Genomic DNA, 56,307 nt, shown 5'->3' with positions numbered 1-56,307 from the left:
ACCAGCGCCAGCCGAGCCCGTCGGCGTCCACGATGAACCCGCCGAGCAGCGGGCCCGCCACGGTGGCCACGCCGAACACGGCGCCCATGTAGCCGGCGTAGCGGCCGCGTTCGCGCGGCGAGACGACGTCGCCGAGGATGACCTGCGCCAGTGCCGACAGGCCGCCCGCGCCCAGGCCCTGCACGGCACGGGCCGCGATGAGCTGGCCGATGTCCTGCGAGAGTCCGGCGCCGACGGAGGCCAGCACGAACAGCAGCAGGGCGCTCTGGAACATCAGCTTGCGGCCGAAGATGTCCGACAGCTTGCCCCACAGCGGGGTGGAGGCCGTCATGGTCAGCAGCGTGGCGCTGGCCACCCAGGACAGCTGGTCCTGGCCGCCGAGGTCTCCCACGATGGTGGGCAGCGCGGTGCCCACGATCGACGTGGAGATCATCGCGGTGAGCATGCCCAGCATCAGCCCTGTGAGGATCTCCAGGATCTGCCGGTGCGTGTAGTGCACCGGAGCCTGTTCGCGCGGCGCGGCGTGTCGCCCGCCTATATCCGGCGTCACGCTGGCTTGAGTCACGCTGGCCCCCATAGCAAGTCAATTACCTGTGCTCTGCACATATCCTAAGTAGTCATCTGTTTACATGCAAACCAGGCGATACTGGGGCGCGTGGCGACGGGAGAGAAAATGCTGGTCGAGCGGGACAAGCCGGACGTCGAGGGGCCGCCGGGCCCCGACGCGCGTCCCGCCGGGCGGCGCGACCGGCCGCGCGACCGGGAGGCCACCCGGCGCCGGCTGCTGGAGGCCGCCCGGGACCTGTTCGGCGAGCACGGCTACGACGGCGTGACCGTCCGCATGATCGCGGCCGCGGCGGACGCCAACGTGGCCCTCGTGCACCGCTACTTCGGCTCCAAGGCCGGGCTGTTCGCCGAGGTGCTGGAGGGCGAGTCGGCGCTGGCCGGGCTGATCGCCGCCGGGGACGCGGCGGCCCTGCCCCGGCGGCTGGCCGAGCACGTGGTGCGCGCCGTGCACCGCACCGTCCCCGGTCCCCTGCCGCGCATGATCGACCGTTCCGTCGGCAACCCCGAGGTGCAGCTCATCCTCAGCGAGCACACCGAACGCGTCCTGGTCGAGCCGCTGGTCGCCCGGCTCGACGGCCCCGACGCGCGCGCCCGCGCCGCCCTCGCCGCGCAGCTCATCATGGGCGTCGGCCCCATCCGCCGCATGCTCGGCATGGCCGACCTGCGCGCCGCCGACCCCGCCGAGCTGGCCGACCGCCTCACTGTGATGTTCACCGCGGCTCTGTCTCCACGTGGCCCCCAGTGAGACGGATGGTTTTCCCGAGGCGTGATACTTCGCTGGGCGTAACCGGGCCGGCCCCGGATACGGCGACGGGAGCAGACGGGATCGTCTGAGGGACGGACCGGCCGTCCCGCAAGCGGCACATAGGGTTCTGGGCATGAGGCTGGGGGGAGCGCGCGGGCTCCGGGAGCGGTGGGGCGGGGCCGGGCGCGTCACGCGCTGGACGGCCGCCGCCGGAGCGGTCGCGGTCGCGGCCGGAGGCGGCGGGCTGGCATGGGGCGTGACGTCCGGCGAACCGCCCGTCAGGGCGCTGCACCAGCGCATCCAGGTCGTCGACGGGCCGAAGGACGACCAGCGCGTCTCGCTCGACACCACGTTCTTCCGGCCGGTGGGACGCGCCAAGGGCCCCGCCGTCCTGCTGGCGCACGGGTTCGGCGGCTCCAAGAACGACATGCGCGCCGAGGCCGAGGACCTCGCCCGCGCCGGGTACGCGGTGCTGACCTGGTCGGCGCGCGGGTTCGGCGCGTCCACCGGGCAGATCGCGCTCAACTCCCCCGACTACGAGGTCAAGGACGTCCGGCAGCTCATCGACTGGCTGGCGCGCCGTCCCGAGGTGACGCTCGACCGGCCCGGCGACCCGCGCGTCGGCATCGCCGGCGCCTCCTACGGCGGTGCGATCGCGCTGATGACGGCCGCCCACGACCGCCGCGTGGACGCCATCGCCCCGCAGATCACCTGGTACAGCCTCCCCGACGCGCTGTTCCCCGACGCGACCGGCGAGGGCGCCGACGCCGGCGTCTTCAAGAAGCTGTGGGCCGGGATCTTCTTCACCGGCACCCCCGGAAACGACGCGTGCGGACGGTTCCTGCCGTCGCTGTGCGCGATGTACCAGCAGGTCGCCGAGTCGGGACGGCCCACGCCGGAGGCGGTCGAGACGCTGCGCCGCTCCAGCCCCGAGTCCGTGGCCGACCGCATCAGGGTGCCGACCCTGCTGGTGCAGGGCCAGTCGGACTCGCTGTTCCCGCTCGACCACGCCGACGCCAACGCCCGCGCCATCGCCCGCAACGGCGCGCCGGTGTCGGTGGTCTGGTTCCAGGGCGGCCACGACGGCGGCGACCCGGAGACCGCACGCGTCCAGGGGCTCGTCCGCGACTGGTTCGACCGGCGGCTGCGCGGCGAGGACGACGCACGGCCGGTGGACGGCTTCACGGTGACGCGGACGGGCGGCATCGACTCGGCCAGCCAGCAGGTCGTCGTGCAGGCCGCGTCCACCGGCCGGTACCCGGGCCTGGGCGGCACCGAGCGGCGCACCGTCCCGCTCACCGGACGCGAGCAGACGATCCACAACCCGGCGGGCGGCTCACCGCCGTCCATCTCCGCCCTGCCCGGCCTGGGCGCCCTCGGCAGCATCGGCGACCTGGGCGGGGCGGGGGCGCTCGCCGGGCAGCTGCCCGCGGACATGCCCGGCCAGTCCGCCGTGTTCGACTCGCCGCGCCTGACCGAGCCGCTGCAGCTCACCGGCGCGCCGACGGTGCGCGTGCGGGTCCAGGGCGAGGGCGACGTGGTGCTGTTCGCCAAGCTGTACGACGTCGCGCCCGACGGGCAGGCGTCACCCGCGCGCCGCCTGCCCGCGCCGCTGCGGGTGCGGGACGCGGGCGACGGACGCGAGGTCACCGTCACCCTCCCGGGCATGGACTACCGCTTCGACCGCGGCCACCGGATGCGTCTCGTCCTGTCCACCACCGACATGGGCTTCGCCACGCCCGTCCAGCCCGCCACGTACAAGGTGCGGACCGTGTCCGGGCTGACGGTGCCGGGCGTCCCGTCGCTGACCACCCCGGCCGCGCCCCTACCCGCCTGGGTGTGGATCCTGCCCGCCGCGGGCCTGGCCGTCGCCGCCGGAATCCTCGCGACCGGACGCCGCCGCGGGGGCGGCGCGGAGCACGATTCTTCGCTCGCCGACGTCCCGCTGCAGATCACCGGGCTGACCAAGGCGTACAAGAACGGGCACCTGGCCGTCGACGACCTGTCGTTCCGCGTGGAGAAGGGGCAGGTGCTCGGCCTGCTCGGCCCGAACGGCGCGGGCAAGACGACCACACTGCGCATGCTGATGGGCCTCATCCATCCGGACGCCGGGGAGATCCGCATCTTCGGGCACCGCGTCACGCCCGGCGCGCCCGTGCTGTCGCGGCTCGGGTCGTTCGTCGAGGGCCCCGGGTTCCTGCCGCACCTGTCCGGCCGCGACAACCTCGACCTGTACTGGCGCGCCACCGGCCGGCCGGCCGAGGAGGCGCACGTGGAGGAGGCCCTGCGCATCGCCGACCTCGGCGCCGCGCTGGACCGCCCCGTCCGCACCTACTCGCAGGGCATGCGGCAGCGGCTGGCCATCGCCCAGGCCATGCTCGGCCTGCCCGACCTGCTGGTGCTCGACGAGCCCACCAACGGCCTGGACCCGCCGCAGATCCGCGAGATGCGCGAGGTGCTGGTGCGGTACGCGGCGGCCGGACGCACCGTCATCGTGTCCAGCCACCTGCTGGCCGAGGTGGAGCAGACCTGCACGCACGCGGTGGTCATGTCGCGCGGACGGCGCGTCGCGGCCGGCCCGGTCGCCGAGATCGTCGGGTCCGGGCGGCGGCTGGAGGACGCGTTCCTGGAGATCATCGGAACCGGAGGGACGGCGTGAGCAGCGTCGAAGAGGTCGCGGCACGCCCCGCGGCCGCGCCGGCGGACGGCGCGGCCGGCTACCGCGTGGGACGCACGCTGCCGCTGCGCGTGGAGGCCGTCCGGCAGTTCCGGCGCCGCCGCACGCTGGTGGCGTTCGGCATCCTGCTGGTGCTGCCGTGGGTGCTGGTCGCCGCGTTCAAGCTCGGCGGCGACCCGGAACCGGGCGAGGCCCCCGGCCTGGTCACCGTGGCGACCGCGAGCGCCATGAACTTCGCCCTGTTCGCGATGTTCGTCTCGGTCGGCTTCCTGCTCGTGGTCGCCGTGGCGCTGTTCTGCGGGGACACCGTGGCCAGCGAGGCGGGCTGGTCGTCGCTGCGCTACCTGCTGGCGGCCCCGGTGCCGCGCGCCCGGCTGCTGCGCCAGAAGCTGATCGTGTCGCTGGCGTACGCGGCGGCGGCCGTGCTCACCCTGCCGCTGATGTCCCTGGTGGCGGGCACGGTCGCCTTCGGCTGGGACGAGGTACGGCTCCCCACCGGCGGCAGCGTCCCGGTGGGCACCGCTCTGGGCCGCATGCTGATCATCGTCGCGTTCGCGCTGGTCAGCCAGCTCGTCGTGGCGGCCCTGGCGTTCCTGCTGTCGGTCACCACGGACTCCCCGCTGGGCGCGGTCGGCGGCGCGGTCGGGCTGGTGATCGTCAGCAACATCCTGGACGCGGTGACCGCGCTGGGCACCTGGCGGGACTTCCTGCCGACCCACTGGATGTACGCGTGGACCGACGCCCTGCAGCCGCAGATCCAGTGGACCGGCATGGCCAAGGGCACCGCGCTGTCGGTGACGTACGCCGTGGTGCTGTTCGCGCTCGCCTTCCGCCGCTTCCGCGGCCGGGACGTGGTGTCCTAGTTGTTCCCGGCCCGCAGCGCGGCGAGCACCTCGTCCGTCGTGCACACGGTGCCCAGTCGCGGGAACGTCGTCCGCACGGCGACCCGGTACGCCTCGTCCGACAGGCTCGCCGTGGCGTCCTTCGGCAGCACCACCACGTAACCACGCTCGGCGGCGTCCCGCGCCGTGGCCTCGACCCCCACTTCGGCGAGCAGCCCGCTCACCACCACCGTGCCGACGCCCTGCTCCCGCAACGTGCCGTCCAGGCCCGTCTCGTGAAAGGCGCTCGTGTCCCGCTTGGTGACGAGCAGGTCGCCCGGGCGGGGACGCATCTCCCCGACCAGCTCGCTGCCCGGCGGCTGCGTCGCCACACCGGGCCGCTCCACCTGGACGATCACCACCCGTCCGCCCGCGTCCCGGAACCCGTCGGCCAGCCGCATCGCCTGCCGCACGACGTCCGCACCGGTGAAGGGCCGCGTCTCCTGCCCCACGACGCGCACCTGAAGGTCCATGACGAGGAGGGCGGTACCGGCCGGGGCGAGGTCCAAGGCGGTCATGTGGCGGCATTCTAGATCGCGCCCCCGCCCCGGACACGGCATTGTGCCCGCCCCGCCGCCGTCTCGCACCGAGCGGCCGGAACCGGCCGCGGCCGGTTGCCGACCGCCGCCCGGGAAAAACCGGTCGAACAACACGAGACAGGTGCATAAACTCGGCGGACCTCGGATCCGTCCGCACCATCGCACGGATCAGGGGTTACGTCATCGCCACCACGGGGGAGATGATCACCATGGCCAGGCAGCAGCTTGTCAAGCGCCCCAGACCCCCACGCCAACCGAGCCCACTGGACCTGCGAACCCCATCCGGCCGCCCGCTACCGTACTGACGCCCCCGCCGAACTCAGCGCGAGAGGGCGTCCAGGAAACGCTCACGATCGACGACGACCCGCTCGACGAGACCATCGCCGAGCACCGTGCCGCGCCCATCGGTGGCGGACACGGCGAACGAGAGCCGCCTGCCGTCCACAGCGGTCAGCTCCGCCGCCACCGTGACCCGCGTCCCGACCGGACTTGCGGCACGGTGGGCGAGTTCCACCCGCGTGCCCACCGAGGTCCGGCCCTCACCCAGCCGCCCGGCGACCGCCCGCACCGTTGCGGCCTCGGCCAGCGCCACCAACCGCGGCGTGGCCAGCACCGGCACGTCGCCACTCCCCACCCGCTCAGCCGTGTCGTCCACCCCCACCGTGACGACCACCTCGCCCCGCAACCCCACCGTCAACTCCATGCCCGCCAACCTAACCTCCTGGAGCGGCGCATCCCGATTCGCTGCCGCCGCGCCCCAACAGCCGGCCTTTCCGTCGTAGGTCCCGTCTAGATTCACGCGCGTGAGCTACGACATCCACTTCCTCAAGCGCGATCCCGGCCAGTCATGGGACGACGCCATGGAGGCACTGGAGGAGCAGGCCAACGCTGCTGAGACCCTCGGCCGTCCGCCGAACTGGGACGGGGTGGTGTCGGAAGTTCGCGCGCTCCTCGGTGACGTGTCAGTCGTGGAGGCCCCTCCGACGTGGGAGATCGACCATCGGGCCACCGCGATTCAGGTGAGCTGCTACTCGGGGGAATGGTCGATCTCGGTGCCGTTCTGGAGCGACGGAGACGCCGCCAAGAAGGTCGCCGCGCACCTCCGCGCGATCTCCGAGATCGTCCAGAGGGCCACAGGACTCGCCCCCTACGACCCCCAGCTGGAAAGCGCCGTCACCTCCGACGAGTGGACGGCGGACCAGGCCGCCGCGGTCTTCGACCGGGTGGCCGAAAGCTTCGACCTGCGCGGAATCGTCCGAGGCTGACCCGCGGGGGGACGGCCGTGGATGAGCTTGACGGATATGACCTCGACGGGGAGACGGCTCACCTGGGCTACATCAGTGCGTGCCACGACGCACTCCCCAGAGAGGTGTGGCGGGGCATCGCTGAAACCGATGGTGCCTGGCCCCGTGAAGCCCGGATCGAATCCTTCACTGACGAAGGCGGGCTCGTCTTCATGTGGGAGGAGACGGTGGGCTGGTCGTTTCAGCGCTCCGACGCCTGGGGCCTGGTCCTCGCCGGAGGGTACTTCGGCGGCGAGGTCATGCCGTCCCCGACGCGGTTCGCCGGCCTCGCTCTGCGGATCATCGACGGGGAGGACGTCAACCAACCCCCGCCGGGCAGCGGCTACCGGTCCCCGGACGACCAGGACAGCGCGTTCGAGGAGCACCTTGCCGCCTACACCCCCTGAGGGCTGCTGCCGCGGGCGCCTGCCCTGCCCCCAGGCGTGCAATGCACAGCGGAGGGAGACCTCTCCGGGCGAAATCAGGCGCCGTGGGTCAGGCGGTCACGTATGTAGGTAAGGACATGTTCACCGCACGCCCCCAAGTTGGCGCCCGTTCTGTCGGTCACGGTGAACTCCGGCTTGTTCGAGCAGGAGGAGCCGCCCCAGGTGCACCGGCCTTCGGCGCTCTTGGTTCCGGGGTTGAAGTCACCGACGTCCCAGAATTTGATCTCCAGCAACGCCACAATCGCACCTCCGCCCGCCCACCCTGCCGGGGCACCGCCGCCAGTCGCCGCGACCAGTCCATCATCCGACGAAGGCCAAGACCAGCCGCCACGGCATGAGAGCCACGACGACCTCTCCTTGCAGCAGGGCAGTACGACGTAGGGTGCGTACGTCATCTTCCGTAGACATATTCACGGCCTAGACGGGTGCCATAGGTTCATGGTCGATAGGGACGGAGCAGCGCAGCCGTGGTCGTCGAGTCGGTCGAATATCGGTCACCGTGCAAGGCCTGTGGTGCTCTGACGCAGTGCAACGCGACACAAGTGCTGCTTGGAGACGGGTTGCATTGGGACGTCCAGAGCGACTGCTCGGCATGCGGCACCGTCACCGCGTGCGGGCGCGGGGACATTCCGGCGGATCTACGGGGTCGGCTGCTGGAGGCGCACGGTCCGGCACTGCTTGAAATCGTTGACCGGTCGCCCAGCCCGGTGACGGTGATGAAAGTACTGCGGACAGAACTGGGCCTGGACCTGCCGCAGACCAAGGAGATCCTGGGACGGGTTATGGCCGGCAGCTTCACCGGAACACTCCCCGAGATGGAACTCCTGGCCGTCCGGCTGCGCGAGGTAGGAATTCACACGGCGGCGAGACGTCCAAGTGCCACACCCGGTCGAACGAACTGAGTGTCCGCCCATCCCTGGACGGGAACGACGGTGCAGGGGGCCATGAGAACCGTCGACCGCCCTGCTCCTCGTCGGGAACGCATTCCAGGGAGAACGTTCGTCCTGTTGTGATCAGGGAGTGGACCAGCCGTTCGCGTTGTCCCATTGCTTCCCGTAGTACTCGGGATAGGGCTCATTGGTGGAGGACGTTCTGAACCGTCCGGAACGGAACGCCTGCTCCAGCGCTTCGACCGCGCCCTTCCGGCCGATCCGCCGGCGTTCCTCGTCGGTCAGCGTCTCACCTCGCCGTTCGGCCTGCCCCACGGCGCGGTTGTAGCCCCGGGAGTACACGTCTTCCATATCGGTCACGTCCACCCTGGCCCCGTGGGCTCTGAGCTCGTACGTCATCTCCACCTGGCGGGCGACGCCCTCGGCCTCCTCCTTGAGGAGGCCGTCCACGAATTTGTCCCGTGGCAGGGATATGGCGGCGCTCTTGCCGGTGTGGTCGTACTCGACATGGGCGGCCTCGTGGACCAGGTCGACCGCCTGCTCCTCGGGAGTGAGCGCGTTCTCCGGCAGGAGCTCTTCCTCCGGCGTGCTTCCGCCTCTGGACGTGCTCATCATGACCCGATTGGAGTCGTGATAGTACTCCGTGCCGCCTCTGGACCTGTACACGACCTCGACGTTGTACCGGTTGAGGATGTCGTTGGCCCTGCGTCCCATCGGGGTCTGCAGCAGAATCTTGCGGATCCTGGCGTCCTTGGCGGCCCTCCTGGCTTCCCGGGCGGCGGCCCGGGCCCTGGACATCTCGCCGAAGGAGACCCGAGCCGGGTCGTTCACGCGGAGCTCAGACAGCTCGCGCAGATGTCGTTCGGCGTCCGCCAGCGCCTGGTCGGCGGCGTCCACGTCGCCGCGGCGCGCCGCCTCGCCTGCCCGCCTCGCGATCACGTCCGGCGGGTCCGGGGGACGCGGTGGATCGGGTTTCTTGCTCTTGAGGTGTTTGAGTTTGGTCAGGCCCTTGCCGCCGAAGACGGTGCCGAGGACGGTCGGGACGGCGCGGAAGACTGCACGGACCTTGTGACCGTTGTTCCAGTCGTCGCGGATCGGCTTGGTGGACTCGTCCCAGATGGTCTTCGCGGTGTCCCGCGGGTCCGTGGTGAAGAGCGCGCCGATGCCGCTCCAGTTGCTCTTGAAACCGTCGTGGCTGCAGATGTGCGCCAGGCAGCCCACGAAGGTGACGCCGTCCCAGGCGTCCTTGATCACACCCCCGGTGCCCAGCCGCAACCCGTCGACGGCACTGCAGGCCCAGTGCGCCCAACTCCAGCAATTGCCGTCGTCTTTTTTCCCGCTGTCCCTGGGAGCGGCGGAAATACCCCGGCGCCCGTCGCTCGCCGCGCCCGAACCTCCGCCGGCCTCCTCGGGAGTGTCGCACCGCGAGTCGGAGACGACCTTGCAGACGGCGGCCTTGATGCCTGCGGTGACGCTGACCGGAACATTCGCGACGACGAGCGCGCCCACCAGCAGGCCCACCAGAAGGACCACCGCCAGGTAGGAGGCGGGGCCCTCGCCGCGGTCGGTCGCCGGAGGCACCGGGCGCCGGGACCGACGCGGGAGCGAGGACAAAGACGATCACCTCGGTGGGCAGGTAGCGATCACGGGCGCTCGTCGCCAGCCCCCTGGGCACCGAGGCAGGTCCGATTATGACCACGCCCGCAAAGGGTGATCAAGTGCGCCTATCGTGCATTGCGGTCATCAGAAACCCGGGTCGCCCCATGTCCCTGCGGCGGTCGCGTCCTCGGAGGGATCTCGCGGTCAGACGTCCGGGCCGGCGCGCGGGGGTCGCGGATCGTCAGGCGAGCGGCAGCCCTTGCAGCATGACCTTCCGTGTCTCGGTCACGGAGGCTCCGGCGTCGATGGTGACCGTGCGCTGCTCGATGTCCGTCCCGTTTCGGACGAACAGTGTGACGACGTAGGTATCCCCCTTGACGACGGCCGCCGGGGGCTTCAGAAGGGAACGCAGCCGGGGCTCGGCGCGCTCACGGGCCTTCTTCTCCTCGGCGGTCGGCTCGGGCCGCCACGCCAGATCCTCGATACCGTCGACGACCCGCAGGTACCGGTCCATGCGCCGCGTCACGTCCAGATAGGCACGGGCCACGGCGACCGCGTCGCGCGTGGTCTGCAGGGTCGCCTTCGAGGCGGCGAGCACCTGGCCGAACGCCGCGGGCCTGCCGGTCAGGAACACCACCTTGCCGGTGCTCACCTCGACGGCCACGTGGAACGAGGCCTGGGGATGGGGGAACGCGTCGAACCTGAAGAACCTCCAGGTCTTCGGCAGCGGGACCGCGACCTCCTTGAGCATCGAGGCGCTCTTGTGGGTCAGGTCGCCCGTGTAGGGATCTCCGGCCGCCTCCAGGCCCCGCCGCACGGTCTCCCGGATGTCCGCGTCGTTCATCAGGCCCCCCTGCGGTCGGGCGGAACGGGTCGGCGTCGGCGCTCCGGACGACGCCGTCGAGGAGGCACCGGCCGGCTTCTCCTTCTCCTCTGCGGCGCATCCCGCGCACAGCAGCGCGCACAACGCCACGATGACGTATCCGCGAACGGTCGGCCGCGCGCACGGCTTCACAGTGGAACCGAACACCCGACCTCCCGTGGACAGACAGACCCGCACGCGTACGTTCGCGAGGACGATAACGGCCGGGCTGAGACGATTCCAGGGGCCGACCTTATCCAGTCACCCGGCACGTGAGGCGCGCGAGAAGTACTGCCGTGCCGCGGCCCGGTTGACGAGGATCAGGATGGCCACCGGGAGGATCACTCCCACCAGGCCGAGCGGGTCGCCGTCGGTGATCCGGCCGACCTGCCAGAACAGGTAGAGGACCTCCAGCACGATGACGCCGACACGCACCCTGCGGGCCGGACGTCTCCCGATCGCCCAGGCCGCCGCCAAGCTGGCGACCGCGGGCAGCGAGAGGGCGACCGCGACACCGGCCCCCTCGGCGCCGCCCACCACAAGTCCTCCTTGCAGCGCCGCCATGAAGGTCAGGAACGCCGCGACGTAGAGCAGGATCCGGACCGTCCTCACCGGCGAAGGCATCGCGTACTGGGCGGCCACCCACACTCCCTGGTCAGTCACGTCCGGAAACCCGCGCTGCGGAACATACTGACCGCCCCCACCCCCTGTCCATAATCCCCCCGGGCGGCCTGGGGCCCAGGGAGCGCCGCCGTTTCCCGCCCGGCCTCGCAGGCGTACGGCCTCGGCGAAGAGAACGTCATCACCGTGGCGAGCAGCCGGTACGTCCGGGAGGACGTACACGTCTGCAACAACCTGGACGGCTGCGGCAAGGGCTTCGTGCTCGCCCTCTCCAAGCGCTGGCCCGAGCCGGAGTCCGCCAACCGCGCCTGGCACCGCGACCGCGCGCACAACGGCTTCGGACCCGACGGCCACGCGCCACCCTCGCGTGAAACGAGCGACCACGCCACGTATCGCGCTCTCCGAGCACCGCGGTCTGCCGCCGAGCCCGCACGCCTCATCGACCGCTTCATCACCGGTCTCTCCTGCCTGGCCGACGGAGCCGACCAGATCATCGCCCGAGCCGAGCATGGAGCCACGCTGGAGATCGTGGCGCCCAGTACCGCGACGGGCTACCCGACTCAGGTCGTCGGCGTACAGCGGCGACACCGCACGAGGATCTGTTCCCGGCGGAACGGCGAGCCGCTGGAACAGCCGCATCTGCGGCATGGTGAAGGTCGGGCTGTAGGCGTGCCGGCTCATCGAGGCGTGGTCGAACCCCGCCGAGGCCAGGTCGACAGCGGGGTTGACCAGCACCTGCGCCCGCAGGAGCGGGCCCGACTTCTCGGCCCGGATCGCGGCCAGGGCGGTGACCATCGAGCTGGTGCTCTCACCGAAGACGGCGATACGTTCCGGGTCGCCCCCACTGCGTGGCGTGCTGCACCACGTGCCGGAGCACGCCCCAGCCGCCGTCGACGGCCGCCGAGAGCGGAGTGGCGAGTCGGGGTGCGTTGGTGCTCCGCCAGCGGATGCTCGAACCTTCTCGCTGTCGGCGCCTGGAGCCGTCACCGCTTGCCTGGAAACTGCCGGCCCCGCGACGGTGACCGCAGATAGACGACCTTTGCCTAGGTCAGGTGCTACTCGGCCGGGGCGACGCCGATGGGGCAGGAGAGGCCGGTGCCGCCGAGGCCGCAGTAGCCGTTGGGGACCTTGTGGAGGTACTGCTGGTGGTAGTCCTCGGCGAAGTAGAAGGGGGTGGCCGCGGTGATCTCGGTGGTGATGCGGCCGTAGCCGGCTTCGGTGAGGACCTTCTGGTAGGCGTCGCGGGAGGCTTCGGCGGCCTTGCGTTGGGTGTCGTCCTGGTAGAAGACGGCTGAGCGGTACTGGGTGCCGATGTCGTTGCCCTGGCGCATGCCCTGGGTGGGGTCGTGGGCTTCCCAGAAGACGCGCAGCAGGTCGTCGTAGGAGACCCGGGTGGGGTCGTAGACGACGCGGACGGTTTCGGTGTGGCCCGTCAGGCCGGTGCAGACCTCTTCGTAGGTGGGGTTGGGGGTGTAGCCGCCCTCGTAGCCGACGGACGTGCTGACGACGCCGGGCGTCTGCCAGAACTTGCGTTCGGCTCCCCAGAAGCAGCCCAGCGCGAACTCCGCCACCACGGAGCCCTCCGGGTAGGGCGGGGCGAGCGGGGCGTCGAGCACCTCGTGGCGAGGCGGGACGGGAATCGGCTCCTCCCGGCCGGGGAGCGCCTTCTCCGGGGAGACCATCTCGGTCTTCGCAAAGCCGAACATGTCTTCAAGGCTAGCTCGCGGTGCCGGGGGCCATAAGGGGGACCGTCAGGAGCGTGCCCCGGTTTGGCAGATTACGTCCTGGTACCGTGATGCCCGTGGTGGATCGTCGGGGGATGCTGGCAGGCGTCGCCGCCTACGCGCTGTGGGGGCTGTTCCCGCTCTACTGGCCGCTGCTGAAGCCGGCGGGGTCGCTGGAGATCCTCGCTCACCGGATCATGTGGTCGCTGGCGGCCGTGCTGGTGATGTGCGCGGTACTGCGGCACTGGACGTGGGTGCGCACCGTCGGCCGGCGGCGGATCGGACTGCTGACCGTCGCGGCCGTGGTGATCAGCGCCAACTGGGGCACGTACATCTACGCGGTCAACGCCGGTCACACGATCGAGGCGTCGCTGGGGTACTTCATCAATCCGCTGATCAGCATCCTGCTGGGCGTCGTGGTGTTCCGGGAGCGGCTGCGGGCCGGGCAGTGGGCGGCGGTCGGGCTGGGGGCTGCGGCCGTCACGGTGCTCACCGTGGACTACGGGCGGCTGCCGTGGATCGCGCTGGTGCTCGCGTGCTCCTTCGGGACGTACGGGCTGGTCAAGAAGTTCGCCAACATGCCGTCGGTGGAGAGCCTGGCGGTGGAGACCGCGGTGATGTTCGCGCCGGCGCTCGTGCTCGCGGTGATGCTTGAGGCGGACGGGTCGGCGGCGTTCGGGCACCACGGGGCGGGCAACATGGCGCTGCTGGCGGGCGGCGGGGTGGTGACCGCGATCCCGCTGCTGCTGTTCAACGCGGCGGCGACGCGGATCCCGATGAGCGCGATCGGCATGCTGCAGTACCTGGCGCCGGTGCTGCAGTTCCTGATCGGGCTGCTGGTGCAGCACGAGCAGATGCCGGCCAGCCGCTGGGCCGGGTTCCTGCTGGTGTGGGCGGCGCTGATCGTGCTGACGGCGGACGGCATGTCGGCGGGCCGCCGGGCGCGCCGGGCGCTGCGGCCGCCGGCGCCCGAAGCCGCATGACCATTTCGGACGTTTCGGTACATCCCTAGAGGCAGCGCTCCGAAGCCACTAGAGTGCCGGACGTCACGTCCCGCGGACGGCGCGTCCGCGCTGGACGGCACGTCCCCTACCCGGAACCCCGAGGAGTACGGTTGCGCCTGCGCGGCATCGCCGTGGTCGGCACGGCACTGGTCGCCGCCGGCCTGGTCTGCCCGGTCTCCGGACAGGCCACGGCGATCGGCGCCCGGCCGGTGCTGGTGTCCCCGAACACGCCGCGGCCGGGCGAGCGAATCGACGTCACGGTGCCCGGCTGCGAGGCGGCGGGGTCCGGGCGGCGCTGGGCGCGGTCGGCGGCGTTCACCGGGACGGTCACGCTGACCGGGGACGACGATCTCGGCGTCGGCACGGCGGTGGTCCGCCGCGACGCGCGTCCCGGCGTGTACGACGTGACGGCCCGCTGCGGCGACCGGACGATCGTCGGCGGCCTCAAGGTGTCCACCAAGCGGCCGTGGCCCGGCCTGCTGCCGACGCCGCTGAACGCGCAGATCGCCGACGCCGCCCGTCTCAAGGGCTGACGGCGCCCGATTTATCCCTTTTCGCGGTAAAGAGTTCGCGCAAGTTCTGGATAGCTCGAAAATCGATACTTCGTTCGACTAACCATCGCGAACAAATGACGCAGAGTAATTATCTGTGATCAGTCGTCACGCTGCGTTTTGTCAGGGCCACTCAACAGCGCAGACAACACTCCAGCAAGTGAGGAAGCTCACTCTCAGGAGTCACAAAAGTCAACAACCGTACCCTTGATCGCGTTAGTTGATCATGTAATACTTCCACAAAACCGACCATAAGGAACAAGGTCCCCAAAGGTCCATAAAAACGCAGATTCACCCCACCTCGCTCCAGAACAGGGGCCCGCCGCTCACCATCGGCGCCGACTCACGTGCTCCACAACTTCACATGAGGGCAGGCAGCAATGTCCGTCGACTCTTCCCCGCAGTCGGTTCACCAGCCCAAGACCCTTCCCTTCCGCCACGGCGTTCCCAAGCTCCTGCGCGATCCCCTGCGCGCGTTCGAGCAGATAGGCCGTGCGGCGAACGGCGAGATCACCCGGGTCGACCTGGGGTTTCTCCGTCCCTACCTGGTGACCCGCCCAGAGCACGTACAGCACGTCCTGCGCGACAACGCCGCCAACTACCCGCGCGACGGCATGATGTGGCAGCCGCTCACGCGGCTGGTCGGCGGGATCTCCCGCGAGGGGCCGGAGTGGGCGCTCAACCGAAGCATCTTCCAGCGGCTCATGTCGGGACCCAACATCGCGGCGGTCACCGACGAGATGGCCCGCACGATCGTCGAGGCCGTCGACGAGCTGGGCGAGCGCGCGGCGGACGACCGGCCGGTGGACGCCCTGGCCGAGATGACCCGCATCGTGCAGCGCGCCATCATCCGGGTCTTCTTCGGCGACCGGATCTCCATCCCCGAAGCCGACCACCTCGCCGACGCGATCAGAACCGCGACCAGGTCGATGGGCGCCCGGATGCTGCTGCCGTTCGTCCCCCTGTCGGTGCCGCTGCCCGGCGACCGCGCGTTCCGGCGCTCCGTGCAGGCCGTCGACGAGGTCATCATGCCGCTGGTACGCCAGGCGCGACGGGACCCGGCCACCGAGCGCGACATCGTCACCATGCTGATCAACACCAGGGACGAGAACGGCGTCGGCCTCGACGACCAGCAGGTCCGCGACGGCGTGGTCGCGATGTTCACGGCCGGCACGGAGACGACGGCGACGGCGCTGACCTTCTTCTGGACGGTGCTCGACACCCATCCGGAGATCGCGGCCAGGTTGTACGACGAGGTCGACCGAGTGATCGGCACGGACGTGCCGACACGCTCGCACGTGTCCGAGCTCCGCTACACCAAGATGGTCGTCCAGGAGCTCATGCGGATGTACTCCATCGGCTGGATCATCCCGCGGGTCTCGGTGGCCGACGACGTCATCGACGGTGTCCTGGTCAAGGGCGGCCGGACGGTCCTCGTCAGCCCCTATCTCACCCACCGGCTGGAGGACGTGTGGCCCCGCCCGCACGTCTTCGACCCCGAACGGTTCGCGCCCGGAAGGACGCGGCACCGCTTCGCCTACCTGGCGTTCGGCGCCGGGCCGCACCAGTGCGTGGGCACCCTGTTCTTCACCATCGAGTCCCAGCTCATCACCGCGACGCTGCTGAGCCGGTTCCGGCCGGCGCTGTACGGCTCGCAGCCGGTCGAGCCGCAGGTGCGGCTCACACTGATCCCCCGTCGGCGGGTGGAGCTCGTACTGCGACCGGCGGGCCGCCGATGATGCGCGGTACCGGCCCGGACGGCGGCGACGCGCTGCAGGACGCCGTGGAGGCGGGGAAGATCTGCGCCCTGGCGGCCGACTGCCAGCGCGATCTGCAGGAATGGGCGGCGTCGTACCCGGAGCTGTTTCCAGCGCGCCCCTTCGACGGGCGCCTGTTCGGCACCGTGGCCCTGGCCAACGCGTTCGGCGCCCCCTGGGAGTCGGCGGACCGGCTGAAGATCGCGACCCGGGCCTCGCTGTGGGTCTTCGCAGCCGACTGGATCGTGGACTACACGGCCAAGACGCGTGCGGAGGTCGAGGCCGTGACCCGCGACTGCATGGCCGTCGCGGACCCTCGCGCGGCGGCCCCGGCGATCCCGCTCGCACGGGCCCTGGCCGACCTGCGGGACGAACTGGCCGCGACCCCGGCGTTCGGGTTCCACCGGCCGCTCTGGCGCGACCAGCTTCAGCGCTACCTGACGGCCATGTCCCGGGAGTGGGGCTGGAAGGCCGCCGGCCGGGAGGACGGCGCGCCCACCTTCGAGGAGTACCTCGACAACGCCGACAACTTCGGTTCGTCGCTGGTCAACGTCTCGCACTGGATCTACACGGGCGACAGCCGCACGCTCGACCATCTCGGCGAGCTGTGGAAGGTCAGCGAGCAGGTGCAGCGCATCCTGCGCCTGCTCAACGACCTTGCTTCCTACGAGCGGGACGTCAGCTGGGGTGACCTGAACGCGCTGATGCTCGACGTGGACCGTGCCACCGTGACCGACCGCATCACCGCGCTCGTCGCGGAGTGCCGCGTGCTGCTCGGCCCTCTACGGGAGAGCTGTCCCCGCGACGCGTTGTACCTGGAACGGCAGATCGGTTACAGCACCGGCTTCTACGGACTGACCGACTACTGGGGGCCCCGATGACCATCGACGACGCCGCGGTGCGTCTGGGCGACGCAGAGGACACGGATCTGAGGGCCGAGGCCCGGGCGCTGGTCGCGACGCTGACCCGGGAGCCCTGGGGCCAGGTCTCCCCTTCGCTCTACGAGACCGCGCGCCTGGTGACGCTGGCTCCCTGGCTCACCGGCCACGAGCGGCGCGTGCGCCACCTGCTGGAGTCGCAACGGCCGGACGGCGGCTGGGGGGCACCGGGCGGCTACGCGCTGGTCCCGACGCTGAGCGCGACCGAGGCCCTGCTCACGACGCTTCGCCGCCGGGAGGACACCGGCGGCCTCGTCGGCGGGGGCGGCCCGCACGGCCGGTTGCCGGAGCGAGTGAACGTCCAGGACACGCACCGGATCCTGCATGCTGCCGGGCGAGGGCTGGGAATACTGGAGCGGCTGACCCGGCTCGACGCCACCGCGCTCCCGGACATGCCCGCCATCGACCTCATCACCCCCTCTCTGATCCGGTCCATCAACCGGCGGCTGGAGGATCTGGCCCGGCTGCGGCCGGAAATCGCCGAGCGGCTGCGGTCCGCCCGTCTCGTCGCGCCACCGGGGCTGGACCGCGGCAGACTCGACAAGGTCCGGGGGGCTCTCAAGGCCGGGGTCCCCCTGCCGGAGAAGGTGCTGCACGCGCTGGAGGTGGCGGACGACCTGGCCCGCGGCGCCGCGACGGTCCGCCCCGCGGCCACCGGGGGGATCGGCGCCTCGCCGGCGGCCACCGCGGCATGGCTGGACGAGCGCGCGGCACCGGATCCCGGTGCCCCGGCGCGGGTGTTCCTGGAGACCGTGGTGAACGGCCATGAGGGCCTGGCCCCATGCGGAATCCCCATCACGGTCTTCGAGCGGTCGTGGGTGCTGGCCGGCCTCGTCCGCGCCGGTCTCGTCTCCACCGTGCCCGCCGCACTGCGGGCGAGCCTGCGGGAACTGTCCGGCCCGGCCGGCACCCCGGCCGCGGAAGGTCTTCCGGCCGACGCCGACACCACATCCGTCGCCTTGTACGCGCTGGCGCTGCTGGGCACTCCCGAGCCGCCGGACGTGCTGTGGGCGTACGAGACGGACACGCACTTCTGCACATGGCCAGGGGAGGACGGCTTCTCCGTCACCACCAACGCACACGCGCTCGAAGCCTTCGGTCAGTTCCTGCGGGCCTCGGCGGCCGGGGGCGTCGGACGGTCCGTTTCACGGTCAGACCGAGAGCGTGCCACGGCACGCTACGCGGCCGCCGTCCGCAAGATCACCACGGTGCTGTGCGAACACCAGCAGCCGGACGGAAGTTGGACCGACCGGTGGCACGCCTCCCCTTACTACGCGACCATGTGCTGCGTTCTGGCACTGACGCGCTTCGGCGGGGAGCGGGCGTCCGCACCGGTACGGCGGGCACGACAATGGGTGCTCGACACGCAGCGGCCGGACGGCTCCTGGGGACTGTGGGAGGGCACGGACGAGGAGACCGCTTACGCCGTTCAGACGTTGCTGCCGTCCGCCGCGGTCTCGGCGGAGTTGCACGAGGCCGTTTTCCGGAGCAACGAATTCTTCCTGCGGTCCGCCAAGGGCTCGGGCGGGCGGCCTGACGGCACGGCGCTCTGGCACGACAAGGATCTGTACCGTCCCGAGGCAATCGCTCGGGCGGCCGTTCTGGTGGCACGTCACCTCGTCCGCCGATATCTCGCCACCAAAACAGACTGAACGGACAAATCAGACACTTGTAGTGAACATCACAATTTCCTGCGGCAGGTGATCGATCGACACCTCCATGCGCCTGCCTGGGGGAACCAAGAAACACCTGGAAACCCCCCAGGACTGGCGGGAACAAAATACAACTTCTGGGGCACCCGCGTTGCTAAGGTACTGCCGCGTGTCATGCGGTTCACCCCTTACCGCACCAGGCACCGGGACCCCAACGACTCGCCGGCCGTCGGCCACCCATGACGGATCACGAGTCCCCTTGGAGCCCGTCTGAGGACTCACTGAGGACAAGCTGATGCGTTTCCGGAACTCACGCCTGCGGACCAAGATCACGGCCCTGCTGGTATCGCTCGCCGCGCTGTGGGTGTTCGCCGCGTGGGTCACCCTCCGGGACGGCCTCAACCTGCTCTCGCTCAGCACCCTGGACACGAAGACCGGCCGGCCCGGCAACGAACTGATCACGGCCCTCCAGGAGGAACGCCGGCTCACCGTGGTCTACCTGGGCCGCCGCGGCCCCCAGCAGCGCCAGGCGCTGACACAGCAGCGTGCCCGCACCGACCGGACGGTGGCCGAGTTCCGCCGGCTCGCCGACGACGGCGACGTCAAGAGGGCCGCCAGCGACCTGGGCAACCGGCGTATCAAGGAGACCTTCGACCAGCTGGACGGTCTGGCCCCGGCGCGGCAGCGGATCGATGGCGGCCAGGTGAGCCGCAGTGACGCACCGGAGACCTTCAACGCCATCATCGACGCCACGTTCCGCATCTTCTCCTCGAGCGCCAGCGTCGACGACGACGCCATCGCCAGGGACAGCCGGACCCTCATCAGCCTGACCCGGGCCCGGGAGGTGCTGTCCCGGCAGGACGCGCTGCTGTCGGGCGCGATCACCGCGGGCCGGTTGAACACCGCGGAGTCCTCCGAGTTCACCGAACTCGTCGGCACCCAGCGCTTCCTGTTCCAGGAGGCCGCCAACGAGCTGCCCCCCGCCGACCGCAGCCGCTACGACCAGCTCTACACCAGCGCCCCCTACGTCCGGCTCCGCGCCCTCGAGGAACGCGTCATCCAGAGGTCACGCACGAGCGCGACTCCGGCGGTGACGATGGAGGAATGGCGATCGGCGATCGACCCGGTCATGGAGGGGCACGACAAGGTGGTGCTGACCGGTGGTGACGGCGTGGTCGAGCGGAGCACGCCCGTCGCCCTCGGCGTGGTGCTGCGGCTGGTGCTGGCCGGTGGTCTGGGGCTGCTGGCGGTCATCGCGTCCATCGTCGTGTCCATCACCACCGCCCGCGCGCTGGTGCGGCAGCTGGAGAAGCTGCGCGGCGCGGCGTGGGAGCTGGCCCAGGAGCGGCTGCCGGGCGTGGTGCTGCGGCTGGAGCACGGCGAGAAGGTCGACGTCGCCGCCGAGGCGCCCCCGCTGGAGTTCGGCACCGACGAGATCGGGCAGGTGGGACGCGCCTTCAACGCCGTCCGCGAGACCGCGATCCGCACCGCCGTCGAGCAGGCCGAGCTGCGGCGCGGCATCCGGGACGTGCTGCTGAGCCTGGCCCGCCGGACCCAGACGCTGGTGCAGCGGCAGCTGAGCCTGCTCGACCAGATGGAGCGGCGCCGCGACATCGACCCCAAGGAGCTGCAGGAGCTGTTCCGCCTGGACCACCTGGCCACCCGCATGCGGCGCAACGCCGAGAACCTGATCGTGTTGTCGGGCTCCATCCCGGCGCGCGGCTGGCGGCGGTCGGTGCCGATGGTGGACGTGGTCCGCGCCGCGGTCGGCGAGGTGGAGGACTACACCCGGGTGCAGGTGCTGCCGTTCGGCCCGGTGGAGCTGGCCGGACGGGCGGTCGGCGACATCACCCACCTGCTGGCCGAGCTGATCGAGAACGCGGTGTCGTTCTCCCCGCCGGACACGGTGGTGCAGGTCGGCGGGCACATGGTGGCCAGCGGCTTCGCCATCGACATCGAGGACCGCGGGCTGGGCATGACCGACGAGAAGCTGGCGGAGATCAACGAGCGGATCGCCGACCCGCCCGAGTTCAACATGCAGAGCTCGGTGCAGCTGGGCCTGTTCGTGGTCGGCAAGCTGGCCGAGCGGTACGGGGTGCAGGTCTCGCTCAAGCGCTCGGCCTACGGCGGCACCACCGCCGTCGTGGTCGTCCCCCGCGAGCTGGTGGTCGAGCCGTCGGACCGGCGGGGCGCCACCGGGCCGCAGCCCGTGACCGACGGGCAGACCACCGAGAACGGCCTGGCCGTGCGGCAGCCCGCGGCGGTGGGCGCGGCGCCGGTCGGCCCCGGGGAACCCGGCCAGGGCCAGCGGTCGCTGGTCGCGGTCCCCTCCCCCGCGCCCGAGCGCCCAGCGGACCGCTCCAACGGGCGGCGCGCCGCCCCGTCCACCGGCCGCGGCGGCGACGGTGGACGCGCGGCCGGGGACGACGAGGGCGACGACGCGCCCGCCACGGCCCGTACCGGGCCCGGCCGGGGGGCCGCGAACGGCGCCGCGCGTCCCGACGACGACCCCACACCGCCGGAGGACCAGCCAACCGTGCCCGAGAACCCCAGCACACCGTCCGGTCTGCCCGTCCGCGTCCCCCAGGCCAACCTGGCCCCGCCGCTGCGCGAGGACGCTCCGGCGGAGGACGAGCAGCAGGACGAGGAGCCGGACGAACCGGGCCGATCCCCCGAAGAGGTGCTGCGGATCATGGGCTCCTACCAGAAGGGCACCCGCCGCGGGCGTGACGAGGCGGCCAGGGCGATGGGCACGCGAGCAGCAGAAGGCGAGGACGATCAGTGATGCAGAAGTCCGGTTCGTCGGCCGATTTGGGCTGGTTGCTGGACGATCTGGTGAAGCGGGTGCCGCACGCCCGGCATGCGGTCGTGCTGTCCGCCGACGGCCTGCTGATGGCGGCCTCGCAGGGCATGGACCAGGACGACGGCGAGCACCTGGCCGCCGTGGCCTCGGGCATCCAGAGCCTGGCCAAGGGCGCGGGCACCCGGTTCGGCGGCGGTCCCGTCCGGCAGTCCATCATCGAGATGCAGTCGGCGTTCCTGCTGGTCACGGTGGCGGGCAAGGGCGCCTGCCTGGCCGTGCTGGCCGACGAGGAGGCCGACGTGGGGCTGATCGCCTACGAGATGGCCATGCTGGTCGCCAGTATGGGCCACCACCTGACCTCACCGGCCCGGGTGGCGGGCGCCGAGGACCGGGCCGAGCGATGATGCCTCCCGAGGACGACGCCCTGCCGCCGGAGCCGCACGACGAGCGGTGGCTCGACGAGCACGCCGGTCCGATGGTGCGGCCGTACGTGATGACCAGCGGCCGGCTGGAGCCGACCCGGGGCCAGTTCGACCTGATCACGCTGGTGGTGGCCATCGGCCCGGAACCCGAGGGCGAGATCGGGCTGGGGCCGGAGCACCTGGCGATCATGCGGCTGTGCCAGCAGGTGACGTCGGTGGCGGAGCTGACCGGTCATCTGGACCTTCCCGTCGCCACGGTGCGGGTGCTGCTGGGCGATCTGCTCGACAAGGGGCTGATCACCATGCAGGAGCCGCAGCCGGAGGCGGACATGCACGACATCAGGCTCTACAAGGCGGTGATCGATGGTCTCCGGGCCCTCTAGGCGCAAGCTGGACGGCCGCAGGCTGCCCACCGCGGTCAAGATCGTGATCGCGGGCGGTTTCGGCGTCGGCAAGACCACGATGGTCGGCACGGTCTCGGAGACGCAGCCGCTGCGCACCGAGGAGCTGCTGACCGACCAGAGCGTCGGCGTCGACGACGTGTCCGGCGTGGAGCGCAAGACCACGACCACCGTCGCGATGGACTTCGGCCGCATCACCATGCGCGACGAGTACGTGCTGTACCTGTTCGGCACGCCCGGCCAGGAGCGGTTCTGGTTCATGTGGGACGAGGTGGCGCTCGGCGCGCTGGGCGCGGTGGTGCTGGCCGACACCCGCAGGCTGAAGGACTGCTTCCCGTCGGTGGACTACTTCGAACGGCGCGGCACCCCGTTCGTGGTGGCGGTCAACTGCTTCGAGGGCGCCCGCCAGTACGAGCTGGAAGAGATCGAGATGGCGCTCAACCTGGGCCCGAGCGTCCCGGTCATGCTGTGCGACGCCCGCAGGCTCGACTCGTGCAAGAACGTCCTGATCAACCTGGTGATGCACGCCATGAAGGTGCGCGGGGTCGGCGACGCCGCCCCCGCACAGAAGGTCTGACCCCTGGGGGGCGGGCACCGTCCGCCCCCCTCCCCCGAATCAGCCCACCTGGGCGTAGGCGTCGAGACCGGCGCCGAGGGGCGCGTCGCCTGCGGTCAGTCGGCCCAGGGCGCGACCGGGTACCAGGGGATGATCTCCCGGCGGGCGAGCAGCCGGACGTCCCAGTACAGGAAGGTGAACACCCCCGCGACGATCAGCGACGACGCCGTCAGGACGGCGAGGCGGCTCGGCCTGGCCGCGAACCATGCCTGCAAGCGGCGCCCCCCGACCGACATCAGGACGAGGAACAGCACGGCCATGATGGCGATGTTCCCCACCGACTGCAGGACGAAGGCCGCCGCCCCGTACAGCGGGTTACCGCTCTCGGCCGCGTCCCGGAACATCTGCCGGAACAGGGGGAACGGCCGTCCGATCAGGAATCCGCCGATCAGCGCGCCCATGAACACCATCGGCGCGTTCGGGAAACGCCGCGCCACCCGCCGGAACGGGTCCCGGACGATGCCCAGCGCGGCCAGCCCCAGGTAGATCATCACCAGCCCGATGACGCCGAACACCACCATCGACTGGATGCTGCGCGCCGAAAGAGAGCCGGGCGCGTTCTGCGCGGTGGAGAACTGCGGCATGCTCGTCCCCACGAATCCGACGATCGCGCCGTAGACGGCCGACACGACGACCATGCCGGCCGCCATCCAGCCGAGCGGCCTCATCGCCTGGACCAGCCGGTCGCGCCGCCGTCCGACGCCGCCGAGCATGGGCGCGACCGTGCCGAACGCCGCGATGTTGCAGGCCGTGAACGACCCGGCGAGCCCGCTGACGAACGCGAACGCGATGCCGGCGGCGACCCCCGCGATCGGCGTCTCCTTCGCGTCGTGCCCGAGCAGCGTGTTGGCGACGTTGTCACCGATCGTCTGGTCGACGAACTCGGCGGACCAGGCGACCGTCAGCAGGAACCCGGCCAGGGCGCTGAGCGCGATGATGAGCCCGCGCCGGCGCGGAAAGTGCCCGTTCACGAACGCGGAGGTCGGTGGCTGCGTAGCGGCGGGGACAGTGGACATGCTCGGTGGACTCTGCTGCGACATGACGTTTCCTTGGCGGCGCGGGGATGGCGTCAGGGAGGTGGGCGCGGCGTCGGGACCACGTTTCGCTGAGCGACCGGGGACGGTTCACCCGCCAGCATGAAGCCGCCGCCCGGCCCGTTCTTCTTCCACATTGCGCACCCCCGGCCGTGACCGCCACCGGCCGCAGGGCCCGCCGTCACGCTGTGCCGAAGGGGTTGTCGACGACGTACCGCCACCGCCCGTCCGCGCCGCGCCGCGCGACATCGGAGGCGGTGCCCTCGACGTGCACGGGCCGCCCTTCACGGTCGGTGCCGTCGATGGCCCAGTCCACGATCAGCAACGCGATGTCGCCGGCCGTGTAGACGTGCCGGGGCCGCACGGTGATCGGCACCCCGAGACCCACGAACTCGGCGTTCGCCGCGTGCGCCTGCCGCCCGGTCAGCGCGCTGCCCGGCTCGGGGACGAACACCGCTCCGCTCTCGTAGACCTCCGCCACCGCGTCCAGGTCACCGCTGTTGAACCGTTCGGCGAACACCGACGGCACGTCCTCGGGACGCTCGGCAAGCTGCCGCATCACATGTCCTCCCCGCAGGCGATAATCACGACGCGGCAACGCTAGGAGGCGCCCTCGTGACTCACCAAACGGTTGGTTACCCGCGTGGTCACCCGTCGCGTCCGGGCCTGCCCGACGACCCGCGCGCGCACGTCACCGAACCCGACCCCGCCTGCCCGGTCGAGATCACCCTGGCGGCGCTGCGCGGCCGCTGGACGACCCTTGTGATCCGCGAACTCCTGCGCGGCGACCGCAGCTTCACCGAACTCCGCCACGCCCTGCCCGCGCTCTCGGACAAGGTCCTGTCCGACCGGCTCGCCCACCTGGCCGAAGCCGGCGTCCTGCACCGCCACCGCGTGCCCGGCTGGCCGCCCGGCACCCGCTACAGCCTCACGCCCCAGGGGCACCGCCTCGCCCCCATCCTGCAGGCCCTGTGGGACTGGGGCGCGCAACACCAGTCCCCAGGGCACGAGTGACGCCGTCTCGCTCCTAGTCTTTGCGAATGCGGATTGTGTGGACGACGGGCTCGGACGCCGATCCCCGGCTGAGCCGGGTCGTCCAAGGCGTTCGGGGCGACGCCGTCGTCAGCGCGGTGGTGGGCGGTAAGCCGGTCTACGTGACGGCGACCGACGCGCATTACGACGGTGACTGCGCCCGGCCGCACCTCCACGACTGCGCCGCGAAGATGGTGCAGGTCTGGGACGCCGCGACCGGCGAGCCGGTACGCACCGCCCACGATGTCGGCGGGACGCACCTGGTGACGACGTCCGTCGAAGGCCGGCCGGTCGCCGTGGTCTGCGACTGGAGCGACACCCCCAAGCCGATCGACCTGGAGTCCGGCGCGGTGCTGGACGGGATCGCCGGTCACCGGGGAGTCGTCGTGGGCCTGGCGACCACGGTGCTGGACGACGGCCCCGCCGTGGTGTCGGTGGCCTGGGACGAGACGCTGCGAGTCACGCACCTGGCCGACGGCGAGGTCCGGGTGCTCGCCAGCGGAGAACGGTTCAACGACGTGTCCGTGGTCACCGTAAGGGGCCGCCCGGTCGCGGCGGTGGCGGGTGACGGGGTCGGGCTCTGGGATCTGGAACGCGGTGAACGGATCGGCTCGCTCCCCGTCGCCTCGAAGATCAGGAAGATCGCCACCTGGCCGGACGGGAACGGCGTGCTCGCCACGCTCTCGTGGGACGGCGAGGTGGAGGTGTGGGACGCCGCCTCCCGGACGCGCCTGAGCCGCCGGATGCCGGGCCCTCAGCCGGCGCACGACATCGCGGGCGTCGTCACCGGCGACGGCCGGCGCCTGGTGGCGCTCAGCGATCAGGAGGCGGTGCACCTGTGGGACGTCGACGCCGGCCGCCCGGCGGAACGACCCCTGGTCGGCCCCACCAGCTGGTGCGCGCTCACCGACGGCGGCCCCGGCGTCGTCGTCACCGTGTCGCACGCCGACGAGGCCCTCGCGGTCTGGCGGGTGGGCACCGGGACGCGCCATGACGATGCCGGTCATTCGAGCACCGTGCGGTGCCTCACCGTGGCGCCCGGCGGGCACGTCCTCGCCGGAGGCACGGACGGGGTCGTCGGCTCGTGGCGGCTGGAGGACGGCGCACGCGAGGCCGCGGCCGGCGCGATGCCCGCGCAGGTCCACGCCGTCGCGGCGGTACCGGCCGGTGACGGCGTCGCCGTCGTCGCCGGTGGCGGCGACCTGCACGGTGTCACCGACGACGCGCTGCACCGCTGGTTCGACGGCGGTCCGGACCGGCCCGTCGCCGTCGACCATCGCGGCGAGGTCCGCCTCGTGGTCCCCGCCGTCGTCGACGGACGTTCGATCGTGCTGACCGCGGGCTGCGGCACGACGCTGCACATCACCGACCTCGTCACCGGGGAGCGCCTCGGCGACATCCCGGGGCGGCACCAGCCCGACGGCATCGCCGTCGGCGAACTCGGCGGACGCCCGGTCGCCGCCGTCAGCCGGGCCTTCGGCCCCTTCCAGTTGTGGGATCTGCGCGAAGGCGCCCCGATCGTCACACCGGTCACCGAGGCCATGCGGCCCGCCGAACGTGTCCGCGCCTTCGTCCGTCTCGGCGAGGAACCGGCGATCGTCACCTCGCGTGGCCATGCCGTGCGCGTCATGGACCTCGGCACCGGCGCCGCGTGGCACCTCGCCCCCGACGACATCGAGCACGTGACCGCCCTGGCGGTCCACGGCGGCGGAAGACCACTGGCCGCCGTGGCCCGCACGGACCGCTCGGTGACCCTGTTCGACCTTCCGACGAGGGCACCCCTCGGCGTGTTCACGCTGCCGTACCCGGCGACCGCGCTCGCCTGGGCACCCGACGGCGACCTGATCGTCGGGTGCCGGAGGGATCTGCTCCGCGTCCGGCGAGCAGAATGATCACATGGGCGAGATAGAGATCCGCACGGCGCACACCGCCGAGCTGGACGGCGCGACGCTCGCATCGGTCCGGGCGCTGCTGGCGGACGTCTTCGACGGGGACCTCTCCGACGCGGACTGGGACCACGCGCTGGGAGGCGTCCACGCACTGGCGTGGGACGGGGCCGAACTGGTCGGGCACGCGTCGGTGGTCCAACGGCGCATGCTGCACGACGGCCGCGCACTGCGCACGGGCTACGTCGAGGCCGTGGGAGTCCGCGGCGACCGGCAACGCAAGGGCCACGGTGCCGCCCTCATGGGAGCCATCGAGCGCGTGCTGAGAGGGGCGTACGAACTGGGTGCCCTGTCCGCCAGCGACGAGGCCATCGAGTTCTACACGGCGCTCGGCTGGAAGCGGTGGCAGGGGCCGTCCTACGCGCTCACCCCGCAGGGCGTCGTACGGACCGAAGAAGAGGACGACGGCATCTTCGTCCTCCCCGTGAACACCACGGTGGACGTGTCCGGCGCGCTGACCTGCGACTGGCGCGACGGCGACGTCTGGTAGCAGAGGCCCGGAACAGCGCCGCCCGTAAGCGTCGGGACGGTGGAGTTGACGGCCCAGGAGAGGCATCCGTGCCGAGAAGCTCGGCACGGATGCCGCCGGAGGTGCGGGTCAGCCCGTGCGGGACACCACGTAGTCGCACAGGCCCGTCAGGGCGGTGCGGGCGGGGATGTCGGGCAGGGTCAGCAGCTCGGCGCGGGCGTCCTCGGCCCAGGCGCGGAGGTCGGCGCGGGCGCGGTCCATCGCCGGGTGGGCGCGCAGCAGCGTCAGGGCCTCGGTGTGCAGCGCGTCGTCGGTCAGGTCGAGGGTCAGCAGCTCGCGCAGACGGGCGTCGTCGGGCCCGGAGCCGATGCCGGACTGCACGTGGTGGATCGGCAGGGTGCGGATGCCCTCGCGCAGGTCGGTGCCGGGGGTCTTGCCGGACTGCTCGGTCTCCGACGCGACGTCCAGGATGTCGTCCGACAACTGGAACGCGACGCCGATCTTCTCGCACGCCGAGGTGATGGTGTCGACGACGTGGGACGGCGCCCCGGCCAGCAGGGCGCCGAGCTGGCCGGACGTGGCGATCAGAGACGCGGTCTTGTCGGCCAGCACCTGCAGGTAGTGCTTGAGCGGGTCGGCGTCCTCGGCCGGGCCGACGGTCTCCTGGATCTGGCCGCGCACCAGCCGCGCGAACGAGCGCGCCTGGATGCGCACCGCCTCCGGCCCGAGGTCGGCCAGCAGGTCGGAGGCGCGGGCGAACAGGTAGTCGCCGGTGAGGATGGCGACGGTGTTGGTCCACCGGGCGTTGGCCGACTGGTCGCCCCGGCGCACCGTCGCCTCGTCCATCACGTCGTCGTGGTACAGCGTGGCGAGGTGGGTCAGCTCGACCACCACCGCGGCCGGGACGACACCCGACGCGGCGGGGTCCCCGAAGTGGGAGGCGAGCAGCACCAGCATCGGGCGGAACCGCTTGCCGCCCGCCTCCAGCAGGTGCCGGGACGCCTCCGCGAGCAGGGGGACCTCGCTGCGCACCGACTCGCGGAGCAGGTCCTCGACCGCGGCGAGCCGTTCCCGGATGTCCGCCGCGAGACCGTCGTCCACTGTCAGGTCGAACGCAACGGCACTACTCACCAGGACCCCCGGTCTAGCGGACGAACATCTGCGACGCGGCGTGCCCCGCGAGGTCCAGCACGGGCTGGGGCAGCACGCCGAGTACAACAGTAGCCGTCAGACCGAGCGCCACGGCCGCCGCGGTGGCCGGTCCGGCGACCACGGACGGGCCGTCGGCCTCCGGCTCGGAGAAGAACATCACCACGATGACGCGGACGTAGAAGAACGCCGCGATCGCCGAGGCGATGACGCCGACCACGACCAGCGGGGTGGCACCGCCCTGCACGGCCGCGCTGAACACCGCGAACTTGCCGGTGAACCCGCTGGTCAGCGGGATACCGGCCATCGCCAGCAGGAAGAAGGCGAACGTCCCGGCCACCACCGGGGAGCGGCGCCCGAGCCCGGCCCAGCGCGACAGGTGCGCGGCCTCGCCGCCCGCGTCCCGCACCATCGAGATCACCGCGAACGCGCCGATCACGGTGAAGCCGTAGGCGGCCAGGTAGAACAGCGAGCCGGACAGGCCGTCGCGGGACGTGGCGATCACGCCCGTGAGCAGGAAGCCCGCGTGCGCGATCGACGAGTAGGCCAGCATCCGCTTGACGTCGGTCTGGGTGATCGCGACGACCGCGCCCGCGATCATCGTGAGAATCGCCACACCCCACATCGCGGGCCGCCAGTCCCAGCGCAGGTTCTCGAACGCGACGTAGTACACCCGCAGGATCGCGCCGAACGCCGACACCGTGGTGCAGGACGCCATGAGCGCGGTGATCGGGGTCGGGGCGCCCTGGTACACGTCCGGCTTCCACATGTGGAACGGCACCGCGCCCAGCTTGAACAGCAGGCCCACCGACAGCAGCGCGGTACCGGCCAGCAGCAGCGTCTCCTGGCCGGCGTTGCGGCTGAGCTGGTCGGCGACGGCCGACAGCCGCACCGACCCGGCGTAGCCGTACAGCAGCGCCACCCCGTACAGGAAGAACGCCGAGGAGAACGCGCCCAGCAGGAAGTACTTGACCGCGGCCTCCTGCGACAGCAGCCGGCGGCGCCGCGCCAGCCCGCACAGCAGGTACAGCGGCAGCGACAGGATCTCCAGCGCCACGAACATGGTCAGCAGGTCGTTGGCGGCCGGGAAGGTGATCATTCCGGCGACCGCGAACATCATCAGCGGGAACACCTCGGTCTGGGTGCCGCCCGCCGCCGCGGTCTCCTGCTCGGCCTCCGTGCCGGGCAGCGCCGCGGCCTGCGCCGCGAAGTGGCCCTGCTGGCGCTCGGCGATCAGCAGCAGGCTGACCAGCGCCAGCACCAGCACGGTGCCCTGGATGAACAGCGTCGGCCCGTCCACGCCCAGCGCGCCCTCGGCGGCGACGTGGAACGGCTTGTCGAAGGCGAGCATGATCGTGCCGAACAGCGCCCCGGCCAGGCCGACGCCCGCCACCGTCAGCTGCACCGGGTACCGCCAGGCGCGGCCGACGAACGCCTCCACCAGCACGCCGAGCACGGCCGCGCCGAACATCACCAGGATCGGCGCGATCTGCCCGTACTCGATGTGCGGCGCGGGGATCTCGTTCTGCGCCAGCACGACGCTCACCGAAGTCGAGGTGCTCACGGACGCGCTCCGTTCTCAGCGACGATCTGGGGCGCCGGGTCGTGCTTGTCGACCCGGGCCAGCGTGTGCTGCACCGAGGGGTTGATCACGTTGAGGACCGGCTGCGGGAAGAAGCCCATCGCCACGATGATCGCGATGATCGGGCCGATGGCGAGGCGTTCGCGCAGCGACAGGTCCTTCATGCCGCCGACGGCCTCCTTGGCCGGGCCGCCCATGGTGCGCTGGTACATCCACAGGATGTAGATGGCGGCCAGGATGATGCCGGTGGCGGCCAGCACCGCGGCCACCCGGTAGCGGGTGAACGTGCCGGTGAGCACGAGGAACTCCGACACGAACGGCGCCAGTCCGGGCAGCGACAGCCCGGCCAGGCCCGCGACCAGGAAGCTGCCCGCCAGCAGCGGCGCCACCTTCTGCACGCCGCCGAACGCGTCGATCCGCGCCGACCGCCGCCGCGTGATCATGAACCCGACCACCAGGAACAGCGCCCCGGTGGCGAACCCGTGGTTGATCATGTAGAGCGCGGCGCCGGACTGGCCCTGCGAGGTCATCGCGAACACGCCCATCACGATGAACCCGAAGTGCGACACCGACGTGTAGGCCACCAGCCGCTTGAGGTCGACCTGCCCGATCGCCAGCACCGCGCCGTAGATCACGCTGACCACCGCCAGCGCGATCACCACCGGCGTGGCCCACTTGGCGGCGCCGGGGAACAGCTCCAGGCAGAACCGCATCATCCCGTACGTGCCGACCTTGTCCAGCACGCCGACGATCAGCACCAGCGCCCCGGCCGGGGACTGCGCCGCCGCGTCCGGCAGCCAGGTGTGCACCGGCACCATCGGCGCCTTGATCGCGAACGCGACGAAGAAGCCGAGGAACAGCCACTTGGCCGTGGTCGGATCGATCTGCAGCCGGGTCAGCTCGCTGAACAGGAACGTGCCGTGCCCGACCCCGCCCTCGCTGACCGGACGGTTCGACAGCGGGTACAGCCAGATGACGGCCACCAGCATCAGCAGCCCGCCGAACAGCGAGTACAGCAGGAACTTGACGGCCGCGTACGAGCGCTGCGCCCCGCCGTAGTACCCGATGAGGAAGTACACCGGGATCAGCATGGCCTCGAAGAACACGTAGAAGAGGAAGACGTCGGTCGCCGCGAAGACGCCGATCATCATCGCTTCCATGGCCAGCAGCAGCGCGAAGTACGTCTTCACCGACCGGCGCGGCGGCACGTCCACGCCGCCGGAGCGGTCCGCCTCGTGCCAGGACGCCAGGATCACCAGCGGGACGAGGATCACCGACAGCCCGATCAGCGCCAGCGCGATGCCGTCCACGCCGACCGCCCAGTGCACCCCGAACGCGCGGATCCACCAGTAGGTCTCTTCGAACTGGAAGCGCGGCCCGCCGGTGTCGAACTGGGACGCCATCAGCAGCGTGACCAGCGCGACCAGCACCGACACGCCCAGAGCGGCCTGCTTGGCCAGCTCCTCGCGCGCCCGCGGCAGCACGCCGACGACCAGCGCGCCCACCGCGGGGAGCGCGATCAGGACGGACAGCCAGGGAAAGTCTTCCATCAGACGTTCACCACCAGCAGCGCCGCCACGACGATGGCCGCACCGAAGAGCATGGAAAGGGCATAGGAGCGGACGAAGCCGGTCTGCACCCGACGCAGGCGGCCCGAACTGCCGCCGACGCCCGCGGCCAGCCCGTTGACCAGGCCGTCCACCCCGCGGTTGTCGAACCAGACCGCCAGGCGGGTCAGCCACTGCCCGGGACGCATCAGCAGCGACTCGTTGATGGCGTCGCCGTACAGGTCCTTGCGGGCCGCGACGGTGAGGAACGACCCGGCGGGCGCGGTGCGCGGCACCGGGCGGGCCCCGTACTGCCGCCACGCGATCGCCACACCGATGACCATCAGCACCAGCGTGGCGATGCCCGGCACGGTGATCCAGTGGAACTCGCTCTCGTGCGGGTGCCCGACCACCGGGCCGAGGAAGTCGGAGAACCCGCCGAGGATCAGGAAGCCGCCCGCGAACAGCGACCCGACCGCCAGCAGCATCAGCGGCACGGTCATCACCTTGGGCGACTCGTGCGGGTGCACGCCGTCGTCCCAGCGCTGCTCGCCGTAGAACGTCATGAACATGACCCGGGACATGTAGTACGCGGTGACGCCCGCGCCGACCAGCGCGCAGGTGCCGAGGATCGCGCCGGACGTGCCGCCCTTGTGGAAGGCGGCCTCGATGATGGCGTCCTTGGTGAACCAGCCGGACAGCAGCGGGAACCCGATGATCGCCAGGTAGCCCAGCCCGAACGTGGCCCAGGTGATCACCATGACCGCGCGCAGCGCGCCGTACCGGCGCATGTTCACGTCGTCCTTCATGCCGTGCATGACCGACCCGGCGCCCAGGAACAGCCCGGCCTTGAAGAACCCGTGCGCGATCAGGTGCGCGATGGCGAAGGCGTAGCCGGCCGGGCCCAGCCCGGCGGCCAGCATCATGTAGCCGATCTGCGACATCGTCGAACCGGCCAGGGCCTTCTTGATGTCGTCCTTGCCGCACCCGATGACCGCACCGGCCAGCAGCGTGACCGCGCCGACGATCGTCACCGCGAGCTGCGCGTCCGGCGCCATCTCGAAGATCGGCGCGGACCGGACGATCAGGTACACGCCCGCGGTCACCATCGTCGCCGCGTGGATCAGCGCCGACACCGGGGTCGGGCCCTCCATCGCGTCCAGCAGCCAGGACTGCAGCGGAAGCTGCGCCGACTTGCCGCACGCGCCGAGCAGGAGCAGCAGCCCGATCGCGGTCGCCGTGCCCGTGCTCAGCTGGGACGCCACGCCCACGTGCTCGGCGCCCTCACCGAGGATCTGCTCGAACCCGACCGTGCCGAACGTGGCGAACATCAGCATGATCGCGGTGATGAAGCCGAAGTCGCCGACCCGGTTCACCACGAACGCCTTCTTGGCGGCGGTGGCCGCGCTGGGCTTGTGCTGCCAGAACCCGATCAGCAGGTACGAGGCCAGGCCCACGCCCTCCCAGCCGATGAACATGGCCACGTAGTTGTCGCCCAGCACCAGCAGCAGCATCGCCGCCACGAACAGGTTCAGGTAGGCGAAGAAGCGCCGCCGGTCGGGGTCGTGCTCCATGTAGCCGATGGAGTAGATGTGGATGAGCGAACCCACCCCGGTGATCAGCAGCACGAAGCTGATGGACAGCGGGTCCACCAGCAGCCCCATGTCGACCTTGAACGACCCGACGTCGAAGAACTCCCACAGGTGCAGCGCGCGGCGCCGCTCCTCCGGGTCGTAGCCGAGCATCTGGACGAACATCGCCGCGCCCACCACGAAGGACGCCAGCGACATGGCGACGCCGAGCAGATGCCCCCACCTGTCGGTGCGGCGCCCGCCGAGCAGCAGGACCGCCGCGCCGGCCAGCGGCAGCGCGATGAGGAGCCAGGCGGCAGCCTGGATGCCTTCCGCTTTCATCCCCGGCCTCTCAGTACTTCAGCAGGTTCGCGTCGTCCACGGACGAGGACCTGCGGGTTCTGAAGATGGTCATGATGATCGCCAGGCCCACCACGACCTCCGCGGCGGCCACCACCATCACGAAGAAGGCGATGATCTGGCCTTCGAGGTTGCCGTGCATGCGGGCGAACGACACGAACGCCAGGTTCGTGGCGTTGAGCATGAGCTCGACGCACATGAACACCACGATCGCGTTGCGGCGGACCAGCACGCCCACGCCCCCGATGGTGAACAGGATCGCCGAGAGCGCCAGGTAGTGCCCGGGACTCATTGACCTGCCTCCCCTTCGCTCGTCGCGGCGCCGCCGCCGGAGCCGTCCGCGGCGCCGGCCTCGGGCGAGCCGCCCTCGTGCGAGCCGCCGGACGCGGGAGTGCCGCTCTTGGTCTCGCGCTCCTCGGCGCCCGCCGCGCGCGCCTCGGCGGTCGCGGCGCGCACCGCCGCCAGGTCCGCCTGGACGGCCGTCGTCTCGCTGCCGCCCTCAAGGTCGGCGTGCCGCTGCGCGGTGTCGACGCGGGCCGCGATGATCGGGCTGACCGACAGCTCCGACGGGGTGCCGTCGGGCAGCATCGCCGGCATGTCGACCGCGTTGTGCCGGGCGTAGGTGCCGGGGCCGGGCAGCGGGCCGGGGTGCTTCCCGGACAGGAACCGCCGCTTGGCCAGGTCCTTCTGCGTCGGCTTGGGCGTGGTGCGCTCGCGGTGCGCCAGCACCATCGCGCCCAGCGCCGCCGTGATCAGCAGCGCGCTGGTCGCCTCGAACGCGAACACGTACTTGCCGAACAGCAGCCGCGCCAGGCCGATCACGTTGCCGCCCTGGTTGGCCTGCGTCAGCCCGGCCGAGTCGTCCAGCGCCGCGTTGCCGAGCCCCGCGGCCACCAGCACCAGGAAGCCGAGCGCGGCGACCCCCGCCCACAGCCGCTGCCCGCGGATCGTCTCCACCAGCGAGTCGGTGGAGGCCACCCCGACCAGCATCAGCACGAACAGGAACAGCATCAGCACCGCGCCGGTGTAGACGATCACCTGGACGAACGCCAGGAACGGCGCCCCCTGGATCGCGTACAGCGCGGCCAGCGACAGCATCACCGTGGCCAGCAGCAGCGCCGAGTGCACCGCCCGCCGCATGAAGATCATGCCGAGCGCGGCGCACACCGACACGATCGCCAGCAGCCAGAAGAAGAACGGCTCGCCCGACTGCCTGTCGGCGACCTGCGCCAGCACCGGCGCGTGCTGGGCCGCCAGCACCTGCGCGTTCACTTCTTGTCTCCGCTCTTGCGCTTGCGCCGGCCCTCACGCGCCGCGGCCGCGTCCACGCTCGCGCGCCCGCCGCCCTCGGCCGGGACGGTGGGCGCGGGCTCCTCGGGCTGCAGGCCGAGGCGGTAGTAGTCCTCCTCGGTCTCGCCCAGCCGCATGGCGTGCGGCGGCGCCTCCATGCCCTCGCGCAGCGGCGCCAGCAGCATGTCCTTGGTGTAGATCAGGCTCTCGCGGCTGTCGTCGGCCAGCTCGTACTCGTTGGTCATCGTCAGCGCCCGGGTGGGGCACGCCTCGATGCACAGGCCGCACAGGATGCAGCGCAGGTAGTTGATCTGGTAGACGCGCCCGTACCGCTCGCCCGGGGAGTAGCGCTCCTCCTCGGTGTTGTCGGCGCCCTCCACGTAGATGGCGTCGGCCGGGCAGGCCCAGGCGCACAGCTCGCACCCGACGCACTTCTCCAGCCCGTCCGGCCAGCGGTTGAGCTGGTGACGGCCGTGGAAGCGCGGCGCGGTCGGCTTCTTGACCTCGGGGTACTGGACGGTCTCGCTCTTCATGAACATCTGGTGGAACGAGACCCCGAACCCCTTGACCGGGTTCAGGAAGTCAGTGAGTCCCACTGGTGACCTCCTTGGACGGGGTACGGGTCTTGCCGGCCTTCCCGTGGTAGTGCGGGGCGTCCATCGGCGGCACCGGGAAGCCGCCCGCCGCGGCGTCCACCGGCGCATCGCCCTTGCTCACGCCGCCCGCGGCGATGCCGGAGCCGGACTGCCCGGCCTTGGCCTCCTCCTCGGAGCCGCCGCGGGCCATCTCCCACAGGACGGTGGCGGCCAGGACGACGGCGGCGGCGATGGCGGTGATCAGCATGATCTGCCGGACCTCGTAGCCCTCGTTCTTGAACGCCTGGATGGTGGCCACCAGCATGATCCAGCCGAGCGAGAAGGGCATCAGCACCTTCCAGCCGAGCTTCATCAGCTGGTCGTAGCGGACGCGGGGCAGCGAACCGCGCAGCCAGACGAAGAAGAAGATGAACGCCCACACCTTGACCAGGAACCACAGCACCGGCCACCAGCCCTGGTTGGCGCCCTCCCAGAAGGTGGAGATCGGCGCGGGCGCGCGCCAGCCGCCCAGGAACAGGGTGGTGCACAGCGCCGACAGGGTCGCCAGGTTGATGTACTCGGCGAGGAAGAACATCGCGAACTTCAGCGACGAGTACTCGGTGTGGAACCCGCCGACGATCTCGCCCTCGCCCTCGGGCAGGTCGAACGGGATGCGGTTCGACTCGCCCATCATCGTGATCACGTAGACCGCGAAGGACGGGAACAGCAGGATCACGTACCAGGTGTCGACCTGCGCCGCGACGATCTCCGAGGTCGACATCGTCCCGGCGAACAGGAACACCGCCACGAACGACAGCGACATCGCGATCTCGTAGGAGATGATCTGCGCGGAGGAACGCAGCCCGCCCAGCAGCGAGTACGGCGACATCGACGACCAGCCCGCCAGCACCACGCCGTAGGCGCCCATGGACGCCATCGCCAGCACCAGCAGCACCGCCACCGGCAGGTCGGTGCCCTGCAGCGGGGTGTGGTGGCCGAAGATCGACACCTCGGGGCCGAACGGGATGATGGAGAAGGCGATGAACGCCGGGGTCGCCGACATGATCGGCGCCAGGACGAACACAACCTTGTCGACGCCGCGGGGGACGATGTCCTCCTTCAGCGCCAGCTTGATGCCGTCGGCCAGGCCCTGCAGCAGGCCGAACGGCCCGGCGCGGTTCGGCCCGACGCGCAGCTGCATCCGGCCGATGACGCGCCGCTCGACCCACATCGACAGCAGGACCGTCACCACGAGGAAGACGAAGATGACCAGGACCTTGCCGAGGATCAGCCACCAGGGGTCCTTGCCGAAGTCCTCCAGCGTGGGGCCGGTCTCGGCGGGCGCGGCGGCCAGCGCGGTCAGGCTCATGCGGCACCTCCAGCCGTGGTCGCGGAGCCGGCTCCGGCGCCGTCACCCGCGGCGATCTTGACGATCTGGCCGGTGTCGGCGCCCAGCTCCCGGTACAGCGCGCAGCCCGCGGAGTCGGTCGGCAGCCACACCACGCGGTCGGGCAGGTCCGGGACGATCTCCAGCGGCAGCGTCAGCGCGCCGCGGGTCTGCGACGACACCGTGACCGAGCCGCCCTCGGCGACGCCGATCTCGGCGGCGGTCGCGGGCGACAGCCGGGCCACCGCCGGCTTGGCGGTGCCCGCCAGGTACGGCTCGCCGTCCTGCATGCGGCCCTTGTCGAGCAGCAGCTTCCAGGTGGCCAGCAGCGCCTCGCCCTCGCCGGGACGCGGCGGCACGAACGGGGTCGCGTCGGGCGCGGCGGGCCGCTCGCCCCGGTAGGCGCCCAGCTCGGTCAGCTCGCGGCGGGCGGCCTCGGGGCCGGGCAGGCCCAGGTGCACGTCCATCTCGCCGGCCAGGGCGTCCAGCACCCGCAGGTCCGACAGCCTCCCGGCGGACTTGAGCGCGGTGTCGAACTGGCGGCCGCGGCCCTCCCAGTCGACGAACGTGCCGGACTTCTCCGGGACGGCCGCGACCGGCAGCACCACGTCGGCGCGGTCGGTGACGGCGCTGACCCGCTGCTCCAGGCTCACCACGAACGAGGCGGCCTCGATGGCCTCCAGTGCGGCGGCCGGGTCGGGCAGGTCGTAGGGGTCGAACCCGCCGACCAGCAGGGCGCCGCGTTCGGTCTGCGCGGACGCCAGGATCCCGGCGGTGTCGCGGCCGGGGGTGGCGGGCAGGTCGGCCACGCCCCAGACGCGGGCGACCTCGGCGCGCGCCTCGGGGTCGGTGACGGGGCGGCCGATCGGCAGCAGGCCGGGCAGCGCCCCGGCCTCCAGCGCGCCGCGCTCGCCGGCCCGGCGCGGCACCCACGCGATCCTCGCACCGGTGACCTGGCCGAGCCGCACCAGGCTGGACAGCGCGCCGGGGCTGGTCGCCAGCCGTTCACCGGCCAGCACCACCGCGCCCGGCTCGGACAGCAGCCGGTGGATGGCGGCGACCTCGTCGGTGCCGTCGGTGGCGGTGGTGAGGGTGCCGATGACCTCGGCCTCCGCGCCCGGCATGGTCGGCAGCAGCGTGCCGCCCATCTTCTTCAGGCCGCGGGTGGCGTACGGGGCGATCGAGTAGACCTTCACGCCCTTCTTGCGGAAGCCCTTGCGCAGCCGCAGGAAGACGATCGGCGACTCCTCCTCCGGCTCGAACCCGGCCAGCAGCACCACCGGTGCCTTCTCCAGGTCGGCGTAGGACACCTCGATGGAGCGGCCCGCGACCGAGGAGGCCAGGAACTCGGCCTCCTCGCGCGAGTGCGGGCGGGCGCGGAAGTCGACGTCGTTGGTGCCGAGCGCGACCCGGGCGAACTTGGCGTAGGCGTAGGCGTCCTCAAGGGTGAGGCGTCCGCCGGTCAGCACGCCCGCGTTGCCGCGCGCCGCCGCCAGGCCCCGGGCCGCGATGGCCAGGGCCTCCGGCCAGGACGCGGTCTCCAGCACGCCGTCCTCGTTGCGGACCAGCGGGTGGGTGAGCCGGTCGGGCTGGGTGGCGTAGGTGAACGCCCACCGGCCCTTGTCGCAGTTCCACTCCTCGTTGACCTGCGGGTCGTCCCCGGCCAGCCGCCGGGTGATCTTGCCGCGCCGGTGGTCGGTGCGCAGCGCGCAGCCGGACGCGCAGTGCTCGCACACGCTCGGCGAGGACACCAGGTCGAACGGGCGGGACCGGAACCGGTACGCAGCGCCGGTGAGCGCTCCCACCGGGCAGATCTGCACGGTGTTGCCGGAGAAGTAGGACTGGAACGGCTTGTCCTCGGCGGCGCCGACCTGCTCCTTGGCGCCGCGTTCGAACAGGTCGATGAACGCGTCCCCGGCGATCTGGTCGGAGAAGCGGGTGCAGCGCGCGCACTGGATGCAGCGCTCGCGGTCCAGCAGCACCTGGCTGGACAGCGCGATCGGCTTGGGGAAGGTGCGCTTGGTCTCGACGAACCGCGACTCGCCCCGCCCGTTGGACATCGCCTGGTTCTGCAGCGGGCACTCGCCGCCCTTGTCGCAGATCGGGCAGTCCAGCGGGTGGTTGATCAGCAGCAGCTCCATCACGCCGTGCTGGGCCTTGTCGGCCACCGGCGAGGTGAGCTGGGTCTTGACGACCATGCCCGGCATGACCGCGGTGGTGCAGGACGCCTGCGGCTTGGGCATGCCGCGCCCGTTGCCCGCGTCGGGGATCTCCACCAGGCACTGGCGGCACGCCCCGACCGGGTCGAGCAGCGGGTGGTCGCAGAACCGCGGGATCTGGATGCCCAGCAGCTCGGCGGCCCGGATGATCAGCGTGCCCTTGGGCACCTCGATCTCGAACCCGTCGATGGTGACGGGCACCATCTCCTCGGCCTTTTCGACCGGGCCGGCTTCGCCTGGACCACCCCCGCTTGCGCGGGGACTACCCGGGGCCGCCGAGCCGCCACCTACTGTAACCGTCATCGGTCCTCACCTCCGGCCCAAACCGTGGATTTGGCCGGGTCGAACGGACAGCCGCCTTGCTGGAAGTGCTGGAGGTACTCGTCGCGGAACAGCTTGATGGACGACACGACCGGGCTGGTCGCGCCGTCGCCGAGCGCGCAGAACGACCGGCCGAGGATGTTGTCGGACAGGTCGAGCAGCGTCTCCAGGTCCTCCTCGGTGCCCTGCCCGGCCTCCAGCCGCTTGAGCATGAGCTTGTACCAGTACGTGCCCTCGCGGCACGGGGTGCACTTGCCGCACGACTCGTGCGCGTAGAACTCCGACCAGCGCAGCACGGCCCGCACCACGCAGGTGGTCTCGTCGAAGATCTGCAGCGCCCGGGTGCCCAGCATGGACCCGGCCGCGCCGACCGACTCGAAGTCCAGCGGGACGTCCAGGTGCTCCTCGGTGAAGATCGGGGTGGACGAGCCGCCCGGCGTCCAGAACTTCAGCCGGTGCCCGGCGCGGATCCCGCCCGCCATGTCGAGCAGCTCCCGCAGCGTCACCCCGAGCGGCGCCTCGTACTGCCCGGGGCGGGTCACGTGCCCCGACAGCGAGAAGATCCCGAAGCCCTTCGACTTCTCGGTGCCCATCGAGGCGAACCAGTCCGCCCCGTTGGCCACGATCGAGGGAACCGAGGCGATCGACTCGACGTTGTTGATGACCGTAGGGCCGCCGTACAGTCCAGCGACGGCCGGGAAGGGAGGCTTGAGCCGGGGTTGTCCGCGGTAGCCCTCAAGCGAGTCCAGCAGCGCCGTCTCCTCGCCGCAGATGTAGGCGCCCGCGCCGGTGTGCACGACCAGCTCCAGGTCGTAGCCGGAGCCGAGGATGTCCTTGCCGAGGTAGCCGGCCTCGTACGCCTCCGCGACCGCCTGCTGCAGGCGGCGGATGACGTGCAGCACCTCGCCGCGCACGTAGATGAACGCGTGGTTGGACCGGATCGCGTACGAGCTGATGATGACGCCCTCGACCAGCACGTGCGGGTTGGCCATCATCAGCGGGATGTCCTTGCACGTGCCCGGTTCGGACTCGTCGGCGTTGACCACCAGGTAGCGGGGGTTGGGGCTGCTCGGCGGCAGGAACCCCCACTTCATGCCGGTGGGGAACCCCGCGCCGCCGCGGCCGCGCAGCCCGGAGTCCTTGACCGCCTGCACGATGTCGTCCGGGTCCATCCCGAACGCCTTGCGCAGCGCCCGGTAGCCGCCCGCCCGTTCGTACGCCTCGCGGGTGAACGAGTCGGGCTGGTCCCAGATCCTGGTGAGGACGGGGGTCAGCGTCGTGGTCATTGGTTGCGGCCCTCCTGGCTACCGGGCTTCACCTGGCCGCCGATCGGCTTTCCGGGCTCGTTGGGCGGCGGGTCGGTGATCTCCTCGCCCCGCGCGGGCTCGTCGGGTTCCGCGCGGTCGGCGTCAGCGGGCGGAGCGGTCCAGCCGTGCCGCTTGGCGACCTCCAGGCCGCGCAGCGACTCGGGCCCGGCCTGCACGCCCTCGTGCGCCCGCCCGTCGGGGAACCCCGCCAGGACCCGGGACGCCTCCTTCCAGGTGCACAGCGTGTTCGGGCCCCGGGACGGCGGAACCTCCCTGCCCTCGCGCAGGTCGTCGACCAGCTTCCTGGCCTTCTCGGGAGTCATGTTGTCGAAGAACTCCCAGTTGACCGTCATGACGGGCGCGAAGTCGCAGGCCGCGTTGCACTCGATGCGCTCCAGCGAGACCCGGCCGTCCGGGGTCGCCTCGTCATGACCGAGGCCGAGGTGCTCGCTCAGCTCGTTCCAGATCTGGTCGCCGCCCATCACCGCGCACAGCGTGTTGATGCACACCCCGACGTGGTACTCGCCGACGGGCGCGCGCTTGTACATGGTGTAGAAGGTGGCGACACCGGTGACCTGCGCGGGCGTGATGCCGAGCTGCTCGGCGCAGAACTCGATGCCGTCCTGGCTGACGTAGCCGTCCTCCGACTGAACCAGGTGCAGCAGCGGCAGCAGCGCCGAACGCGGCTTGGGGTACCGCGCGATGATCTCCTTGGCGTCCCGTTCCAGCCGCTCGCGCGTCTCCACGGAGTAGGTCATCGGTCGACTCCCCCCATCACCGGGTCGAGGCTGGCGACCGCCGCGATGACGTCGGCCACCATGCCGCCCTCGCACATCGCCGGGACGGCCTGCAGGTTGGTGAACGACGGGTCGCGGAAGTGCGCGCGGAACGGGCGGGTGCCGCCGTCGCTGACGACGTGCACGCCGAGCTCGCCGCGCGGCGCCTCGACCGCCGCGTACGCCTGGCCGGCCGGGACGCGGAAGCCCTCGGTCACCAGCTTGAAGTGGTGGATCAGGGCCTCCATCGAGGTGCCCATGATGTGCGCGATGTGGCGGGGCGAGTTGCCCATGCCGTCGGCGCCAATGGCCAGCTGCGCGGGCCACCCGATCTTCTTGTCCTCGATCATCACCGGGCCCTTGACCGTCTGCAGCCGCTCCACGCACTGCTCGACGATCTTCAGGGACTCCTCCATCTCGCGCACGCGCACCAGGTAGCGCCCGTACACGTCGCAGGTGTCCTCGGTGATGACGTCGAAGTCGTAGGTCTCGTAGCCGCAGTAGGGCTGCGACTTGCGCAGGTCCCACGGCAGGCCGGTGGAGCGCAGCACCGGGCCGGTCACCCCGAGGGCCATGCAGCCCGTCAGGTCCAGGTAGGCGACGTCCTTGGTGCGGGCCAGGTAGACCGGGTTGTGGTCCATCAGCTTGCGCAGCGCCTGGATGCGCTTGGGCATGCGGTCCAGGTAGTCGCGCAGCTTGCTCATCGCGCCGCTCGGCAGGTCCTGCGCCACTCCGCCGGGCCGCACGTAGGCCATGTTCATCCGCAGCCCGCTGATCTCCTCGAACAGGTCGAGGGTGTGCTCGCGCTCGATGAACCCGTTGAGCATGACGGTGGTGGCGCCGAGCTCCAGGCCGAACGTGGCGATCGCGACCAGGTGCGAGGAGATCCGGTTGAGCTCCATCATCATGACCCGGATGATCTGGGCCCGCTCGGGCACCTGGTCGGTGATGCCGAGCAGCTTCTCCACGCCCAGGCAGTACGCCGTCTCGTTGAAGATCGGCGCCAGGTAGTCCATCCGGGTGCAGAACGTGGTGCCCTGCGTCCAGGTGCGGAACTCCATGTTCTTCTCGATGCCGGTGTGCAGGTAGCCGATGCCCACCCGCGCCTCGGTCACCGTCTCGCCGTCGAGCGTGAGGATCAGCCGCAGCACCCCGTGCGTGGACGGGTGCTGGGGACCCATGTTGATCACCAGGCGCTCGTCGCCCAGGTCCTCGGCACCGGACACGACCTGGTCCCAGTCCTGCCCGTTGACGTCGAAGACCCTGCCCTCGGCCGCCTCGTCGGCGGCGGCGTAGGCGTCGTACTCGGTGTACTTGGTGGACGGGCTCACGTGTACGACCTCCGCTGGTCCGGCGGCGGGATCTCCGCCCCGCGGTACTCGACGGGGATGCCGCCGAGGGGGTAGTCCTTGCGCTGCGGGTGGCCCACCCAGTCGTCGGGCATCTCGATGCGGGTCAGCGCCGGATGGCCGTCGAACACGATGCCGAAGAAGTCGTAGGTCTCCCGCTCGTGCCAGTCGTTGGTCGGATAGATCGACACGACCGACGGGATGTGCGGGTCGGCGTCGGGGCAGGTGACCTCCAGCCGGACCCGCCGGTTGTGCGTGATGGACAGCAGGTGGTAGACGGCGTGCAGCTCGGCCCCGGTGTCCTGCGGGTAGTGCACCCCGGACACCCCGGTGCACAGCTCGAACCGCAGCGTCGGCTCGTCGCGCAGGCGCCGCGCCACGTCCGGCAGCCGCTCGCGCTTCACGAAGAACGTCAGCTCGCCGCGGTCGACGACGACGCGTTCGATCGCTTCGCCGAAGTCCGGCAGGGACCGCTCCAGCTCGTCGGCGATCTCGTCGAACTCGCCGGGCTCGCCGGTGACGTCCGGCCCGCCGTACGGACGCGGCGTCGACACCTTGGGCGCCTGCCGCACCACCAGGCGGCCGTAGCCGGAGGTGTCGCCGGTGGTCTTGACGCCGAACATGCCGCGCCGGACGATCGGCTGCTCCTGCCGCTCGGGCTCGTCGTGCGCGGGCAGCCGGTCGGCGGCCTGCTCGGCCTGCTGCTCGGGGTGCTGCGAGCTCACAGCGCACCTCCCGGCTGGCCGAGCAGCGGAAGCTGCCGCCGCTTGGCCTCCTCCAGCTCGGCGATCTGCCGCTCGCGCTGCGCGCCGAGCTTGGTGTTGCGGATCTTGTCGTGCAGCTTGAGGATCGCGTCCAGCAGCATCTCCGGCCGCGGCGGGCAGCCCGGCAGGTAGATGTCCACCGGGACGATGTGGTCCACGCCCTGCACGATCGCGTAGTTGTTGAACATGCCGCCGGACGAGGCGCACACGCCCATCGCGATGACCCACTTGGGCTCGGTCATCTGGTCGTAGATCTGCCGCAGCACCGGTGCCATCTTCTGGCTCACCCGGCCCGCCACGATCATCAGGTCGGCCTGCCGCGGCGTGGCCGAGGCGCGCTCCATGCCCCACCGGGAGAAGTCGTGCCGCGGGTCGCCGGCCGCCATCATCTCGATGGCGCAGCAGGCCAGGCCGAACGTGGCCGGCCACACCGAGCTGGCGCGCGCCCACCCGGCCACCTGCTCCACCGTGGTCAGCAGGAACCCGCTCGGGAGTTTCTCTTCCAGGCCCATGTCAGTCCCACTCCAGACCACCGCGCCGCCAGATGTAGGCGTACGCCACCAGCACGGTGAGGATGAACAGGACCATCTCCACCAAACCAAAAAGCCCCAGCCGGTCGAAGGCGACCGCCCAGGGATAGAGGAAGATGATCTCGATGTCGAAGACGATGAACAGCATCGCCGTCAGGTAGTACTTGATCGGGAAGCGCCCGCCGCCCACCGGCTGCGGCGTCGGCTCGATGCCGCACTCGTACGCTTCGAGCTTGGCCCGGTTCCACCGCTTGGGGCCGGTGAGTGACGCCATCAGCACCGAGAAGACGGCGAACCCGAAGGCGAGCACCCCCAGCACGATGATCGGAACATAGAGATCCATGTCTCTACAGCCCCTCCTCGGTTCGTACGACGCTGTACGGGGCACGCGGCCCGGTGCCGCCCACCGGGGTGCGGGCGGCGCGGGCCGGACGCGCCGACGCGGCGGCGTGACCCGTCGCACGTCCGTGAGCTGCCTCACGGACACGGGTCGCCACCCTAGCCAAGGTGACCAAATCCACTCCCCTCGGGGGTCGGCCCACGCTCATGGCGTGCTCTCGCTCATGCTGCCGGCGCCACCTTCTGCATCGCGTTGATGAGACGGTCCATGGCGTCGCCGCCACGCCGGTCGGTCAGGTTCGCCAGCATCTTGAGCGTGAAGCGCATCAGCGTGGGATGCGGCAGGCCGTGCGAGGTGAGGAACTTCATCACCCGTGGGTCGCCGATGGCCTGGACGAAGACGCGGGCCAGGGTGAAGTAGCCGCCGTGCTCGTCCTTGAGGATGCGCGGGTACTCGTGGAGCGTGCGCTCGCGCTGGGCGGGGGTGCGGCGGGACAGCGCCTGCACCATGATGTCGGCGGCCAGCCGGCCGGACTCCAGCGCGTAGTCGATGCCCTCGCCGTTGAACGGGTTGACCATGCCGCCCGCGTCGCCGACCAGCAGCATGCCGCGGGTGTAGTGGGGCTGGCGGTTGAAGCCCATGGGCAGCGCGGCACCGCGGATCGGGCCGGTGGCGTGGTCCTCGTCGAACTGCCACTCCTCGGGCATCTGCGCGCACCAGCCGCGCATCATGCCGCGGTAGTCGACGTTCTGGAACGCCTTGCTGGTGTTGAGCAGGCCGAGGCCGACGTTGGAGGTGCCGTCGCCGACCGGGAAGACCCAGCCGTAGCCGGGGAGCAGGCGCTGCCCGTCCCACAGCTCCAGCCACGCCTCCATGTACTCGTCGTCGTGGCGGGGCGTGCGGAAGTACCGGCGGACGGCCACGCCCATGGGGCGGTCGTCGCGGCGGCGCAGCCCCATGGCGACCGACAGGCGGGTGGAGTTGCCGTCGGCCGCCACCACCAGCGGCGCGTGGAACTCCACCTCCTCGCCGAGGTACTTGGCGGTGACGCCGACGATGCGGTCGTTGCGCTCGTGCAGGATCGGGCCGGTGACGGTGCAGCCCTGCAGCAGCCGGGCGCCGGCCTTGGCGGCGTGCTCGGCCAGCAGCTGGTCGAAGTCCATGCGGGTGCGCACCAGGCCGTAGTCGGGGAAGCTGGCCAGCTCGGGCCAGGGCAGCTCGATCTTGAGGCCGCCGCCGTAGATGCGCAGCCCCTTGTTGCGGGCCCACCCGGGGGCGTTGACGTCCACGCCCATGCCGACCAGCGCGCGCACGGCGCGCGGGGTCAGCCCGTCACCGCAGATCTTGTCGCGCGGGAACGTGGCCTTCTCCAGCAACAGCACATCGAGGCCCGCCTGGGCCAGCCAGTAGGCGGTCGACGACCCCGCGGGGCCGGCCCCGACGACGATGACGTCTGCCTGTCGGGTGGAGTCGGTCACAGCGTTCCTTCTCAGCTCGTTCGCTTGTGAAGTACTTCACAAGGATTTCGTCAGGGAGTCTATTCCTTCTTGACGGCCGATGGGTACCTCTGACCCCTCTCGGTTTTGGACCGGTCCCAACGGCGTCGTCCGTTTTCACCCGGGGTTCACGGCATGGTGCAGCGCCACCACCCCGAACGTCAGATTGCGCCAGCGCACCGACGTCCAGCCCGCCTCCTGCAGCAGCCGCGCCAGCGCGGCCTGGTCGGGCCACGCGAGCGTCGACTCGGCCAGGTAGCGGTAGGAGTCGGGGTTGGAGCTGACCCGCGCGAGCATCGGCAGGCCGTAGCGCAGGTGCAGGCGGTGGCCGAAGCGCAGCAGCGCGTTGGGCGGGTGACTGACCTCACACACCAGCAGCCGTCCGCCCTGGCGGGTGACGCGGCGCAGCTCGCGCAGGGCCTGTACGGTGTCGGCGACGTTGCGCAGCCCGAAGGAGATCGTCACGGCGTCGAACGCCCCGTCGGCGAACGGCAGGCGCAGCGCGTCCCCGGCGACGAAGCGCGGGCCCGTCGCGCCGCCGTTGCGCCGCGTGCCCACGCGCAGCATGCCGAGGGAGAAGTCGCAGGCGACGGTGCGGGCTCCGGCCTCGGCGAACGGCACCGCGGAGGTGCCGGTGCCGGCGGCCAGGTCCAGCACGTTCTCGCCGGGGCCGGCGTCCAGCGCCCGGACGACCTCGCGCCGCCAGTACCGGTCGCGGCCGCCGGTCATGAGGCTGTTGAGGAGGTCGTAGCGTTCGGCGGTGCGGTCGAACATCGCGGCCACGTCGGTGGGCCGCTTGTCGAGAGAGGCGCGGGTCATGCCCCCAGCCTAGGGGGCGGGGTTCACGCGTCCTCTCGGGTGCGGGACTCCTGGAAACGGCGGCGGCGCGCGCTCAGCCCCGAGACCACGGACGCCGACATCGCGTCGCGCTGCCCGGACAGCAGTACGTAGCTGATCAGCCCGCTGAGCAGCAGCGCGCCCAGCAGCAGGAACAGCGGCGCCTTCTGCATCGGCGTCAGCCAGAGCACGCCCGCGGTGGCCAGGAAGATGCCCAGGCGGGCGGCGGTGTAGACGAGGACGGGTCGCATGACAGCTCAGAGCCTACCTGCGCCCTTCGTCCGGTCCGTCACCGCCCGCCCCTCGGCGTCACGCGCAGGCGCCCGGCGCCGCCGTCCGGCAGGGCCCGGCGTGGATGTCCGGGAACTCAGGCGTAGATGTCCAGGAACAGGGCCGGGTCGACGTTGCCGCCCGACAGGACCGACACGTAGGTGCGCGCGTTCGGCAGCTCGTCGCGGCGGAACAGGTACGCGGCGGTCGCCACGGCCCCGGCGGGCTCGGCGATCAGCCGGGCCTCGCGGGCCAGGCGGCGCGTCGCCCGGCGGATCTCGTCCTCGGTGACCGTGACGATGTCGTCGACGAACTCGCGGATGTGCGCGAACGTCACGTCGCCGAGCCGCTGGGCGCGCAGCGCGTCGGCGAGGGTGCGGCCGGTCTCCTCGGCGGCCCATTCCACCGGGTGCCCGGCGCGCAGCGAGGCGCGGGCGTCGGCGGCCAGCTCGGGCTCGACGCCGATCACCTTCGCCTCCGGGCGCAGCGCCTTGACCGCGGCGGCGACGCCCGCCAGCAGCCCGCCGCCGCCCACCGGGACGAGCACGACCTCCGCCTCTGGGCAGTCCTGGACGATCTCCAGCCCCACGGTTCCCTGCCCGGCCACGATCCGCGGATCGTCGAACGGCGGAATCAACGCGAAGCCGTGCGCCTCGGCGAGCTTTTCGGCGGTGGCGGTCCGGGCCTCCATCGTCGGTTCCACGTACACGATCTCGGCGCCGTGCCTGACGCAGGCGTCGACCTTCACTCCGGGAGTGGTGTGCGGAATGACCAGCACCGCGCGAATACCGAGCAGGCGCGCGGTGTAGGCGACGGCCTGCGCGTGGTTGCCACTGGAATGCGTCACCACGCCGCGCGCGCGTCGCTCGTCCGGCAGCGCCGAGATCGTCGCGTACGCGCCGCGCAGTTTGAACGCGCCGATCGGCTGGAGCGACTCGGCCTTCACCAGCAACGCGGGGTCGGTCGAGGGAAAGGGGACGAGCGGGGTGCGCGCGGCCACGCCGGCCAGCCGTTCGGCCGCCCGCTCGATGTCCGCCAGGGACACGAGATCCGACATGTGAGGGAGACTATGCGGTGCGGTGCGCCGGGCGGGAACCGCTGATTCCGGACGCCATTCGAGCGTGCTGCGGGGGCAGATGTGACCGCAGGGGCCGATGCCCCATTTACTTCTCGTTATTTGTCCAGGTCAAGTGGCTACGCTCTGTGATCTTTTCCGAAAACAAGGGAGAAATCGGTCTTGAGCCGCCACACTAGAAACCAGTCCACCCGCACCGAGAGCGGGACAAAGGGGGAGAGACAACGTGGAAAGCACCAGCGAGCGCCTGCTGACCCCCGGAGAGGTCGCCGCCCTCTTCCGGGTCGATCCGAAGACGGTCACCCGATGGGCCGCGGCGGGCAGGATCAGCAGCATCCGCACTCCCGGAGGCCACCGCCGCTTCCGCGAGTCGGAAGTGCACGCGCTGCTGCGCGGGGAAGAGCCGGCGGTCGCCGAGCACTCGGCGCGCTGACCCCGCGGCCGGCCCGTCCGGCCCGGCCGCCCGGCGGTCACCCCTCCGCCCGGCATCCGGCCGCGCGATCACCCCTCCGCTCCGGACGGTCCGTCGCCCTCCATGTCCGCCTTCCACTCCTCGAACCGGCGCAGCAGGTCCGCGTCCTCGTCCCGCCACCGGCGCCGCTTCTCCTCCAGCTCCTCCTCGGTCAGCGACTGGCCGAGAAGCCGGTCGTAGTCGGGGTCACCGGGACCGATCTCCACATACGCCTGGGCGATGATCCGTCCCGTTCCCTCCGCGGAGTCGGCCAGAACGCTGTGGGGAACGCGGAGCCTGCCGTCGGGCAGCCGGATCACGTACATCGTCGATCACCTTCGGTGCTGGTCGTCGCACATCGGCATGTGCCGGTCGTCGTCGCGGCTCGTACGGATCGGCATGTCAGATCCCGAAGCGTCGGTTGAAGAACAACATGACATCCAGCGCCAGCCGGATGTCGCCGGCGAGCATATCGACCAGAGCGGGACGCTGGCGGGCGGAGATCGCGGCGAACGCGTCGGCGAAGAACTCGCGGCGGCCGAGCGCCGCGGGCTGCTTGTGGAAGTCGCTCGCCAGATGCGGACGAACCCGGTCGTAGAGGGCGCGAAACTCCGGGCTGTCGGACGTCCAGGCGTCGGGGCCGCCGTCGATGTCGTCGAGCGCGTGGCCGACCTCGTGCATCATCACGTCCGGGGTCGGCGACGGCCGGTCGCCCACGACGATCTTGCGGTCGCCGTAGGCGCCCGCGCAGATGTCCCAGGTGGCGTTTCCGGACGGCAGGGGCCGGTCGCGCAGGTGGCCCATGTCGTCCAGCTGCGGGACGCCGCCCGGCCCGACGTAGATGCCGTCCAGCCCGGCGGCCAGCTTGGCCTTCAGCCGGTCGGGCAGCGCCGCCAGGCTCTCCACCGCGCGGATCACCTCGGGCGTCGGCGGGCCCTGCCGGGCGTCCCACTGCCGGAACAGGATGCCCTCCAGCACCCCGCAGTGCCGCCGCCCGTCCGGGGCGTGCGGCATGCCCGGCGGGTGCGGCTCGGCGCGCGGCAGCCGCGGCTCGTCGTCCAGTTCGAAGTCGCGCCAGGAGAAGCCGTCGCGCGGGCTGACATGCCTGCCCCGGGGACGCCGACCCTTGTCCGGCGCGGCGTCCGGGGTGGCGTCCGGCTGGGGCGCGTCGGCGGCGGTGAAGTCGTCGTCGCGTCCGGCCTTGCGGAAGCGGCCGAAGCGGTCGCGGGGCTGGTTGGTGCGCGGCCGCACCCGGCGCGGGGCGCGGGCCGAGTCCGCGGCGCGAGCCTGATCCGGGGACCGGGCCGGATCCTTGGACGAGTCCGGCGGCGAGGGCGAGTACGCCGCGTCCCTGCTCTCCCGGGGCTTGCGGTGGATGCCTCTGAAGCGCATCGGGCTCCTCTGTCAGCGGGCCCGCATCGGGCCCCCGTGGCAGAGTAAGCCCCCGGCCGACTCCCCGTCATCCCCGCAAGTTACGGACTACCCTCATGACATGGCGTATGTGCTGCTCGCCCTTGTCCTGGTCGGAGTGTGGCTGTTCTGCCTGTTCGACGTGCTGAGCACAGACGAGGGAGAGGTACGCCACCTGCCCAAGTTCGGCTGGTTCCTGATCGTGCTGCTCAGCGCCTTCCCCGGCGCGGGCCTGTGGCTGGCGCTGGGCCGTCCCCGCCGCCCCCTCGTCGGCACGCCCGGCGGCGCGCTCGGCGGCGCTCCCCGCCCGGACGCTCCCAAGGGGCCCGACGACGACCCGGCCTTCCTGCGCGACCTCGAACGGCGCCTGCGCGGCGGCGACGACGACCGCGCCTGATCCCCGCGCCCGACCACCGCGGCCGGTCGGGCGTGGCGGTCAGGCGTGGCGGTCAGGCGTAGGAGTGCAGGCCCTGGAACATGTAGTTGACGCCGAAGAAGTTGAACAGCAGCGCGGCGAACGCCACCAGCGACAGGATCGCGGCGCGGCGGCCCTTCCACCCGGCGGTCGCGCGGGCGTGCAGGTAGGCGGCGTACCCGATCCAGGTGATGAACGACCAGATCTCCTTGGGGTCCCAGCCCCAGTAGCGGCCCCACGCCTCGTCCGCCCAGATGGCGCCCATGATGATCGCGGCGGTCCAGATCGGGAAGGCGAACGTGGTGACGCGGAACGCCAGCCGGTCCAGGGCGGCGGTCGCCGGGATGTGCGCCCACACGCCCTCGCCGGCCTTGCCGCGCGCCTCCTGCCGGGTCTTGAGCATGTAGAGGATGGTGGACGCGCCGGCCACGGTGAACGCGCCGGTCGCCACGATGGCGGCGCTGACGTGGATGGCGATCCAGTACGAGTTGAGCGCCGGGACGACCGGGCCCACCGAGTTGTAGAGCCAGATGTTGGCGACGCCGAGCGCGACCACCGCGGCCAGCATCACGAAGGCGCCGAGGAAGCGGGCCCCGAACCGCCACATCACGACCAGGAAGGCGGTCACCGCGGCGAACGCGATCGCGGTGAGGAACTCGTACATGTTCGCCCACGGCCACCGGCTCGCGGCGGCCGCGCGGGTCACCAGGACGCCCAGGTGCGCGCCCCAGCCGAGGACGTTCAGCACGATGGCCAGCCGCGCCCACTCGACCCGGCGGTTCTCGGTCGTCTCGTCCCGTCCGGCCTTGGCGGAATCGGCGGTGTCGGCGGTCGCCTCGGCGCCCGCCTCCGCGTCGCCGCCCGCGCCTCCGCTTCTGGCGCCGACCAGGACCTTGGCCTCGGCCTTGGCTTCGGTGCCGGCCTCGGTCTCGGCGGTCGCCGGGCGGCGGCGGAAGCCGAGGTCGGCCGCGTAGGCGACCATGGCGACGATGTACAGCACCACGGTGCTCAGCATGAGCTTGTCGCTCAGCTCGGCGAGCTCGGCACTACTCACCTGATCACTCCTTCGCTTCGGTTGCCGACGCGTCCGCCCCGCCGGAAGCGTCCTTCTTCCGGTCGTCCTTCGGGGCGTCCTCGGTACCCCGCAGCGCGGTCACGATCTCGTCGAATTCGGATGTCGGGTGGCCGAGCGTGAGCCCGCCGACCTCGACCACGGTACGCCCGCCCGTGCCGGGCCGCGCACGGACCCACACCCTGCGGCGGCGCACCATGAACGAGGCGATCAGCCCCACCACGGCGAGGATGGCCGCGGCCAGGGCGGGCATGCGGCCCGGGTCGTGGTTGACCGACAGGCTGGCCCACTCCCGCACGCCCTCGAAGGTGATCGACCCCGAGCCGTCCGGGAGCTGGAACGTCTGGCCCGGCTCCAGCAGCTTCTGCCCGCCCTTGACGGGCTGCAGCGTCTTGCCGAGGCCCTCCAGCCGGTACACCGACTGCGGGGTGCCCGCGTCCAGGCCGATGTCGCCCTTGAACGCGGTGATGGTCACCACCGGGCGCAGCGCCGCGGGGAACGCCGAGATGATCTGCTTGCCGTCCTCGGACGACGCGGCGCTGGGCCACAGGATCGCGTAGAACGCCAGCTGCTCGGGCTCGGCGTCGGGGGCCTTGATGACGCCCTCGGAGGTGTAGTTGCGCTGCTCCATCGGCAGGAACGGCACGGCGTCCTGGTAGGCGACGTTGCCCTTGGCGTCGCGCACGGTGAACACCGGCGAGTACCCGTGGTTCAGCAGGTACACCTTGGCGCCGCCCACGTTCAGGGGGTGGTTGACGCGCAGGTCGTAGCTCTTCTCCGGGGAGGTGGGGGTCTCCCGGTAGTGCACCTTGGCGAGGTAGTCGGTGGCCTGACCGCGCCGCGTGCCCTGGGTCTCGTACGTGGCGGTGAAGTCGTCCAGCCGGAAGGAGAACGGGGCCAGCTCACTGCTGTCGAACTGGCGGCCCGGGGTGAACTGGTCGTACTGCGCCAGCGAGTTGGCGAACGACTTGCCCTCGGTCACCAGCACGTTGCCGCGGTAACCGAACGCGTTGCCGACTCCCAGCGCGAACAGCAGCCCCAGCAGGGCCAGGTGGAACACCAGGTTTCCGGTTTCGCCCAGGTAGCCCTTCTCGGCGGCCACCCAGCGTCCGGCCTTGGGGGTCTCGCCCTCGTCCACCCGGAAGCGGCGGCGGCGCAGCAGCGCGCGCGCTTGCGTCAGCGCCTCGTCGGGAGTGGCGTCGGTCTCGTACGTCGCGGACTGGGGCAGCCGCAGCAGGTTGCGGGGCGCCGCCGGGGGACGCGACCGCATCGCCCGGTAGTGGTGGAACGCGCGCGGCAGCACGCACCCGGCCAGCGACACGAACAGCAGGATGTAGATCGCCGCGAACCACGGCGCGGCGAACACGTCGAACAGCGAGAACCTGTCCAGCCACGGCGCCAGGGTCTTGTGCTGCTCGAAGTACTCGGCGACGCGCTCGGGGGCCTGCCCGCGCTGCGGCAGGATCGAGCCGGGCACCGCGCCCAGCGCCACCAGGAACAGCAGCACCAGCGCGGTGCGCATCGAGGTCAGCTGGCGCCAGCCCCAGCGCAGCCAGCCGACCACGCCCAGGCCCTTGGGCGCGGGGCCGCCGCCCTCGGGCGCCGTCAGTCCCGCCGGGGTCGCGGCCGCGGCCTCCAGGGTCTCGTCCGTCTCGCCCTCGGTACGGGCTTCACCCTCGGTGCGCGTCCGGACGGCCCCGGGCGCGGTGTCGGTGGTGTTCGGCGTGTCGCTCATGGTCAAATCACCGTCTCGAAGCCGCCGATCCACGACTTCAGCTCGATGGTCAGCTCGCCCCACAGGCCCGTCACCAGCAGCGTGCCGATGGCGACCAGCATGCCGCCGCCGATCCGCATGACCAGGCCGTAGTGGCGCTTGACGGCGCCGAACGCGCCCAGCGCCCGGCGGTAGGCCAGCGCGGTCGCCACGAACGGCAGCCCGAGGCCCAGGCAGTACGCCAGCGACAGCAGCGCACCGCGTCCGGCGGACGCCTCGCTGAACGACAGCGCCTGCACCGCGGCCAGCGTGGGGCCGATGCACGGCGTCCAGCCCAGCCCGAACAGCGCGCCGAGCAGCGGCGCCCCGGCCAGCCCGGCGGCGGGCAGGCGGCCCGACTTCACGGTGCGCTGCAGCCCCGGCACCAGGCCCATGAACGCCAGCCCGAACACGATCGTGATAGCGCCGAGCACCCGGGTGATCGGGTCGGCGTACTCCAGCAGCCAGCGGCCGAGGCCGCCGAACGCCAGCCCGGCGCTGACGAACACCACGCTGAACCCCGCGATGAACAGCGCGGCCCCCGCCAGCAGCCGCCCGCGGCGCTGCTCGGCCAGGTCGGCGCCGGTCATCCCGGTCACGTACGACAGGTAGCCGGGCACCAGCGGCAGCACGCACGGGGACACGAACGACACCAGCCCGGCCAGGGCGGCCAGCGGCCCCGCCACCAGCAACGATCCGCTGGTGACGGTCTGGTCCACCCCCGCCGAGAGGATCACTTCTCCGCGAGGACCCGGGCGACGACCGGGTTCAGCTTGGAGTAGGTGGTGGCGCCGATGACGCGGGCGGCGACGCGGCCCTGGCGGTCCAGGACGAGCGTGGTGGGGATCGCGTTGGGCGGCACGGCGCGGAACGCCAGCGTGATGCGGCCGTCGGCGTCGAACAGGCTCGGGTAGGAGACCTTGAACCTGCGCTCGAACGCCTGGGCGTTCTGCTTGCTGTCCTTGAAGGCCACGCCGAGGAACTCCACGCCCTTGCCCTTGTTCTCGGTGTGGACCTGCTCCAGCGACGGCGCCTCGCCGCGGCAGGGGGCGCACCAGGACGCCCAGAAGTTCACGACCGTGACCTTGCCCTTGAGGTCGGTGAGCGCCAGCGTCCTGCCGTCCAGCGTGGCGCCCTGGACGCCCGTCACGGGCTTGCGGTCGGACGCCGGGATCGCCTGCGTGGAGCCGTCGCCCGCGATGAAGCGGTTGTCGCTGCCGCCGGGCCCGTTCTGGGACGCCTGCGAACCCGCGCAGCCCGCCAGAACCCCGCACATCGCGGCCGCGACGGCGATCCGGGCGGCGGCCGGGACGCGCCTGGGCCGGGACGGGGCGGCGCTCGGCACGGCGGAGATCCGGGGGCTCACCAAACCCTCCTACTACAGGACGTAGTACTCAATGTAGCGGCAGCGTCAGGCCCCTGCGACACCGGGGTCCTTGGCCAGTCCGCCGGCCGGCTCGCAGTAGGAGACCTCCACCAGGCGGCTGCCCTCGAACGCCAGGCTGGTCACGCTGCACAGCCCGCACTCCCGCCTGGCCGGGTGGTGCCACAGGCGCCGGCGCTCGGCGCGGCGGCGCAGCACCCAGATGGGCAGCTGGTGGCTGACGCACACCGCCTCGTGGCCGCGCGCCGCGTCCCGGGCGCTGATCACCGCGGCCTTCATCCGGGCGGCGAGCTCGTCGTACGGCTCGCCCCATGACGGCTTGAACGGGTTCACCAGGTGACGCCAGTGCTCGGGACGGCGCAGCGAGCCCTGGCCCGCGCCGAACGTCAGCCCCTCGAAGTGGTTGCCGGCCTCGGTGAGACGGTCGTCCACCGTCACCGCGAGGTCGAACGCGTCGGCCAGCGGCGCGGCCGTCTCCAGCGCCCGCTGCATGGGCGAGGAGAACAGCGCGGTGACGTCCCGGTCGGCGAACCACTTGGCGGCCGCCTTGGCCATGAGGACCCCGTCCTCACTGAGCCGATAGCCCGGCAGCCGCCCGTACAGGATGCCTTCGGGATTGTGCACCTCACCGTGGCGCAACAGGTGAACGATCGTCTTGTCAGTCATGGCCTGGCCAGGTTATCCCGCGCGAGACCCCCGCCAGACCGCCGCCCGGCAGGTCAGCGCCGCGCCGACGCGACGGTATCGGCGATGGTCTTGACCACGCGGTCGAGGTCGGCCTGCCCGACGCCCTTGGTGTTCTGCATGAACCAGTACGTCAGCGCGGCGGTGCAGATGGACGCCCGGTCCCACGGCATGACGCACTGGATCGGCATCGGGACGCGGTTCTCGCCCAGCGTCGCCAGCGTGACCGACACGTAGGGGGACGGCGGCGTCTGCTCGCCGGGCGAATCGGTGGCGATCATCGCCCGCGTGCCCGGCACGCCGGTCGGCAGGTTGCGCCGCGTCCGCAGCGTCGACGTGCAGTCGTCACCGGGGCGGGGCTGCGCCAGGTCGGGGAAGTACTGGCACATGGACAGCTGGATCCCGCCGACCGAGCCCTGGAAGTTGTGCTGGACGATGCCGGTGCGCGTCTGCCCGATCGAGGTGACCCCGCCGGCCGCGCCGAACGACCGCGAGCACTCCGTCCCCGCCCGGCCGATGATGTACTGCCGTTCCACGTCGTCCAGGATGTAGACGCCCGCGCCCTGCGGCAGCCGCACCTGCGCGGGAAGCCGGACCTGCGTCGGCTGCCCGATGGCCGTGCCGTCGGCGCCGGCGGCGAACAGCCGGCAGGGCTGCGCCGTCACCGTCTGCGCGACGGGCCTCGTCGCCGAGACGCTGGGGGTCGGCCGCGCCTCCGCCCCTCCCCCGAACGCCTGCGCCCCCACGACCGCCCCGGTTCCGACGACGACCGCCGTCCCGACGGCCACCGCCGCCGTCGCCCCGGCGCCGCCGAAGATCGCCTTGACGCCTCCCGCAGCGGCCACCTTCCCGGCCACCCCGGCGGCGCCTCCGGCACCCCCGGCACCGCTGCCCGCCGCGCCCGCGGCTCCCGCCGCCGTCCCGGCCGCGCCGC

General features: G+C 71.5%; 57 protein-coding genes (1 of these 57 only partly in view). 20 read left to right on the top strand and 37 right to left on the bottom strand.

Going from position 1 to position 56,307, the window contains the following annotated elements:
* A protein-coding gene (locus ABD811_RS18265; RefSeq protein WP_425549425.1) for an MFS transporter crosses the window boundary here: on the bottom strand, nt 1-577 show its 5' end (the start). The gene continues 2,093 nt to the left of window position 1, outside the view; the window shows 577 of its 2,670 coding nt (coding positions 1-577); the start codon lies at nt 575-577; the stop codon falls past the left edge of the window.
* Nucleotides 578-655: 78 nt separating this feature from the next.
* Between ABD811_RS18265 and ABD811_RS18260 the strand changes: the two genes are divergently transcribed.
* From ABD811_RS18260 to ABD811_RS18250, 3 genes are all read left to right on the top strand, one after another.
* The gene (locus tag ABD811_RS18260) at nt 656-1,312 is read left to right on the top strand and encodes a TetR/AcrR family transcriptional regulator (protein WP_344948747.1); all 657 of its coding nucleotides are present in this window, start codon (nt 656-658) and stop codon (nt 1,310-1,312) included.
* A 133-nt stretch (nt 1,313-1,445) separates the two neighbouring features.
* Complete coding sequence (locus tag ABD811_RS18255) at nt 1,446-3,971, top strand: alpha/beta fold hydrolase (RefSeq protein ID WP_344948745.1); 2,526 nt, start codon at nt 1,446-1,448, stop codon at nt 3,969-3,971.
* On the top strand, nt 3,968-4,852 hold the full coding sequence (locus ABD811_RS18250) for an ABC transporter permease (protein ID WP_344948742.1): 885 nt from the start codon (nt 3,968-3,970) through the stop codon (nt 4,850-4,852). Before ABD811_RS18255 ends, ABD811_RS18250 begins: the two co-directional genes overlap by 4 nt.
* Here the strand turns inward: ABD811_RS18250 and ABD811_RS18245 are convergent.
* Together ABD811_RS18245 and ABD811_RS18240 are read right to left on the bottom strand one after the other, a co-directional pair.
* The gene (locus ABD811_RS18245; protein ID WP_344948740.1) at nt 4,849-5,388 is read right to left on the bottom strand and encodes a cysteine hydrolase family protein; all 540 of its coding nucleotides are present in this window, start codon (nt 5,386-5,388) and stop codon (nt 4,849-4,851) included. The two genes, ABD811_RS18250 and ABD811_RS18245, sit on opposite strands and share 4 nt — an antisense overlap.
* A 340-nt stretch (nt 5,389-5,728) precedes the next feature.
* Nucleotides 5,729-6,112 (bottom strand): thioesterase family protein, encoded by a 384-nt coding sequence (locus tag ABD811_RS18240; protein WP_344948738.1) that lies wholly within the window; start codon nt 6,110-6,112, stop codon nt 5,729-5,731.
* A gap of 100 nt (nt 6,113-6,212) precedes the next feature.
* Here ABD811_RS18240 and ABD811_RS18235 point away from each other — a divergent pair, with 100 nt between their 5' ends.
* A complete protein-coding gene (locus ABD811_RS18235) occupies nt 6,213-6,674 on the top strand; it encodes a hypothetical protein (RefSeq protein ID WP_344948736.1) in 462 nt (153 codons plus the stop codon).
* A gap of 206 nt (nt 6,675-6,880) precedes the next feature.
* Entirely contained in the window at nt 6,881-7,099 is a 219-nt protein-coding gene (locus tag ABD811_RS18230) for a hypothetical protein (protein ID WP_344948733.1), read from the top strand.
* A 74-nt stretch (nt 7,100-7,173) separates the two neighbouring features.
* Here ABD811_RS18230 and ABD811_RS18225 read toward each other — a convergent pair whose 3' ends face one another.
* Nucleotides 7,174-7,377, bottom strand: coding sequence for a hypothetical protein (locus ABD811_RS18225; RefSeq protein ID WP_344948730.1), 204 nt, complete (start codon nt 7,375-7,377; stop codon nt 7,174-7,176).
* Nucleotides 7,378-7,605: 228 nt separating this feature from the next.
* Here ABD811_RS18225 and ABD811_RS18220 point away from each other — a divergent pair, with 228 nt between their 5' ends.
* Nucleotides 7,606-8,040, top strand: coding sequence for a hypothetical protein (locus ABD811_RS18220; RefSeq protein ID WP_344948728.1), 435 nt, complete (start codon nt 7,606-7,608; stop codon nt 8,038-8,040).
* Nucleotides 8,041-8,151: 111 nt separating this feature from the next.
* Here ABD811_RS18220 and ABD811_RS18215 read toward each other — a convergent pair whose 3' ends face one another.
* The 4 genes from ABD811_RS18215 to msrA form a co-directional block, all read right to left on the bottom strand.
* The gene (locus tag ABD811_RS18215; protein ID WP_344948726.1) at nt 8,152-9,609 is read right to left on the bottom strand and encodes a hypothetical protein; all 1,458 of its coding nucleotides are present in this window, start codon (nt 9,607-9,609) and stop codon (nt 8,152-8,154) included.
* Nucleotides 9,610-9,868: 259 nt separating this feature from the next.
* Nucleotides 9,869-10,471 carry a hypothetical protein gene (locus ABD811_RS18210; RefSeq protein ID WP_344948724.1) on the bottom strand — a complete coding sequence of 201 codons (603 nt, stop codon included), beginning with the start codon at nt 10,469-10,471 and terminating at the stop codon, nt 9,869-9,871.
* A 279-nt stretch (nt 10,472-10,750) separates the two neighbouring features.
* Nucleotides 10,751-11,905, bottom strand: coding sequence for an alpha/beta hydrolase family protein (locus tag ABD811_RS18205; protein WP_344948721.1), 1,155 nt, complete (start codon nt 11,903-11,905; stop codon nt 10,751-10,753).
* A 260-nt stretch (nt 11,906-12,165) separates the two neighbouring features.
* Nucleotides 12,166-12,816 carry a peptide-methionine (S)-S-oxide reductase MsrA gene (gene msrA, locus ABD811_RS18200; RefSeq protein ID WP_344948718.1) on the bottom strand — a complete coding sequence of 217 codons (651 nt, stop codon included), beginning with the start codon at nt 12,814-12,816 and terminating at the stop codon, nt 12,166-12,168.
* Between the two features lie 89 nt (nt 12,817-12,905).
* Between msrA and rarD the strand changes: the two genes are divergently transcribed.
* The 9 genes from rarD (at nt 12,906) to ABD811_RS18155 (ending at nt 22,939) form a co-directional block, all read left to right on the top strand.
* Complete coding sequence (gene rarD / locus ABD811_RS18195; RefSeq protein WP_344948715.1) at nt 12,906-13,817, top strand: EamA family transporter RarD; 912 nt, start codon at nt 12,906-12,908, stop codon at nt 13,815-13,817.
* A gap of 131 nt (nt 13,818-13,948) precedes the next feature.
* Nucleotides 13,949-14,371, top strand: coding sequence for a hypothetical protein (locus ABD811_RS18190; RefSeq protein ID WP_344948713.1), 423 nt, complete (start codon nt 13,949-13,951; stop codon nt 14,369-14,371).
* 398 nt (nt 14,372-14,769) lie between these two features.
* Entirely contained in the window at nt 14,770-16,128 is a 1,359-nt protein-coding gene (locus tag ABD811_RS18185) for a cytochrome P450 (RefSeq protein WP_344948710.1), read from the top strand.
* Nucleotides 16,125-17,027, top strand: coding sequence for a terpene synthase family protein (locus ABD811_RS18180; protein ID WP_344948707.1), 903 nt, complete (start codon nt 16,125-16,127; stop codon nt 17,025-17,027). The genes ABD811_RS18185 and ABD811_RS18180 overlap by 4 nt, the downstream gene beginning before the upstream one ends.
* Entirely contained in the window at nt 17,024-18,736 is a 1,713-nt protein-coding gene (locus tag ABD811_RS18175) for a prenyltransferase/squalene oxidase repeat-containing protein (protein WP_344948706.1), read from the top strand. Before ABD811_RS18180 ends, ABD811_RS18175 begins: the two co-directional genes overlap by 4 nt.
* 295 nt (nt 18,737-19,031) lie before the next feature.
* Nucleotides 19,032-21,521 carry a sensor histidine kinase gene (locus ABD811_RS18170; RefSeq protein ID WP_344948703.1) on the top strand — a complete coding sequence of 830 codons (2,490 nt, stop codon included), beginning with the start codon at nt 19,032-19,034 and terminating at the stop codon, nt 21,519-21,521.
* Nucleotides 21,521-21,943 (top strand): roadblock/LC7 domain-containing protein, encoded by a 423-nt coding sequence (locus tag ABD811_RS18165; protein ID WP_344948879.1) that lies wholly within the window; start codon nt 21,521-21,523, stop codon nt 21,941-21,943. The genes ABD811_RS18170 and ABD811_RS18165 overlap by 1 nt, the downstream gene beginning before the upstream one ends.
* Nucleotides 21,940-22,344, top strand: coding sequence for a DUF742 domain-containing protein (locus tag ABD811_RS18160; RefSeq protein WP_344948701.1), 405 nt, complete (start codon nt 21,940-21,942; stop codon nt 22,342-22,344). Before ABD811_RS18165 ends, ABD811_RS18160 begins: the two co-directional genes overlap by 4 nt.
* Nucleotides 22,325-22,939 (top strand): GTP-binding protein, encoded by a 615-nt coding sequence (locus ABD811_RS18155; protein WP_344948698.1) that lies wholly within the window; start codon nt 22,325-22,327, stop codon nt 22,937-22,939. Before ABD811_RS18160 ends, ABD811_RS18155 begins: the two co-directional genes overlap by 20 nt.
* Nucleotides 22,940-23,034: 95 nt before the next feature.
* On the opposite strand, the gene ABD811_RS18150 is transcribed toward ABD811_RS18155, so the two are convergent.
* Together ABD811_RS18150 and ABD811_RS18145 are read right to left on the bottom strand one after the other, a co-directional pair.
* Nucleotides 23,035-23,949, bottom strand: coding sequence for a hypothetical protein (locus ABD811_RS18150; RefSeq protein ID WP_344948696.1), 915 nt, complete (start codon nt 23,947-23,949; stop codon nt 23,035-23,037).
* A 244-nt stretch (nt 23,950-24,193) separates the two neighbouring features.
* Complete coding sequence (locus ABD811_RS18145) at nt 24,194-24,571, bottom strand: YybH family protein (RefSeq protein WP_344948694.1); 378 nt, start codon at nt 24,569-24,571, stop codon at nt 24,194-24,196.
* A gap of 56 nt (nt 24,572-24,627) precedes the next feature.
* Here ABD811_RS18145 and ABD811_RS18140 point away from each other — a divergent pair, with 56 nt between their 5' ends.
* From ABD811_RS18140 to ABD811_RS18130, 3 genes are read left to right on the top strand one after another with little or no spacing between them, the layout of a single operon-like run.
* A complete protein-coding gene (locus tag ABD811_RS18140; RefSeq protein WP_344948691.1) occupies nt 24,628-25,026 on the top strand; it encodes a winged helix-turn-helix transcriptional regulator in 399 nt (132 codons plus the stop codon).
* 26 nt (nt 25,027-25,052) lie between these two features.
* Nucleotides 25,053-26,936 carry a WD40 repeat domain-containing protein gene (locus ABD811_RS18135; RefSeq protein WP_344948688.1) on the top strand — a complete coding sequence of 628 codons (1,884 nt, stop codon included), beginning with the start codon at nt 25,053-25,055 and terminating at the stop codon, nt 26,934-26,936.
* Nucleotides 26,937-26,940: 4 nt separating this feature from the next.
* The gene (locus ABD811_RS18130; protein ID WP_344948686.1) at nt 26,941-27,480 is read left to right on the top strand and encodes a GNAT family N-acetyltransferase; all 540 of its coding nucleotides are present in this window, start codon (nt 26,941-26,943) and stop codon (nt 27,478-27,480) included.
* A 108-nt stretch (nt 27,481-27,588) separates the two neighbouring features.
* Here ABD811_RS18130 and ABD811_RS18125 read toward each other — a convergent pair whose 3' ends face one another.
* The 19 genes from ABD811_RS18125 to ABD811_RS18035 form a co-directional block, all read right to left on the bottom strand.
* Entirely contained in the window at nt 27,589-28,590 is a 1,002-nt protein-coding gene (locus ABD811_RS18125) for a polyprenyl synthetase family protein (RefSeq protein ID WP_344948683.1), read from the bottom strand.
* A gap of 13 nt (nt 28,591-28,603) precedes the next feature.
* Nucleotides 28,604-30,079, bottom strand: a complete 1,476-nt coding sequence (nuoN, locus tag ABD811_RS18120; RefSeq protein WP_425549428.1) for an NADH-quinone oxidoreductase subunit NuoN — start codon at nt 30,077-30,079, stop codon at nt 28,604-28,606.
* A gap of 89 nt (nt 30,080-30,168) precedes the next feature.
* Nucleotides 30,169-31,740 (bottom strand): NADH-quinone oxidoreductase subunit M, encoded by a 1,572-nt coding sequence (locus ABD811_RS18115; RefSeq protein WP_344948678.1) that lies wholly within the window; start codon nt 31,738-31,740, stop codon nt 30,169-30,171.
* Complete coding sequence (gene nuoL, locus ABD811_RS18110; RefSeq protein ID WP_344948676.1) at nt 31,740-33,650, bottom strand: NADH-quinone oxidoreductase subunit L; 1,911 nt, start codon at nt 33,648-33,650, stop codon at nt 31,740-31,742. Before nuoL ends, ABD811_RS18115 begins: the two co-directional genes overlap by 1 nt.
* 10 nt (nt 33,651-33,660) lie before the next feature.
* Nucleotides 33,661-33,960, bottom strand: a complete 300-nt coding sequence (gene nuoK / locus ABD811_RS18105; RefSeq protein WP_344948674.1) for an NADH-quinone oxidoreductase subunit NuoK — start codon at nt 33,958-33,960, stop codon at nt 33,661-33,663.
* Complete coding sequence (locus ABD811_RS18100) at nt 33,957-34,940, bottom strand: NADH-quinone oxidoreductase subunit J (protein ID WP_344948671.1); 984 nt, start codon at nt 34,938-34,940, stop codon at nt 33,957-33,959. Before ABD811_RS18100 ends, nuoK begins: the two co-directional genes overlap by 4 nt.
* Nucleotides 34,937-35,554 (bottom strand): NADH-quinone oxidoreductase subunit NuoI, encoded by a 618-nt coding sequence (gene nuoI / locus ABD811_RS18095; RefSeq protein WP_344948669.1) that lies wholly within the window; start codon nt 35,552-35,554, stop codon nt 34,937-34,939. Before nuoI ends, ABD811_RS18100 begins: the two co-directional genes overlap by 4 nt.
* Complete coding sequence (gene nuoH / locus ABD811_RS18090) at nt 35,541-36,902, bottom strand: NADH-quinone oxidoreductase subunit NuoH (protein WP_344948667.1); 1,362 nt, start codon at nt 36,900-36,902, stop codon at nt 35,541-35,543. The genes nuoI and nuoH overlap by 14 nt, the downstream gene beginning before the upstream one ends.
* Nucleotides 36,899-39,343, bottom strand: a complete 2,445-nt coding sequence (locus tag ABD811_RS18085; protein WP_425549424.1) for an NADH-quinone oxidoreductase subunit G — start codon at nt 39,341-39,343, stop codon at nt 36,899-36,901. Before ABD811_RS18085 ends, nuoH begins: the two co-directional genes overlap by 4 nt.
* 95 nt (nt 39,344-39,438) lie before the next feature.
* Nucleotides 39,439-40,746 (bottom strand): NADH-quinone oxidoreductase subunit NuoF, encoded by a 1,308-nt coding sequence (gene nuoF, locus ABD811_RS18080; RefSeq protein ID WP_344948664.1) that lies wholly within the window; start codon nt 40,744-40,746, stop codon nt 39,439-39,441.
* Complete coding sequence (gene nuoE / locus ABD811_RS18075) at nt 40,743-41,525, bottom strand: NADH-quinone oxidoreductase subunit NuoE (RefSeq protein WP_344948662.1); 783 nt, start codon at nt 41,523-41,525, stop codon at nt 40,743-40,745. The genes nuoF and nuoE overlap by 4 nt, the downstream gene beginning before the upstream one ends.
* Nucleotides 41,522-42,769, bottom strand: coding sequence for an NADH-quinone oxidoreductase subunit D (locus tag ABD811_RS18070; RefSeq protein ID WP_344948876.1), 1,248 nt, complete (start codon nt 42,767-42,769; stop codon nt 41,522-41,524). Before ABD811_RS18070 ends, nuoE begins: the two co-directional genes overlap by 4 nt.
* Nucleotides 42,770-42,870: 101 nt before the next feature.
* Nucleotides 42,871-43,617, bottom strand: a complete 747-nt coding sequence (locus ABD811_RS18065) for an NADH-quinone oxidoreductase subunit C (RefSeq protein ID WP_344948659.1) — start codon at nt 43,615-43,617, stop codon at nt 42,871-42,873.
* Nucleotides 43,614-44,168, bottom strand: coding sequence for a NuoB/complex I 20 kDa subunit family protein (locus ABD811_RS18060; protein ID WP_344948657.1), 555 nt, complete (start codon nt 44,166-44,168; stop codon nt 43,614-43,616). The genes ABD811_RS18065 and ABD811_RS18060 overlap by 4 nt, the downstream gene beginning before the upstream one ends.
* Before the next feature lies 1 nt (nt 44,169).
* The gene (locus ABD811_RS18055; protein WP_344948655.1) at nt 44,170-44,529 is read right to left on the bottom strand and encodes an NADH-quinone oxidoreductase subunit A; all 360 of its coding nucleotides are present in this window, start codon (nt 44,527-44,529) and stop codon (nt 44,170-44,172) included.
* Nucleotides 44,530-44,747: 218 nt separating this feature from the next.
* Nucleotides 44,748-46,004 (bottom strand): geranylgeranyl reductase family protein, encoded by a 1,257-nt coding sequence (locus tag ABD811_RS18050; RefSeq protein WP_344948652.1) that lies wholly within the window; start codon nt 46,002-46,004, stop codon nt 44,748-44,750.
* A 135-nt stretch (nt 46,005-46,139) separates the two neighbouring features.
* Nucleotides 46,140-46,841, bottom strand: coding sequence for a demethylmenaquinone methyltransferase (locus ABD811_RS18045; protein WP_344948649.1), 702 nt, complete (start codon nt 46,839-46,841; stop codon nt 46,140-46,142).
* A gap of 23 nt (nt 46,842-46,864) precedes the next feature.
* A complete protein-coding gene (locus tag ABD811_RS18040) occupies nt 46,865-47,110 on the bottom strand; it encodes a DUF4229 domain-containing protein (RefSeq protein WP_344948646.1) in 246 nt (81 codons plus the stop codon).
* 116 nt (nt 47,111-47,226) lie between these two features.
* The gene (locus ABD811_RS18035) at nt 47,227-48,186 is read right to left on the bottom strand and encodes a threonine ammonia-lyase (RefSeq protein WP_344948643.1); all 960 of its coding nucleotides are present in this window, start codon (nt 48,184-48,186) and stop codon (nt 47,227-47,229) included.
* Nucleotides 48,187-48,430: 244 nt separating this feature from the next.
* Here ABD811_RS18035 and ABD811_RS18030 point away from each other — a divergent pair, with 244 nt between their 5' ends.
* On the top strand, nt 48,431-48,637 hold the full coding sequence (locus ABD811_RS18030; RefSeq protein WP_344948640.1) for a BldC family transcriptional regulator: 207 nt from the start codon (nt 48,431-48,433) through the stop codon (nt 48,635-48,637).
* 68 nt (nt 48,638-48,705) lie between these two features.
* On the opposite strand, the gene ABD811_RS18025 is transcribed toward ABD811_RS18030, so the two are convergent.
* Together ABD811_RS18025 and ABD811_RS18020 are read right to left on the bottom strand one after the other, a co-directional pair.
* On the bottom strand, nt 48,706-48,981 hold the full coding sequence (locus ABD811_RS18025) for a hypothetical protein (protein ID WP_344948637.1): 276 nt from the start codon (nt 48,979-48,981) through the stop codon (nt 48,706-48,708).
* Nucleotides 48,982-49,057: 76 nt separating this feature from the next.
* A complete protein-coding gene (locus ABD811_RS18020; RefSeq protein WP_344948634.1) occupies nt 49,058-50,047 on the bottom strand; it encodes a hypothetical protein in 990 nt (329 codons plus the stop codon).
* 100 nt (nt 50,048-50,147) lie between these two features.
* Between ABD811_RS18020 and ABD811_RS18015 the strand changes: the two genes are divergently transcribed.
* The gene (locus tag ABD811_RS18015) at nt 50,148-50,462 is read left to right on the top strand and encodes a PLDc N-terminal domain-containing protein (RefSeq protein ID WP_344948632.1); all 315 of its coding nucleotides are present in this window, start codon (nt 50,148-50,150) and stop codon (nt 50,460-50,462) included.
* A 52-nt stretch (nt 50,463-50,514) separates the two neighbouring features.
* Here the strand turns inward: ABD811_RS18015 and ccsB are convergent, their stop codons facing one another.
* The 6 genes from ccsB to ABD811_RS17985 form a co-directional block, all read right to left on the bottom strand.
* A complete protein-coding gene (gene ccsB, locus ABD811_RS18010; protein ID WP_344948629.1) occupies nt 50,515-51,534 on the bottom strand; it encodes a c-type cytochrome biogenesis protein CcsB in 1,020 nt (339 codons plus the stop codon).
* A 4-nt stretch (nt 51,535-51,538) separates the two neighbouring features.
* Complete coding sequence (resB, locus tag ABD811_RS18005; RefSeq protein WP_344948626.1) at nt 51,539-53,287, bottom strand: cytochrome c biogenesis protein ResB; 1,749 nt, start codon at nt 53,285-53,287, stop codon at nt 51,539-51,541.
* Between the two features lie 2 nt (nt 53,288-53,289).
* Entirely contained in the window at nt 53,290-54,042 is a 753-nt protein-coding gene (locus ABD811_RS18000) for a cytochrome c biogenesis CcdA family protein (protein ID WP_344948623.1), read from the bottom strand.
* Entirely contained in the window at nt 54,039-54,671 is a 633-nt protein-coding gene (locus ABD811_RS17995) for a TlpA family protein disulfide reductase (protein ID WP_344948620.1), read from the bottom strand. Before ABD811_RS17995 ends, ABD811_RS18000 begins: the two co-directional genes overlap by 4 nt.
* 45 nt (nt 54,672-54,716) lie before the next feature.
* A complete protein-coding gene (locus tag ABD811_RS17990; protein ID WP_344948618.1) occupies nt 54,717-55,355 on the bottom strand; it encodes a histidine phosphatase family protein in 639 nt (212 codons plus the stop codon).
* Between the two features lie 53 nt (nt 55,356-55,408).
* On the bottom strand, nt 55,409-56,307 hold an 899-nt coding region (locus ABD811_RS17985; RefSeq protein WP_425549423.1), incomplete at its 5' end, for a hypothetical protein.

The sequence above is a fragment of the Actinomadura miaoliensis genome, assembly GCF_039536785.1.
Classification (GTDB): domain Bacteria; phylum Actinomycetota; class Actinomycetes; order Streptosporangiales; family Streptosporangiaceae; genus Spirillospora; species Spirillospora miaoliensis.
This window is presented reverse-complemented; position numbering and strand designations above follow the sequence as displayed.

Bases quoted from the DNA above. Each gene is read 5' to 3' on its own strand.
- ABD811_RS18255 (WP_344948745.1), top strand. From the start codon at position 1,446: ATGAGGCTGGGGGGAGCGCGCGGGCTCCGGGAGCGGTGGGGCGGGGCC.
- ABD811_RS18245 (WP_344948740.1), bottom strand. From the start codon at position 5,388: ATGACCGCCTTGGACCTCGCCCCGGCCGGTACCGCCCTCCTCGTCATG.
- ABD811_RS18240 (WP_344948738.1), bottom strand. From the start codon at position 6,112: ATGGAGTTGACGGTGGGGTTGCGGGGCGAGGTGGTCGTCACGGTGGGG.
- ABD811_RS18210 (WP_344948724.1), bottom strand. From the start codon at position 10,471: ATGAACGACGCGGACATCCGGGAGACCGTGCGGCGGGGCCTGGAGGCG.
- ABD811_RS18205 (WP_344948721.1), bottom strand. From the start codon at position 11,905: ATGGTCACCGCCCTGGCCGCGATCCGGGCCGAGAAGTCGGGCCCGCTC.
- msrA (WP_344948718.1), bottom strand. From the start codon at position 12,816: ATGTTCGGCTTTGCGAAGACCGAGATGGTCTCCCCGGAGAAGGCGCTC.
- rarD (WP_344948715.1), top strand. From the start codon at position 12,906: ATGCCCGTGGTGGATCGTCGGGGGATGCTGGCAGGCGTCGCCGCCTAC.
- ABD811_RS18185 (WP_344948710.1), top strand. From the start codon at position 14,770: ATGTCCGTCGACTCTTCCCCGCAGTCGGTTCACCAGCCCAAGACCCTT.
- ABD811_RS18180 (WP_344948707.1), top strand. From the start codon at position 16,125: ATGATGCGCGGTACCGGCCCGGACGGCGGCGACGCGCTGCAGGACGCC.
- ABD811_RS18175 (WP_344948706.1), top strand. From the start codon at position 17,024: ATGACCATCGACGACGCCGCGGTGCGTCTGGGCGACGCAGAGGACACG.
- ABD811_RS18170 (WP_344948703.1), top strand. From the start codon at position 19,032: ATGCGTTTCCGGAACTCACGCCTGCGGACCAAGATCACGGCCCTGCTG.
- ABD811_RS18165 (WP_344948879.1), top strand. From the start codon at position 21,521: ATGCAGAAGTCCGGTTCGTCGGCCGATTTGGGCTGGTTGCTGGACGAT.
- ABD811_RS18160 (WP_344948701.1), top strand. From the start codon at position 21,940: ATGATGCCTCCCGAGGACGACGCCCTGCCGCCGGAGCCGCACGACGAG.
- ABD811_RS18155 (WP_344948698.1), top strand. From the start codon at position 22,325: ATGGTCTCCGGGCCCTCTAGGCGCAAGCTGGACGGCCGCAGGCTGCCC.
- ABD811_RS18145 (WP_344948694.1), bottom strand. From the start codon at position 24,571: ATGCGGCAGCTTGCCGAGCGTCCCGAGGACGTGCCGTCGGTGTTCGCC.
- ABD811_RS18135 (WP_344948688.1), top strand. From the start codon at position 25,053: ATGCGGATTGTGTGGACGACGGGCTCGGACGCCGATCCCCGGCTGAGC.
- ABD811_RS18130 (WP_344948686.1), top strand. From the start codon at position 26,941: ATGGGCGAGATAGAGATCCGCACGGCGCACACCGCCGAGCTGGACGGC.
- nuoN (WP_425549428.1), bottom strand. From the start codon at position 30,079: ATGTTCGGCGCGGCCGTGCTCGGCGTGCTGGTGGAGGCGTTCGTCGGC.
- ABD811_RS18115 (WP_344948678.1), bottom strand. From the start codon at position 31,740: ATGGAAGACTTTCCCTGGCTGTCCGTCCTGATCGCGCTCCCCGCGGTG.
- nuoL (WP_344948676.1), bottom strand. From the start codon at position 33,650: ATGAAAGCGGAAGGCATCCAGGCTGCCGCCTGGCTCCTCATCGCGCTG.
- nuoK (WP_344948674.1), bottom strand. From the start codon at position 33,960: ATGAGTCCCGGGCACTACCTGGCGCTCTCGGCGATCCTGTTCACCATC.
- nuoH (WP_344948667.1), bottom strand. From the start codon at position 36,902: ATGAGCCTGACCGCGCTGGCCGCCGCGCCCGCCGAGACCGGCCCCACG.
- ABD811_RS18085 (WP_425549424.1), bottom strand. From the start codon at position 39,343: ATGGTGCCCGTCACCATCGACGGGTTCGAGATCGAGGTGCCCAAGGGC.
- nuoF (WP_344948664.1), bottom strand. From the start codon at position 40,746: ATGACCACGACGCTGACCCCCGTCCTCACCAGGATCTGGGACCAGCCC.
- nuoE (WP_344948662.1), bottom strand. From the start codon at position 41,525: ATGACCTACTCCGTGGAGACGCGCGAGCGGCTGGAACGGGACGCCAAG.
- ABD811_RS18060 (WP_344948657.1), bottom strand. From the start codon at position 44,168: ATGGGCCTGGAAGAGAAACTCCCGAGCGGGTTCCTGCTGACCACGGTG.
- ABD811_RS18055 (WP_344948655.1), bottom strand. From the start codon at position 44,529: ATGGATCTCTATGTTCCGATCATCGTGCTGGGGGTGCTCGCCTTCGGG.
- ABD811_RS18045 (WP_344948649.1), bottom strand. From the start codon at position 46,841: ATGACCCGCGCCTCTCTCGACAAGCGGCCCACCGACGTGGCCGCGATG.
- ABD811_RS18040 (WP_344948646.1), bottom strand. From the start codon at position 47,110: ATGCGACCCGTCCTCGTCTACACCGCCGCCCGCCTGGGCATCTTCCTG.
- ABD811_RS18035 (WP_344948643.1), bottom strand. From the start codon at position 48,186: ATGTCGGATCTCGTGTCCCTGGCGGACATCGAGCGGGCGGCCGAACGG.
- ABD811_RS18025 (WP_344948637.1), bottom strand. From the start codon at position 48,981: ATGTACGTGATCCGGCTGCCCGACGGCAGGCTCCGCGTTCCCCACAGC.
- ABD811_RS18020 (WP_344948634.1), bottom strand. From the start codon at position 50,047: ATGCGCTTCAGAGGCATCCACCGCAAGCCCCGGGAGAGCAGGGACGCG.
- ABD811_RS18015 (WP_344948632.1), top strand. From the start codon at position 50,148: ATGGCGTATGTGCTGCTCGCCCTTGTCCTGGTCGGAGTGTGGCTGTTC.
- resB (WP_344948626.1), bottom strand. From the start codon at position 53,287: ATGAGCGACACGCCGAACACCACCGACACCGCGCCCGGGGCCGTCCGG.
- ABD811_RS17990 (WP_344948618.1), bottom strand. From the start codon at position 55,355: ATGACTGACAAGACGATCGTTCACCTGTTGCGCCACGGTGAGGTGCAC.